General features: G+C 65.6%; 47 protein-coding genes (2 of these 47 running past the window's edge). 31 read left to right on the top strand and 16 right to left on the bottom strand.

Annotation, left to right across the window (positions count from 1 at the left end; all coding sequences use genetic code 11):
- Positions 1-27: the 5' end (the start) of a mechanosensitive ion channel family protein gene (locus ACX12D_RS30415; RefSeq protein WP_459374734.1), read on the bottom strand. 846 nt of this gene lie to the left of the window's left edge; the window shows 27 of its 873 coding nt (coding positions 1-27); it begins with the start codon at positions 25-27; its stop codon lies beyond the left edge, outside the window.
- 264 nt (positions 28-291) lie between these two features.
- Between ACX12D_RS30415 and ACX12D_RS30410 the strand changes: the two genes are divergently transcribed.
- Together ACX12D_RS30410 and ACX12D_RS30405 are read left to right on the top strand one after the other, a co-directional pair.
- Positions 292-1,827, top strand: a complete 1,536-nt coding sequence (locus ACX12D_RS30410; RefSeq protein WP_459374733.1) for an amino acid permease — start codon at positions 292-294, stop codon at positions 1,825-1,827.
- Between the two features lie 675 nt (positions 1,828-2,502).
- Complete coding sequence (locus tag ACX12D_RS30405; protein WP_459374732.1) at positions 2,503-8,010, top strand: trifunctional serine/threonine-protein kinase/ATP-binding protein/sensor histidine kinase; 5,508 nt, start codon at positions 2,503-2,505, stop codon at positions 8,008-8,010.
- A 42-nt stretch (positions 8,011-8,052) separates the two neighbouring features.
- On the opposite strand, the gene ACX12D_RS30400 is transcribed toward ACX12D_RS30405, so the two are convergent.
- A complete protein-coding gene (locus ACX12D_RS30400; protein ID WP_459376569.1) occupies positions 8,053-8,661 on the bottom strand; it encodes a response regulator transcription factor in 609 nt (202 codons plus the stop codon).
- A gap of 522 nt (positions 8,662-9,183) precedes the next feature.
- Here ACX12D_RS30400 and ACX12D_RS30395 point away from each other — a divergent pair.
- The 7 genes from ACX12D_RS30395 (at position 9,184) to ACX12D_RS30365 (ending at position 16,744) form a co-directional block, all read left to right on the top strand.
- Positions 9,184-9,870: a hydrolase gene (locus tag ACX12D_RS30395; RefSeq protein WP_459374731.1), complete on the top strand. Its 687-nt coding sequence runs from the start codon at positions 9,184-9,186 to the stop codon at positions 9,868-9,870.
- 116 nt (positions 9,871-9,986) lie between these two features.
- Positions 9,987-10,976, top strand: a complete 990-nt coding sequence (locus ACX12D_RS30390; RefSeq protein ID WP_459374730.1) for an alpha/beta fold hydrolase — start codon at positions 9,987-9,989, stop codon at positions 10,974-10,976.
- 81 nt (positions 10,977-11,057) lie between these two features.
- Entirely contained in the window at positions 11,058-12,923 is a 1,866-nt protein-coding gene (locus ACX12D_RS30385) for an amidohydrolase (RefSeq protein WP_459374729.1), read from the top strand.
- A gap of 127 nt (positions 12,924-13,050) precedes the next feature.
- A complete protein-coding gene (locus tag ACX12D_RS30380) occupies positions 13,051-13,344 on the top strand; it encodes a XapX domain-containing protein (RefSeq protein WP_441632417.1) in 294 nt (97 codons plus the stop codon).
- A 118-nt stretch (positions 13,345-13,462) separates the two neighbouring features.
- Complete coding sequence (locus tag ACX12D_RS30375; protein WP_459374728.1) at positions 13,463-14,497, top strand: porin; 1,035 nt, start codon at positions 13,463-13,465, stop codon at positions 14,495-14,497.
- A 33-nt stretch (positions 14,498-14,530) separates the two neighbouring features.
- Positions 14,531-15,259 carry a YoaK family protein gene (locus tag ACX12D_RS30370; protein WP_459374727.1) on the top strand — a complete coding sequence of 243 codons (729 nt, stop codon included), beginning with the start codon at positions 14,531-14,533 and terminating at the stop codon, positions 15,257-15,259.
- Between the two features lie 1,092 nt (positions 15,260-16,351).
- On the top strand, positions 16,352-16,744 hold the full coding sequence (locus ACX12D_RS30365; protein WP_459374726.1) for a response regulator transcription factor: 393 nt from the start codon (positions 16,352-16,354) through the stop codon (positions 16,742-16,744).
- Here the strand turns inward: ACX12D_RS30365 and ACX12D_RS30360 are convergent.
- Positions 16,686-16,922 carry a LuxR C-terminal-related transcriptional regulator gene (locus tag ACX12D_RS30360; protein WP_459374725.1) on the bottom strand — a complete coding sequence of 79 codons (237 nt, stop codon included), beginning with the start codon at positions 16,920-16,922 and terminating at the stop codon, positions 16,686-16,688. The genes ACX12D_RS30365 and ACX12D_RS30360 overlap by 59 nt on opposite strands.
- A gap of 287 nt (positions 16,923-17,209) precedes the next feature.
- Between ACX12D_RS30360 and ACX12D_RS30355 the strand changes: the two genes are divergently transcribed.
- The 8 genes from ACX12D_RS30355 (at position 17,210) to ACX12D_RS30320 (ending at position 28,120) form a co-directional block, all read left to right on the top strand.
- On the top strand, positions 17,210-17,449 hold the full coding sequence (locus ACX12D_RS30355; protein WP_459374724.1) for a hypothetical protein: 240 nt from the start codon (positions 17,210-17,212) through the stop codon (positions 17,447-17,449).
- A gap of 595 nt (positions 17,450-18,044) precedes the next feature.
- Positions 18,045-18,743, top strand: coding sequence for a hydrolase (locus tag ACX12D_RS30350; RefSeq protein WP_459374723.1), 699 nt, complete (start codon positions 18,045-18,047; stop codon positions 18,741-18,743).
- 341 nt (positions 18,744-19,084) lie between these two features.
- Positions 19,085-19,324 carry a DUF2789 domain-containing protein gene (locus ACX12D_RS30345; RefSeq protein WP_459374722.1) on the top strand — a complete coding sequence of 80 codons (240 nt, stop codon included), beginning with the start codon at positions 19,085-19,087 and terminating at the stop codon, positions 19,322-19,324.
- 170 nt (positions 19,325-19,494) lie between these two features.
- A complete protein-coding gene (locus ACX12D_RS30340) occupies positions 19,495-21,165 on the top strand; it encodes an amidohydrolase (RefSeq protein WP_459374721.1) in 1,671 nt (556 codons plus the stop codon).
- Positions 21,166-21,845: 680 nt separating this feature from the next.
- The gene (locus tag ACX12D_RS30335) at positions 21,846-23,183 is read left to right on the top strand and encodes an HlyD family secretion protein (protein ID WP_459374720.1); all 1,338 of its coding nucleotides are present in this window, start codon (positions 21,846-21,848) and stop codon (positions 23,181-23,183) included.
- 109 nt (positions 23,184-23,292) lie between these two features.
- Entirely contained in the window at positions 23,293-24,570 is a 1,278-nt protein-coding gene (locus tag ACX12D_RS30330) for a hypothetical protein (RefSeq protein WP_459376568.1), read from the top strand.
- A 2-nt stretch (positions 24,571-24,572) separates the two neighbouring features.
- Positions 24,573-26,558: a glycosyltransferase gene (locus ACX12D_RS30325; RefSeq protein ID WP_459374719.1), complete on the top strand. Its 1,986-nt coding sequence runs from the start codon at positions 24,573-24,575 to the stop codon at positions 26,556-26,558.
- Positions 26,559-26,563: 5 nt separating this feature from the next.
- Complete coding sequence (locus ACX12D_RS30320; protein WP_459374718.1) at positions 26,564-28,120, top strand: efflux transporter outer membrane subunit; 1,557 nt, start codon at positions 26,564-26,566, stop codon at positions 28,118-28,120.
- 18 nt (positions 28,121-28,138) lie between these two features.
- On the opposite strand, the gene ACX12D_RS30315 is transcribed toward ACX12D_RS30320, so the two are convergent.
- From ACX12D_RS30315 to ACX12D_RS30305, 3 genes are read right to left on the bottom strand one after another with little or no spacing between them, the layout of a single operon-like run.
- On the bottom strand, positions 28,139-28,933 hold the full coding sequence (locus ACX12D_RS30315) for an amino acid ABC transporter permease (protein ID WP_459374717.1): 795 nt from the start codon (positions 28,931-28,933) through the stop codon (positions 28,139-28,141).
- A complete protein-coding gene (locus tag ACX12D_RS30310; protein ID WP_459374716.1) occupies positions 28,926-29,672 on the bottom strand; it encodes an amino acid ABC transporter permease in 747 nt (248 codons plus the stop codon). Before ACX12D_RS30310 ends, ACX12D_RS30315 begins: the two co-directional genes overlap by 8 nt.
- Positions 29,673-29,706: 34 nt before the next feature.
- On the bottom strand, positions 29,707-30,537 hold the full coding sequence (locus ACX12D_RS30305) for an ABC transporter substrate-binding protein (RefSeq protein ID WP_459374715.1): 831 nt from the start codon (positions 30,535-30,537) through the stop codon (positions 29,707-29,709).
- 228 nt (positions 30,538-30,765) lie between these two features.
- Here ACX12D_RS30305 and trhA point away from each other — a divergent pair, with 228 nt between their 5' ends.
- A complete protein-coding gene (trhA, locus tag ACX12D_RS30300; RefSeq protein ID WP_441632450.1) occupies positions 30,766-31,383 on the top strand; it encodes a PAQR family membrane homeostasis protein TrhA in 618 nt (205 codons plus the stop codon).
- Here trhA and ACX12D_RS30295 read toward each other — a convergent pair.
- Both ACX12D_RS30295 and ACX12D_RS30290 read right to left on the bottom strand, forming a co-directional pair.
- Positions 31,380-31,859 (bottom strand): GNAT family N-acetyltransferase, encoded by a 480-nt coding sequence (locus ACX12D_RS30295; protein ID WP_459374714.1) that lies wholly within the window; start codon positions 31,857-31,859, stop codon positions 31,380-31,382. The genes trhA and ACX12D_RS30295 overlap by 4 nt on opposite strands.
- A 128-nt stretch (positions 31,860-31,987) precedes the next feature.
- Positions 31,988-34,447: a penicillin acylase family protein gene (locus tag ACX12D_RS30290; RefSeq protein WP_459374713.1), complete on the bottom strand. Its 2,460-nt coding sequence runs from the start codon at positions 34,445-34,447 to the stop codon at positions 31,988-31,990.
- 310 nt (positions 34,448-34,757) lie between these two features.
- On the opposite strand from ACX12D_RS30290, the gene ACX12D_RS30285 reads away from it, so the two are divergent.
- The 7 genes from ACX12D_RS30285 to ACX12D_RS30255 all read left to right on the top strand — a co-directional run bounded on the left by ACX12D_RS30285 (position 34,758) and on the right by ACX12D_RS30255 (position 42,855).
- Positions 34,758-35,621: an IclR family transcriptional regulator gene (locus ACX12D_RS30285; RefSeq protein WP_441632456.1), complete on the top strand. Its 864-nt coding sequence runs from the start codon at positions 34,758-34,760 to the stop codon at positions 35,619-35,621.
- 15 nt (positions 35,622-35,636) lie between these two features.
- Positions 35,637-36,692: a cyclase family protein gene (locus ACX12D_RS30280; protein WP_006159126.1), complete on the top strand. Its 1,056-nt coding sequence runs from the start codon at positions 35,637-35,639 to the stop codon at positions 36,690-36,692.
- A gap of 48 nt (positions 36,693-36,740) precedes the next feature.
- Positions 36,741-37,991, top strand: a complete 1,251-nt coding sequence (locus ACX12D_RS30275; RefSeq protein WP_441632459.1) for an ABC transporter substrate-binding protein — start codon at positions 36,741-36,743, stop codon at positions 37,989-37,991.
- A 25-nt stretch (positions 37,992-38,016) separates the two neighbouring features.
- Positions 38,017-39,159, top strand: a complete 1,143-nt coding sequence (locus ACX12D_RS30270; protein ID WP_459374712.1) for a thiolase family protein — start codon at positions 38,017-38,019, stop codon at positions 39,157-39,159.
- Positions 39,160-39,207: 48 nt separating this feature from the next.
- Entirely contained in the window at positions 39,208-39,567 is a 360-nt protein-coding gene (locus tag ACX12D_RS30265) for a Zn-ribbon domain-containing OB-fold protein (protein ID WP_459374711.1), read from the top strand.
- Between the two features lie 107 nt (positions 39,568-39,674).
- Complete coding sequence (locus ACX12D_RS30260) at positions 39,675-40,673, top strand: tripartite tricarboxylate transporter substrate binding protein (protein WP_459374710.1); 999 nt, start codon at positions 39,675-39,677, stop codon at positions 40,671-40,673.
- A 61-nt stretch (positions 40,674-40,734) separates the two neighbouring features.
- A complete protein-coding gene (locus tag ACX12D_RS30255; protein ID WP_459374709.1) occupies positions 40,735-42,855 on the top strand; it encodes an acetate--CoA ligase family protein in 2,121 nt (706 codons plus the stop codon).
- Between the two features lie 17 nt (positions 42,856-42,872).
- Here ACX12D_RS30255 and ACX12D_RS30250 read toward each other — a convergent pair whose 3' ends face one another.
- The 5 genes from ACX12D_RS30250 to ACX12D_RS30230 all read right to left on the bottom strand — a co-directional run bounded on the left by ACX12D_RS30250 (position 42,873) and on the right by ACX12D_RS30230 (position 47,846).
- Entirely contained in the window at positions 42,873-44,477 is a 1,605-nt protein-coding gene (locus ACX12D_RS30250; protein ID WP_459376567.1) for a sulfite reductase subunit alpha, read from the bottom strand.
- Between the two features lie 122 nt (positions 44,478-44,599).
- Positions 44,600-45,607: an FAD:protein FMN transferase gene (locus ACX12D_RS30245; RefSeq protein ID WP_459374708.1), complete on the bottom strand. Its 1,008-nt coding sequence runs from the start codon at positions 45,605-45,607 to the stop codon at positions 44,600-44,602.
- 123 nt (positions 45,608-45,730) lie between these two features.
- Entirely contained in the window at positions 45,731-46,555 is an 825-nt protein-coding gene (locus tag ACX12D_RS30240; RefSeq protein WP_441632841.1) for a DUF4198 domain-containing protein, read from the bottom strand.
- Positions 46,556-46,622: 67 nt separating this feature from the next.
- A complete protein-coding gene (locus ACX12D_RS30235; protein ID WP_459374707.1) occupies positions 46,623-47,147 on the bottom strand; it encodes a DUF2271 domain-containing protein in 525 nt (174 codons plus the stop codon).
- Positions 47,148-47,210: 63 nt separating this feature from the next.
- Positions 47,211-47,846 carry a PepSY-associated TM helix domain-containing protein gene (locus tag ACX12D_RS30230; protein WP_459374706.1) on the bottom strand — a complete coding sequence of 212 codons (636 nt, stop codon included), beginning with the start codon at positions 47,844-47,846 and terminating at the stop codon, positions 47,211-47,213.
- 392 nt (positions 47,847-48,238) lie between these two features.
- Between ACX12D_RS30230 and ACX12D_RS30225 the strand changes: the two genes are divergently transcribed.
- Positions 48,239-49,795 carry a methyl-accepting chemotaxis protein gene (locus tag ACX12D_RS30225; RefSeq protein ID WP_459374705.1) on the top strand — a complete coding sequence of 519 codons (1,557 nt, stop codon included), beginning with the start codon at positions 48,239-48,241 and terminating at the stop codon, positions 49,793-49,795.
- Positions 49,796-50,034: 239 nt separating this feature from the next.
- Here ACX12D_RS30225 and ACX12D_RS30220 read toward each other — a convergent pair whose 3' ends face one another.
- Positions 50,035-50,745, bottom strand: coding sequence for a Crp/Fnr family transcriptional regulator (locus ACX12D_RS30220; RefSeq protein WP_459374704.1), 711 nt, complete (start codon positions 50,743-50,745; stop codon positions 50,035-50,037).
- 127 nt (positions 50,746-50,872) lie between these two features.
- Here ACX12D_RS30220 and ACX12D_RS30215 point away from each other — a divergent pair, with 127 nt between their 5' ends.
- From ACX12D_RS30215 to ACX12D_RS30200, 4 genes are all read left to right on the top strand, one after another.
- Positions 50,873-52,333, top strand: coding sequence for a hypothetical protein (locus ACX12D_RS30215; RefSeq protein ID WP_459374703.1), 1,461 nt, complete (start codon positions 50,873-50,875; stop codon positions 52,331-52,333).
- 767 nt (positions 52,334-53,100) lie between these two features.
- The gene (gene fur / locus ACX12D_RS30210) at positions 53,101-53,547 is read left to right on the top strand and encodes a ferric iron uptake transcriptional regulator (RefSeq protein WP_441632477.1); all 447 of its coding nucleotides are present in this window, start codon (positions 53,101-53,103) and stop codon (positions 53,545-53,547) included.
- A gap of 98 nt (positions 53,548-53,645) precedes the next feature.
- The gene (locus tag ACX12D_RS30205; protein WP_459374702.1) at positions 53,646-53,924 is read left to right on the top strand and encodes a hypothetical protein; all 279 of its coding nucleotides are present in this window, start codon (positions 53,646-53,648) and stop codon (positions 53,922-53,924) included.
- 172 nt (positions 53,925-54,096) lie between these two features.
- The gene (locus ACX12D_RS30200) at positions 54,097-54,894 is read left to right on the top strand and encodes a MipA/OmpV family protein (RefSeq protein WP_459374701.1); all 798 of its coding nucleotides are present in this window, start codon (positions 54,097-54,099) and stop codon (positions 54,892-54,894) included.
- Positions 54,895-54,965: 71 nt separating this feature from the next.
- On the opposite strand, the gene ACX12D_RS30195 is transcribed toward ACX12D_RS30200, so the two are convergent.
- Positions 54,966-55,892 carry a DMT family transporter gene (locus ACX12D_RS30195; protein WP_459374700.1) on the bottom strand — a complete coding sequence of 309 codons (927 nt, stop codon included), beginning with the start codon at positions 55,890-55,892 and terminating at the stop codon, positions 54,966-54,968.
- A 349-nt stretch (positions 55,893-56,241) separates the two neighbouring features.
- Here ACX12D_RS30195 and ACX12D_RS30190 point away from each other — a divergent pair, with 349 nt between their 5' ends.
- Complete coding sequence (locus ACX12D_RS30190) at positions 56,242-56,559, top strand: PadR family transcriptional regulator (protein WP_459374699.1); 318 nt, start codon at positions 56,242-56,244, stop codon at positions 56,557-56,559.
- A 296-nt stretch (positions 56,560-56,855) separates the two neighbouring features.
- On the opposite strand, the gene ACX12D_RS30185 is transcribed toward ACX12D_RS30190, so the two are convergent.
- Positions 56,856-57,671: the 3' portion of a putative 2-aminoethylphosphonate ABC transporter substrate-binding protein gene (locus tag ACX12D_RS30185; protein WP_416051353.1), read on the bottom strand. 204 nt of this gene lie beyond the right edge of the window; 816 of the gene's 1,020 nt are visible here — the last part of the coding sequence; its start codon lies beyond the right edge, outside the window; its stop codon occupies positions 56,856-56,858.

The raw sequence follows: 57,671 nt of genomic DNA, 5'->3' as shown, positions 1-57,671 counted from the left end.
ATAGCTGTCGTTGAAGGGCAGGTTCATGAGGATCGGTCCGGATACCGCGAGGATGCAAACCCCAGATTCTAGCCATGCCGCACTGCAACCAGCGCAAAACCTGCCGCGGCCCCACCCCGCGCCTTTCCCCAGGCGGCTTTTTCTCTTATGATGCCGCCCAATGTACCAGCCGGTAAATTTACTGCCTTGCATCCCGCCTTGTACTGGCCGGGCCCGGTCGGATGCCGGCAGCGTCAGTCAATGCGGGCCACGCCGGCGCACCCGGCTTCCGCGCTCCAATTCCTCTTATCCATGACCAGCCAGCAACCCGTTTCCCACCCTCCGCCCTGCGCCCTGCGCCGCACCTTGCGCGCGCGCCATCTCACCATGATCGCCATCGGCGGCTCGATCGGCACCGGGCTGTTCGTGGCCTCGGGCGCCACCATCGCGCAGGCCGGCCCGGGCGGCGCGCTGGCGGCGTACATCCTGATCGGCGCCATGGTGTACTTCCTGATGACCAGCCTGGGCGAGCTGGCGGCGTACATGCCGGTGTCGGGATCGTTCGCCACCTATGGCGCGCTTTACGTGGAGGAAGGCTTCGGCTTCGCGCTGGGCTGGAACTACTGGTACAACTGGGCGGTGACCATCGCCGTGGAACTGGCGGCGGCGCAGCTGGTGATGCAATACTGGTTCCCGGACACGCCCGGGCTGCTCTGGAGCGCGCTGTTCCTCACGCTGATGTTCCTGCTCAACGCCATCTCCGTGCGCGGCTTTGGCGAGGCCGAATACTGGTTCGCGCTGGTCAAGGTGGTGACAGTGATCGCGTTTATCGTCATCGGCGTGCTGATGATCTTCGGCATCCTGCACGGCGATACGGGCGGCGTGCCGGCCGGGCTGGTAAACCTGACGGCAGGCGATGCGCCCTTCGTCGGTGGCCTGCCGGCGATGATCGGCGTGGCCATGATCGCAGGCTTCTCCTTCCAGGGCACCGAGCTGATCGGCGTGGCCGCCGGTGAATCGGCCGATCCCGCCAAGAACATCCCGCGCGCCGTGCGCCAGGTGTTCTGGCGCATCCTGCTGTTCTACGTGCTGGCGATCCTGATCATCGGCATCCTGATTCCCTACACCGATCCCAGCCTGCTCAAGAGCGATGTGGAAGCGGTAGGCGTGAGCCCGTTCACGCTGGTGTTCCGCCATGCGGGACTGGCATTTGCCGCCGGGGTGATGAACGCGGTGATCCTGACCGCCGTGCTGTCGGCCGGCAACTCCGGCATGTACGCCTCCACCCGCATGCTCTACAACCTGGCGACCGAAGGCCGCGCGCCGCGCATCTTCGCACGCCTCACGCGCAACGGCGTGCCGCTGGCGGCACTGCTGGCCACCACCGCGGTGGGCGCGCTGTGCTTCCTGACCTCCATGTTCGAGAGCAAGTCGGTCTACCTGTGGCTGCTGAACCTGTCGGGCATGACCGGCTTCATCGCCTGGCTCGGCATCGCCATCAGCCACTACCGCTTTCGCCGCGGCTTTGTCGCGCAAGGGCTGGACCTTTCCCGCCTGCCGTATCGCTCGCCCTTCTTCCCGTACGGCCCGATCTTTGCCTTTGCGTTATGCCTGATCGTCACGCTGGGCCAGAACTACCAGGCCTTCATGGATGGCAAGATCGACTGGGTGGCAGTGACCGCCACCTATATCGGCATCCCGATCTTCCTCGCCATCTGGCTGGGTTACCGCCTCGTGCGCAAGACCCGCTTCGTGCGCTACGCCGACATGCAGTTTCCGCCGCTGCCGCCGGCCCGCGGCACGCAAGCAACCGGTTCCGTCTTTCCCGCCACAGCTACAGGCGAATAAAGATCTGCCTCCACTCGCGCTGGGGGTATAGCAGCAGGACAAAGAAGGCCAAGGCGCTCATCAACCTCTTCGGCAGGGGTGACCCTGCTGAAAAGGCGCTGCCCCGGATCGACGTTCAAATTCACTTCGATAGCAAGAAGTCTACGCGCATGAAAGGTGGTGCCTTTGTCATCGATGACAAAGGCCGGCCATATCTGGCGCACCGTGCCATCGTGACGCGTGGCAATGCGCGCGTTCCCCAAGACGCTCTACTCTATTGAGCCCGAGCAAGTATTTCCTTGAAGCAGTGCAGCCGATTCGTGCGACGCCGATAGTCGCGAAAACAGCGATCGTAGTACGCTGCGTAATCCTCGAGACAGTCGCGATCGATATAGTCGGGTTCAACCACGATGGTGGCGGCGCCCAGTGCTGCGAAATACGCTTCAAGCACCGGTCTCGATGGCACGACCCCGATTTCGCTTTGATGACTGTGACTCCGGCTCCACGGCATGCCCGACGGATGCAAAGTGATGCGAGACAGCCACACGGACCCTTAAGGCGTAGCCCGTGGCAAAATTGCTTCGCTCGGCCGCCCCGGCCAGCTCACCAGTACGACAGCTGCAGAGGCATTATGTCTGACGCATCCGGTCCGGAAACACCAAAGACAGCTACCGACTTGAGAGTAGAGCACGGCAGATGAACTCATTGTTTTCCTTCGGCACTGAGACGGACGTCGGCTTCCAGGTCGCATGGGAGGACGGCGATCGCGTTGTGGGTCGAGGCTGGCGCCTCGGCCCGGATGGCGAACCGAAGGCCGTGCTGGCCGTGTGGCCCGCAGCCAAGCACCCGCTGCCCTCCAGCCTCGCTCGCCTCGCACACGAATACGGCTTGAAGGATGAGCTGGACGGCAGTTGGGCCGTACGGCCGCTAGAGCTTGCGCGGGAACATGGTCGGACTGTTTTGCTGCTTGAGGACCCCGGCGGTGAGCCGCTTGCTCGGCTACTGGGGGCCCCCATGGCGATGGACCGTTTCTTCTGCCTGGCCATCAGCATCACCAGCGGCCTGGACCAGTTCCACCAACGTGGTCTTATACACAAGGACATCAAGCCGGCCCATATCCTGGTCAACGATACCCTTGGCGAGGCGCGGCTCACGGGCTTTGGCATTGCCTCGCGCCTGTCGCGCGAGCGCCAGCTACTGGCGCCACCGGGAGAGATCGCCGGCACGCTGGCCTACATGGCCCCCGAGCAGACCGGACGCATGAACCGGTCAATCGACGCACGGAGCGACCTCTATTCGCTCGGCGTCACGTTCTATCAAATGCTCACGGGCGTGCTTCCCTTTGCCACCGACGACCCGATGGATCTGTTGCACAGCCATCTCGCCCGGCAGCCAGTGCCGCCGGCGGAGCGGGTACCGTCGATCCCGGCCTTGCTCTCCGCCATGGTGATGAAGCTGCTCGCCAAGACGGCGGAGGAGCGCTACCAGACGGCAGCCGGGCTGGAGGCCGATCTACGGCGCAGCCTGACCGCATGGGAAAGCCTGGGACGCGTTGATGCCTTCCCGCTTGGTGAGCATGACCTCCCTGATCGGCCGTTGATTCCGGAACGGCTCTACGGACGGGAGCGCGAGATTGAGACCTTGCTCGCTGTCCTCCATCGGGTGGTGACCCAGGGCACGCCAGAGATTGTGCTGGTCTCCGGCTACGCCGGTATTGGGAAGACCTCGGCCGTGCTTGCGTTGCGCAGCGCACTGGTTCTCAGGAATGGCCTCTTTGCCTCGGGCAAGTTCGACCAGTACAAGCGAGACATCCCATATGCGACTTTGGCACAGGCTTTCCAGAATCTGATCCGCCCACTACTGGGTAAGAGCGAGGCCGACCTGGCGCCATGGCGCGCCGCACTGGTGGAGGCGCTTGGCCCGAATGGCGGCCTCATGGTGTCGCTCATGCCCGAACTCGGGCTGATTCTAGGGCCGCAGGCGCCGGTTCCGGAGCTGCCGCCGCGCGACGAACAGCACCGGTTCCAGATGGTTTTCCAGCGCCTGCTTGCCATCTTTGCCCAACCCGGGCATCCGCTGGCACTCTTTCTGGACGACCTGCAGTGGGTGGATGCAGCAACACTTGATCTGCTCGAGTATCTGGCGACCCAGCCGGAGGTACGCCACGTGCTGCTGATCGGAGCCTATCGGAATAACGACATCAAGCCCGGACATCCGTTGCTATCGCGATTGTCTGCAATCCGCCAGGCCGGAGGGCGGGTAACTGACATCGCACTTTCCCCCCTTGGATTCGACGATGTAAGCCGACTCGTCGCCGATGCCTTGCATTGCGCACCAGGGGACGCCGCACCTCTGGCCCGCCTGGTGCAGGAGAAGACCGGCGGTAACCCATTTTTTGCCATCCAGTTCCTCACCGCCCTGACCGAAGAGGGGCTGCTCGTTTTCGATCATCATGGCGCGCGCTGGTCTTGGGACCCTGAGCAGATTCGGGCCAAGGGCTTCACCGACAATGTGGCCGATCTCATGCTCGCCAAGCTGAGGCGCCTTCCTGCGGCGACCCGCAACGCGCTGAAGCAGTTGGCGTGTCTCGGCAATGACGCGACGATCGCTATCCTGGCCATGGTCCAGGATGCCAGCGAGGCGGAGCTCGGCGCGTCTCTGCTGCCAGCGGTACGCGCCGGACATGTGTTGCGTTTGGGAAATACCTACAGATTCCTGCACGATCGTATCCAGGAGGCGGCCTACGCGCTGATTCCTGAAGGCGCGCGGCCGGCGGCGCACCTCGCTATTGGCAGACGGCTCGCCGCGGGCACGCCGCCTGAGGCAATCGCGGAGCGTGTCTTCGATATCGTCGGCCAGTTCAACCGCGGCGCCGACCTCATCACCGCGGCCGAGGAGCGGGAGCAGGTAGCTGAGCTGAATCTGCTTGCAGGCCAGCGCGCCAAGGCGTCCACGGCCTACGCCTCGGCGCTGACCTATCTCACCGCCGGTGCAGCGCTCGTGCAGCGGGACGCCTGGAAGCTCCGGCCCAAGTTTGCTTTCGCGTTCGAGTTCCATCTCGCCGAATGCGAATTTCTGACCGGCGCGTCGGCCGCGGCAGACGCGCGCCTGGCCGAGCTCGCGCGCCGTGCCGCCAGCCTGCCCGATCTAGCCTCCGTCACCCAACTACGGCTGGAGCTGTTTCTGGCCATCGGCCAGCGCGAGCGCGCCGTCGAGGTGGGCCTCGACTACCTGTGCCGCGCCGGCATCCAATGTTCGGCACACCCGACCGATGAGGAGGTTCGACAGGAATACGATCGGATGTGGCGGCAGCTTGGCGACCGCCCGATCGAGGCGCTGCTCGACCTACCGCGGCTGACCGATGCGGTCGCCAGCGAGACGATGGATGTCCTGACTGCGCTAATGCTGCCGGCCTGGTATACCGACGTGAACTTGGGCTCCCTCATCATCGGACGGATGGCGAACCTCAGCCTCGAGCATGGCAACAGCGACGCGTCGTGCCTCGCCTATACCTGGCTCGGCATGATCCTGGGGCCTCAATCCGGCGACTACAAGGCGGCGTTCCGCTTCGGCCAGCTCGGCCTGAACCTGGTCGAGCAGCGCGGGCTGGACCGCTTCAGGGCCCGCGTCTACCAGGCTTTCGGGGGCCACGTGATGCAATGGACACAGCCCATCCGGGCCGCGCGCAGCCTGGTGCGGCGCGCTTTCGACGTGGCCAGCAAGCTCGGTGACCTCACCTACGCGTCCTTCGCGCGCAACAACCTCATTACGCAGTTGCTCGCGTGCGGGGATCCGCTTGCCGAGGTGCAGAACGAAGCTGAGGCCACGATCGACTTCGCGCGCCGGGCGAGGTTCGGTCTCGCCGTCGACCGGGCTACCCCCCAGCTCCAGCTAGCGCGAACTCTGCGCGGCCTGACCCCGGTCTTCGGGGTCTTCGATGATGATGATTTCGACGAGCAGCAGTTTGAGCGGTATCTGGATGAGGCTCCGTGCCCCACGCTCGCCACCTGCTGGTACTGGATCCGAAAACTGCAGGCACGCTTCCTCGCCGACGACTACCCAGCCGCCATAGCGGCGGCGGACAGGGCAAAACGTCTCCTCTGGACATCGCCATCATTCTTCGAGCAGGCGGAGTACCACTTCTACGCCGCGTTGGCGCGGGCCGCATGCTGCGGCACGGCCGCCGCGCCACAACTTGCCCAGCACTTGGAGGCATTGGCCGCCCATCATCGCCAGCTCCTGATCTGGGCCGAGCAATGCCCAGAGAATTTCGAGAACAGAGCCGCATTGGTTGGCGCGGAAATCGCCCGCCTGGATGGGCGCGAAGTTGATGCAATGGGCCTCTACGAGCAGGCCATCCGCTCCGCACAGGACAATGATTTCATCCATAACCAGGCGCTTGCCAACGAGTTGGCCGCGCGGTTCTATGCCGGCCGTGGCTTCGAGAAGATTGCACGCGTGTATTCGCAGGACGCCCGCCACAGCTATCTGCGCTGGGGCGCCGATGGCAAGGTGCGGCAACTTGATGCGTTGTATCCGCACCTCTGGGGGGAAGAGCGGGCGCCCGCACCGACGATGACGATCGGCGCACCGGTCGAACACCTGGACCTCGCCACCGTGATTGCCGTGTCGCAGGCCGTGTCGGGCGAGATCGTCCTGGACAAGCTACTCGACACACTCATGCGCACCGCGATTGAACAGGCCGGCGCGGAACGGGGGCTGCTGATCTTGCCCCGAGGGGACGAGCAGCGCATTGCAGCAGAGGCTACGACCGGTGGCGATACTGTCACGGTGCAGCTCCGCGACGAGAGCGTGACTGCGACTGCGCTGCCGGTATCCATGCTCCACTATGTCCTGCGCACCCGCGAGAACATCATTCTCGACAATGCCGCGACACAGAAGCCATTTTCCGACGATCCGTACATTCTGCAGCATCATGCCCGATCCATTCTCTGCCTCCCGTTGCTTACGCAGGCCAAGCTCGTCGGTGTGCTCTACCTCGAGAACAACCTCGCGCCACGCGTCTTCGTGCCAACCCGCACCACGGTGCTGAAGATGCTTGCCTCGCAGGCGGCGACCGCGCTGGAGATTACTTGTCTGTACCGGGATCTCGCACAACGCGAAGCGAAGATTCAGCGCTTGGTCGAGTCCAACATCATCGGGATTTGCATCTGGCACATGGACGGCCGAATCCTCGAGGCCAATGACGCGTTCCTGCGCATGCTGGGCTACGACCGCGAGGACCTCGCCTCAGCCCCCTTGCGCTGGACGGACCTGACGCCCCCGGACTGGCGCGAGCGTGACGCAAGGTTGATCCAGGACCTTCGGAACAGCGGGACCCTGCCGCCGTTCGAAAAAGAGTTCTTCCGCAAGGATGGAAGCCGCGTGCTCGTCCTGCTAGGGTGCGCGACATTCGAAGAGGGTGGGGACCAAGGTGTCTCCTACATACTGGATCTCACCGAGCGCAAGTGCGCCGAGGAGGCGCTGCACCAGGCACAGGCCGAACTGGCGCACGTTACCCGCGTGACGACGTTGAACGCGCTGACAGCCTCGATCGCTCACGAGGTCAACCAGCCGTTGGCCGCCATCGTCACCAACGCCAATGCGGCCCTGCGCTGGCTCGCTCGCCAGCCGCCCGAGCTGGCCGAGGTGCGAGATACGTTGGGGCGCATCGTTCAGGATGGCCATCGGGCTGGCGCAGTGATTGGAGGAATGCGTGCGCTGCTTAAGAAGACGGCCACCGTCACGGCGCGCCTTGACATGAACACCCTTATCGAAGACACGATTGCCCTGATGCAGGGAGAGGTAGGCCGCCATCAAGTCCTGCTCCGGACGGAACTGGCGCCTGACCTGCCGCCGGTTGTGGGTAACCGCGTGCAGTTGCAGCAGGTGCTCCTGAACCTGATGATGAATAGCATCGAGGCAATGAGAGAGGTGGCAGAGCGGCCGCGGGAACTGCTGATCCGGTCGCGCTTCGACGCATCGGGGACTGTGCTGGTCGCCGTCCAGGATGCTGGCATCGGGCTGGAGCCGCAAGATCTGGAGCGAGTTTTCCAGACCTTCTTCACTACCAAGGCGGAGGGTCTGGGCATGGGCCTGGCGATCTGCCGGTTGATCATCGAGGCACACGGAGGGCGGCTGTGGGCGAGCCCCAATGTGCCTTGTGGGGCTGTGTTCCAGTTCACTCTGCCACCTCAGGACTAGACGGCTCCCGGCGACGGCCCAAGGTCCCAACGTCCCAAGGACTCAATGCGGCGACTCGCAAATGCCGAGTTGCTGCGCCATCAATACAAGTTCGGCAAAGGTGCGTGCCTTCATCTTGCGCATGGCCTGCCCGCGATGAATTTTCACGGTGACCTCGCTAAGACTTAGCTCGCCGGCGATCTGCTTGTTCAGCATACCGGTCACCACCATGCGCATGACCTCGGCCTCACGCGGCGTCAGGCTCTGGTAGTTGGCTCGTAGTTCATCCAGCTTACGCATGCCATGGCGGCGATCCCGATCCTTTTGCAAGGCGGCCGCCACGGCATCGAGCAGGTCCTGCTCGCGGAATGGCTTCGCCAGAAAATCCTCGGCACCGGCCTTCATGGCAGCAACGGTCATGGGGATGTCGCCGTAACCCGTCATGAAAATGATTGGGATCTGGACGTCCATTTGGGACAGCCGGGTCTGTAGGTCCAGGCCACTCTGCCCGCGGAGCCTGACATCGAGCAGAAGGCAAGTGGGCGCGTCCGGGAACGCGAATGCTAGCAGTTCGGCAGCGGATGCGAACAGTGCGACACGCATCCCGACTGATCGGAAGAGGTTCTCCAACGCGCCGCGAAGCATCGCGTCGTCATCAACGATTAGCACCATCGCTTCATCACTCGCGCTGGTGTCCGCGGTTACGAAGCTGTTGATTGTCACAGTCAATCTCCAGTGCACTCATCGGTGCGCGGGGTCTGGGCAGGCCCACTCACGCCAATTTGGCATGACCCCCGCAAAACCTTGGATTACAGCATATTGCCGGGATCCTGAGTACTTATACCATGGGGTTAGTTCGGCGTGGATCTTGGAGCCAGCCCCAGCCAGCCGGTATGCAGGGTGCGGCACATCAGAGTCGCACACAGCCCTATGTCTCCCCACGCCGCAAGGGCCGGCCAAGCTATTCCCGTTTGCTGTGGCACGGCCCGGCGGCATCGCGATGAAACCAAGGCCGCGCACCACTAATACGAATCGACAATGGTCATGGCCGACAGCGCCGACTATTCTTGCGTCAGGTTGCGATCCGGATAAAAACACCAGTCGCGGCCCTTATGCCTAGCCGCCCCGACGCGGCTCTGTCGCGGCGGCTGGTGCCGCGGCAGCCCACACTTTCGCCCCCAACAGGAGCACGCAATGTCCAATCCCAAGCTTGAAGTCCTCACCCCGCAGAACAGCCAGCTGATCTTCATCGACCATCAACCGCAGATGGCTTTCGGCGTCCAGTCGATGGACCGCCAGGCGATGAAGAACAACGTCGTTGGCCTGGCCAAGGCGGCAAAGATCTTCAATATCCCGACGACGATCACCACCGTCGAGAGCGAGTCGTTCTCGGGCTTCACCTATCCGGAACTGCTCGACGTGTTCCCGGACCAGAAGACGCTGGAGCGCACCTCGATGAACTCGTGGGACGACCAGAAGGTGCGCGACGCGCTGGCCGCCAACGGCCGCAAGAAGGTCGTCGTCGCCGGCCTGTGGACGGAAGTCTGCAACACCACCTTCGCACTGTGCGCGATGCTCGAAGGCGACTACGAGATCTACATGGTTGGTGATGCCTCCGGCGGCACCAGCAAGGAAGCGCATGACTACGCCATGCAACGCATGGTCCAGGCCGGCGTGGTGCCGGTGACCTGGCAGCAGGTGCTGCTCGAATGGCAACGCGACTGGGCCCACCGCGACACCTATGACGCCGTCATGAAGCTGGCGAAGGAACACTCGGGCGCCTATGGCATGGGTGTCGACTACGCGTACACGATGGTCCACAAGGCCGCCCAGCGCACGGCTACGGGGCACGAATCCATCGCCCCGGTTCCCGCACGCTAAACGCGGATCAAAAAGAAGATAGTCATCGGCCTACGCACGATTTCCGTGTGTAGGCCGACGCAACCAGCGATCTCATTCATCCCGGATTTCGAGCCAACTTTCGGCTAGCCCTAATCATGCAAATAGAACACCCCCAGGAACACGGTCACAACATCGATGCATCGCGCCGGCAACTGCTGGTAGGTAGCACTGTTGGCGCCGCGGCCGCATCGGTGGCGTCGCTTGCCGCACTGACGCCCACGGCCGCGCAAGCTGCGCCGGCCGGCAGCCGCGCCACGAAGCAGGGTCCCTACGTCACGACCAAAGACGGCACGCGCATCTTCTACAAGGACTGGGGCACGGGACGCCCGGTGGTGTTCTCGCACGGCTGGCCGCTCAATGCCGACGCCTGGGACGCCCAGATGCTGTACCTGGTGCAGAAGGGCTTTCGCGTGATCGCCCATGACCGTCGCGGCCATGGCCGTTCGGACCAGCCCGCGCAGGGCAACAACATGGACGCCTACGCCGACGACCTGGCCGCGCTGCTGGACGCCCTCGACATCAAAGGCGCCACACTGGTTGGCCACTCCACCGGCGGCGGCGAAGTGGCGCGCTACATCGGCCGTCATGGCACAAAGCGCGTGGCCAAGGCGGTATTGATCGGCGCGGTGCCGCCAATCATGCTCAAGACCGCGGCCAACCCGAACGGGCTGCCAATGGAAGTGTTCGACAGCATCCGCAAGAACGTGACGCAGAACCGCTCGCAGTTCTACAAGGACCTGACTACGCCCTTCTTCGGCTCCAACCGCCCCGGCGCGAAGGTTTCGCAGGGCACCATCGACGCGTTCTGGGCACAGGGCATGACCGGTGGCATTCTGGGCCAGTACGCATGCATCAAGGAGTTCTCGGAGGTGGACTACACCGAGGACCTGAAGAAAATCACTGTGCCGACGCTGATCCTGCATGGTGACGACGACCAGATCGTGCCCATCGACAACTCGGGCCGCCTGTCGGCCAAGATCGTCAAGAACGCCACGCTCAAGGTCTACCCGGGCGCATCGCATGGCATGTGCGTAGTCAACGCCGATCAGGTCAATGCCGACCTGCTTGCCTTTCTGAACAGCTAAGCCGCGATGTCAGTTACCCGCCGGCAATTCATCGCCTCTGCCACCGCCCCCGATGCGGCGGCCTCTTCGGATCTTCTCGCCATGACCCCGAACCCGACTCCCGACCTGATCCTCGTCAACGGCAAGTTCGCCACGCTCGACAAGTCCAACCCGCAAGCCGACGCGGTCGCCATCCGCGACGGCCGCTTCGTGGGGGTGGGCGTGCGCCAGGACATCATGAAGCTCTCCGGGCCGCAGACAAAGGTGATCGACCTGAACGGCCGGCGGGCCATTCCCGGGCTGATTGACAGCCACATGCACATTATCCGCGGCGGCCTGAACTACAACATGGAGTTGCGCTGGGACGGCGTGCGTTCGCTGGCCGATGCGATGCGCATGCTCAAGGAACAGGTGGCGCGCACGCCCGCGCCGCAATGGGTGCGCGTGGTCGGCGGGTTCACGGAACACCAGTTCGTGGAAAAACGCTTGCCAACCATCGAGGAACTGAACGCCGTGGCGCCCGATACCCCGGTATTCATCCTGCACCTCTATGACCGCGCCATCCTGAACGGCGCCGCGCTGCGCGCGGTGGGCTACAACAAGGACACGCCGAATCCGCCGGGTGGCGAGATCATGCGCGACGCGCGCGGCAATCCCACAGGCCTGCTGCTGGCCAAGCCGAACGCGACGATTCTCTATGCGACGCTCGCCAAGGGGCCGAAGCTGCCGCCCGAATACCAGAAGAACTCCACGCGCCACTTCATGCGCGAGGTGAACCGGCTGGGCGTGACCGGCGTGATCGATGCCGGCGGCGGCTATCAGAACTACCCCGAGGACTACAACATCATCGAGGAGTTGCACAAGGACGGGCAGCTCACGGTGCGGCTGGCGTACAACCTGTTCACGCAGAAGCCGAAGGAAGAACTGAGCGACTTCAAGACCTGGACGTCGACCGTTAAGCCAGGCCAGGGCGATGACCTCTACCGCCACAATGGCGCCGGCGAAATGCTGGTCTACACCGCGGCCGACTTCGAGGACTTCCGTGTCGAGCGCCCCGACATGGCGCCGTCGATGGAAGCCGATCTGGAGCCGGTTATCCGCCTGCTGGCGGAAAAGCGCTGGCCGTGGCGGCTGCATGCCACCTATGACCAGACCATCTCGCGTGCGCTGGACGTCTATGAGAAAGTCGCCAAGGACATCCCGTTTGACGGCTTGAACTGGTTCTTCGACCACGCCGAGACCATCAGCGACCGCAATATCGACCGCATCGCCGCGCTCGGCGGCGGCATTGCCGTGCAGCACCGCATGGCATACCAGGGCGAGTACTTCGTCGAGCGCTATGGCGCCCGCGCCGCCGAAGCCACGCCGCCGATCAAGAAGATGCTCGAGAAGGGCGTCAAGGTCGGTGCCGGCACGGATGCGACGCGCGTGGCGTCCTACAACCCGTGGGTGTCGCTGTACTGGCTGACCACCGGCAAGACCGTCGGCGGCATGTCGATGTACCCGCAGGCCAACCTGCTGGACCGCGACACGGCGCTGCGGCTGTGGACCGAAGCCAACACGTGGTTCTCGTCTGAGGTGGGCAAGAAGGGCCAGATCAAGGTGGGCCAGCTGGCCGACCTGGCGGTGCTGTCGCAGGACTACTTCAGCGTGCCGGGCGACGAGATCCAGGACATCACCTCGGTGATGACGATCCTCGGCGGCAAAGTGGTCTATGGCGACAGCGAGTTCGGCAAGCTGTCACCGGAGATTCCGCCGGCCATGCCGGACTGGTCGCCGGCCCGCCATGGCAGCCAATATCAGCCGCGCCCTCAAGCGAAGGCGCTGGCGCTGAACACCGCGTGCGGCTGCGCCAGTTCGTGCGGCGTGCATGGCCACGCGCATGCCAAGGCCTGGACCTCGGGCGTGCCGACGTCGGACGAAAGCACGTTCTGGGGCGCGCTGGGCTGCTCGTGCTGGGCATTCTGATCCACGTTGACCACGATACTACCGCGCTGATCCCGAACCGCATGCGGCTGCCGCGCGGCGAAGACGGACTGGGCCTGCCGCCGGCGCGGCGCCGCGCCGATTTCCCCCGTTTCCAACCTTGTCTCATATGAAGCTCTATCTCATCTCCCTTGGCGCCGGCATCCTGGTCGGCATCATCTATGCATTGATGCAGGTCCGCTCGCCTGCGCCGCCCGCGATTGCTTTGATCGGGCTGCTAGGCATGCTGATTGGCGAGCAGGTTGTACCGCCGGTCAAGCGCATGCTGGCGGGCGAGCCAGTCACCATTGCATGGTTCCGCGGCGAATGCGTCCCGAAGATTACGGGTACACCGCCCAATGCGGACACGACCGTTGAACCGTCGGCAGCCCTCCGCGCGCGTAGCAAAGAAGGGAACCAGTAACGCCATGAGTCGCTTCCGAAACCGACCCGAAGCACTTACCAGCCGTACTAACGCAATCGGGCCCCGGCGCATTTACGTCGCCTTGGCAGCGTCCTTGTCCGCGGCCGCGGCACCCGCCGTGGCGGACAGCAATGTGGCGGTCTATGGTCGGCTGAACACAGCAATCGAGTATGTGACCGTGACCACCGCAACCGACGGCAGCAGACTTGGCAATACGGCGCGCCTCACGAATAACCGCTCCGTGTTCGGCTTGCGGGGCGAGGAACAGTTGGCCAACGGGATCAAGGCGATCTGGCAAATCGAAAGCGCCCTGTCGATTGACAACGGCGCGGGGCAAATCGCCGCACGAGATACCCGACTCGGCCTGCAGAGCCCGTACGGCACCCTCTTCATGGGCAACTGGGACACACCATACACAAGTGCGACCAAGAGCTACGACCCGTATTACCCCACCACTGCGGGCTACATGGCGCTGATAGGCAATGGCGCTGCGTCTACCAGCGACAATGTCCAGAACACCAGCTCATTTGATCGACGACAGAAGAACTCATTGCACTACCAGTCGCCGACGTGGCACGGCTTGAGCGGCGCCATTGCCTGGGGATTGCCGGAAGAAAAGACAACGGTGCCGCGCAATCCCGCGCTGTATTCCTTTGCCACCGCCTATGACCACGGCAACCTGAACCTGACGCTTGCCTATGAGATCCACCAGCACTACCAGACCAGCGGACGCAATGACGACGCAATCAAGGCAGGGATTTCCTATCAGTTCCCGTCGACGCGCGTCAGTGCCCTGTATGAACGCCTGCACTACCGTACCGCCACTGGAGACCTTACGCGCGATGGCTACTATGTCTCGCTGATACAGCGGCTTGGCATCGGTAGCATACGCGCCGGCTTCGCCTTTGTCGGCAATGGCTCCGGCACGGCTATGGAAACGATTGGATCCGTCCGCAGTGGTTCGGAAACCGGCGCATATCAGGTAACTGTCGGCTACGACTGTCCACTTTCCAAGCGAACCGCGCTATACGCTTACTACAGCCGCATCAACAACCGCAGCAACGCTACCTATGACTTCGCCATCAATAACATCGGCATCAGGGCTGGCGCCGACCCGCAGACGTTCGCCATTGCGATGCGGCACAACTTCTGACCGTTCGCTGAACAACCTTCGTGGGAGACCGAATTGACACCCACACCGCTTCCCGACACGAGCGGCCGCGCTGATCTTTCGGGACCGGCGTTCGGCAGCATCCTGGCCTTTGTCGCAGGCTATGTAGACGTGGTCGGGTTCATTTTACTAGCCGGCCTGTTTACGGCACACGTGACAGGAAACTTCCTGATGATCGGCGTCGACATCGCCGGTGATTCAACGGGCCTGCTCGCCAAACTGCTTGCGCTGCCGACTTTTGCCTTGGCGGTCGCTGCCGCCAGGTTGACCGAGTCACGCATGGTACGGAACAAACAATCGGCACCCTCGCTGTTGCTGCTTGCCGAGGCCGCGGCGCTGGTTCTCTTCATAATTGCCGGGCTCCACGCCTCTCCCATTTCTGATCCGGGTACGCCGGCGGCCGTCGGCGCCGGCATGCTTGCCGTGGTGGCCATGGGTATTCAGAACTCACTGTCCAGGACGTCTTTGTCAGACCTTGGCCCCACGACGATCATGACGGGAAATACCACGCAAATCATCATTGACCTGGTGGACTTGCCATCCGCATCTGAGGCGGAACGCAAAGCCATACGCGGTCGGCTCAAAAAGATGGTACCGGCGCTCGCGGGTTTCGCATCGGGCGCCGCTCTCGGCGCCCTTGGCTATTCGATGCTCTCGATCTGGTGTGTCATGCTGCCAGCCGTATTGCTGACGGCGCTCAGTCTATTGACTTGGCGCAATGGCGCAAACAGCCTGCAGAAGTGAATTGGCTGACGAGTGAATTCGAGACGCCCTCGCCTTCCTGCGCTACATGGCTTGCAATCGGCGGAAGACCACCGCTGACCTAGCCTTGAGAACTTCCCCCGGCTCGACGATGCGTATGATCGAGCCGGGGGAAGCTTGTCTTCAAAAGCGATATTTTCCAGTGGTCAAAGATACGTGGATTCGTGATCTGCAGGACTCCATCCCTGACAGAGGACAGTCGGCTAATACGAACAGACAATAGCCACAGCCTGCATCGCCAATTAATCTCTCCTGGTTTCGCAGGATCACGACACAGCCGGAGCAGTGCACCGTGCTGAGGACAGTCCTGCACGGGGATGGGTGAATCATCGGCTGCCTCCTCCGGTCTTGCATCCGTGCACTGATTGCCGGCACGAAGGCCCCACCAATCTCCCTCACCAACAAGAAGACTCGCGATGAACAGAGACACTCTCACCACGGCTGCGGGCGCACCGGTTACCGACAATCAGAACGCGCAGAAGGAATCCGGCGCGCAGTGAACGACCTAAAGTGAGCTGACCGATTCACCGCTGCCCTGCTCCGGAGGGCGGTGGGAACTTGAATCGGTACGAGCAAGACTGGCATTGGCCCGCGTTCCGCGATCGAACTGCTGGCGGCGCCAAGCCAAGCAAAGTCTCGTGCCTTCAAGCATTTCAGCAAGATAACGCGTCACTGCGGGCAAGCAGGCCGACTGCAGACTAAGAGAGCGACGCTGCTCCCCTACTACTGCAGTGTCGACAATTCCGATAGCGCTATCTACCATCCATCATCCATCATCGAACGGTCCCGGGGTCGCCCGCACCCACAAGGACTTTTGAATATACGGTGGAATATACGGTGCCATTTCGAAGCAGCCATGCATGTAATACCTTGGTATGAATCGGACAGAATAGCTGGCTGGCTCACTATCGCGGGGGGACTGATTTTCCTGGCCGGCGTGACTTCATCGCAACGTAGCGTGAAACGTGCATCCGAGGGATCGGCAATACCGTCATATCATAGGGTATGCATGGATTTGGCGTTACTCTTCCTGCAGAGCATTGACGGCGCTCGATGCGTAGACAAGGAGGCAGTGTGATAGCTCGCGTCACGATCGCAATAGTTGACGACGATGCCGCCGTCCGGAATGCCGTGGGGGGGCTGCTGCGTTCGCTCGATCTTGGCGTGCAATTGTTCGGAGGTGGTCAAGAGCTACTGCGGTGGACTTCGCTGCCTTGCCTGTCCTGCGTGATCACAGACGCGAAAATGCCCGGCATGGACGGATTCGCTTTGATAGAGGCGCTGCGCGCACGCAATCTCGATATGCCTGTCATTTTCATGACCGCATTTGCGCATGAGGGATTTGATCAGCGTGCCAGGGCATTGGGTGCGACGTGCGTCCTCCACAAGCCCTTTCAGGACACGGACATCATCCAATGCATTGAAAAAGCACTACGTCCTCGCAAGACGGACTCTCCTTCATCGTAAGTTCTTCGTGCAGTGGATTCACGAGACCGAGAGTTTGCGCAAGTAGCACCGGATCAGCGAAACGCCGAGCCCTCATTTTTCGCATTGCCTGGCATCGATGAACTTTGACAGTCACCACGCTGATGCACATGGCGGCGGCGATCTCCTTGTTTGTCAAACCGGATGCGGCATGCGCCATGACCTCACTCTCCCCCGGCGTCAGGGAACGAAAGCAGTCGCGCACTGCTGCCAATCGGCACAAGCGCTCACGATCACCCCACGGCTCCACGTGGGGTGATAAGACGCGCCCGACAGCAATGTAGTGTTGCACCAGCCCCTTGGCTTGAACGCATGTGGGCCACTCATACCAGAAGACGATGGAAACTGTGGACTCATCCGAATAATGTGTGCAAACCCCAAGTCAACATTTGGCTGCGCGAGGCCGGCACTTGAGACAGACACGGGATGAACAATCACGGAGATTCCATGAATGGCAACATCTACTTGAAGCTGGCCCAGCTCCAAGCGGCGGTCCATGCCAATGAACAAGACGCGACATTGTGGCGCTGGTTCTCAGATCAGATGGAGGACCAGACAATGCGCTGCGAACGCAAAAAGGGGGACTGGGTCATTTGCGTGGCCGGTCGCGAGCTGGCGCGTGACCCGTCCTTCGACCTGGCGGTTCGCGCCGCTCACTTCCTTTGCCGCGCACTGAGAGCCTTGTAGACGAGCCGGTGACAATGTACGCGCTGCGCAGGATCGACAATTTGCGCGCATACCGCCGCGGCCTTTTCCTGCGGTACGGGGCCTTCCCACTGCTCTGCCGCCTGGACTTCGACGCTCTCGACGTGGCGCATCGCCGGTGTTCGATTGCAGTTCTTCGGTGACGACTCTGGCCATCCACCCGTCTTCACGCAGTGCCTTGCATACGCAAATGTGATTGGGCGGTCTACGTCGGTTGTCCATTCGTGGGGACCTGAAGGCGTGCTCCCGATTTGTCGCGCTATATCGGTCGCGCGGCAATTTTCAACAAGCGGCTGGTTACCCGGCGACCTGAGCAAAGTGCGCGCTGGCAAGAAGACGATGACGCGCGAGACCACGGAACGCCTGTGGCGCGTCGTCCAAGGGCGATGGACCCACTGGGACAGAGCCCTCTCGCGCCTCAATGAATGAAATTCAATTATTTTGAATAACTATTGCAGAGATAGGCCACTATCTGGAATGGGGCAGTCGGTATAGTTCTGCACATAGACAGACCAGCCCGAATCACCGCAGCCAGACAGGGCGCGAATCGTTAAATCAAATTTTTTGGATAGAAATCATGTCGAACGCCAAACTGCAAGTCCTGACCCCGCGCAACAGCCAATTGATCATCATCGACCACCAGCCCCAGATGGCCTTTGGCGTGCAGTCGATGGACCGCCAGACCATGAAGAACAACGTCGTGGGCCTGGCCAAGGCGGCCAAGATCTTCGACGTGCCGACCACCATCACCACGGTAGAGAGCGAGTCGTTCTCCGGCTATACCTACCCGGAGATCCTGGACGTGTTCCCCGGCAAGGAAACGCTGGAGCGCACCTCGATGAATTCCTGGGATGACCAGAAGGTGCGCGACGCGCTGGCCGCTAATGGCCGCAAGAAAATCGTCGTGGCGGGTCTGTGGACCGAAGTCTGCAACACGACCTTCGCGCTGTCCGCGATGCACGACAGCGACTACGAGATCTACATGGTCGCCGACGCCTCGGGCGGCACCAGCAAGGAAGCCCACGACTACGCCATGCAGCGCATGATCCAGGCCGGCGTGGTACCGGTGACCTGGCAGCAGGTGCTGCTCGAATGGCAGCGCGACTGGGCGCACCGCGACACCTATGACGCCGTGATGAAGCTCGTCAAGGAACACTCGGGCGCCTACGGCATGGGCGTGGACTATGCCTACACCATGGTCCACAAGGCCGCACAACGTACCGCAACCGCGCACGAGTCGATCGCGGCCGTGCATGCGCCGGTGATCGAGAACTAAACGCCCCTGGTCTGCGCCGAACGCTTCCTGCAGTTTTCGGCGCCAAACAACCTTCGACTGCAACGCCACCACGGCTCACTGAAAAATGACACACGACAAGAAGATTGCCACGAAGTGGGAAATGGCGGCGTTTGCATTCCTTACCGGCTTTAATGCACACGCCCACACGTCTTCGTCACTGGGCGTTGTCTCTGGCACGCTCGCTGTTTGCGCGCTGATTGCGCGGGCTATGCATAGCTGGGTAGAACAGCCCGCAAACGCGAGCGCCGCTCTTATTTAAAAATGCGCAGTCCTAAGGCGGCGCTTTCATCCGCCAAAACCCTGCTTCCCGGACGTTTCCCATGGACACCCCATTTCACCAGTTTTCCGACCTGTTCGCCCAACTCGGCTTGCCATCCAGCAACGCGGACGTTCTTGCGTTCCTTGCGAAGCATTCGCCGCTACCGCAAGACATCAATCTTTGGGAAGCACCATTCTGGACGCCGGCCCAGGCAACCTTGCTGCACGACGGATTTGACGAGGACGCAGACTGGGCACAATCCGTGGACCAGTTAAATCTTGCGTTGCGCGCACCGGCTTGAACTGGTCGAGGTTCTCGCCGGGAGCACAGGTTTAACTTCTTCTATTCGCAAAGCGCTTTGTCTGTCATCCTCCATTAAAATCGTACGTGGCTATAAAATAAGCAGTAGGCATCCTGAGAGCCCACAAAAAAAAGCCAAAGCGCTGTACGACAACAACAAGGAGATTTGACTTGAAACACGCGATCCACAAGAGCCTGCTGGCAGTAGCCGTCGGCTTGACGATGTCGGCCCACGCCGCGCCTACGCTGATCGAATCCGTGCAGGGGTACACCTTGAAGAACGACCAGGTCGCCAGCTTCACCGGCCTGGTGTTCGACCAGGGCAAGGTGCTGGCCACCGGCGACGCCACCGCGCTGCGCGCGCAGTACCCCGATGCCAGGCGCGTCGACGGCCAGGGCAAGACCCTGCTGCCGGGCCTGATCGACGCGCACGGCCACGTGTTCCGCCTGGGCTTCAAGACCACCGAGATCTCGCTGTCGGGCACCAAGGACCTGGCCGAAGCGCAGGGCATGATCCGCGCCTACGGCGACAAGAACCCGCAGCGCAAATGGCTGCTGGGCTACGGCTGGAACCAGGTCAACTGGAAGCTGGGCCGCTTCCCCACCGCGGCCGAGCTGGACGCCGCCGTATCGGACCGCCCGGTGCGCCTGGTGCGCGTGGACGGCCACGCCGCGTGGCTGAACACCAAGGCCATGCAAGCCGCCGGCATCACGCGCGACACCAAGGACCCGGCGGGCGGTCGCATCGAGCGCGACGCCAGCGGCAACCCCACCGGCGTGCTGGTCGACAAGGCCATGGCGCTGGTCAACAACGTGATTCCGCCGTACTCGGACGACGACCGCCGCGCCGCGCTGGCCGCCGCACTGGCGCATATGAACGCGCTCGGCCTGACCGCCGCGGGCGACGCCGGCGTGACCGCGCAGGAAGACCGCATCTACCGCGAGTTCGCCGACCAGGGCAAGCTGACCACGCGCATCTACGGCATGATCCGCGACACCGGCGACGACTTCAAGGCGCTCTCCGCCAAGGGCCCGCTCTCTGGCTACGGCAACGACCGCTACTACCTGCGTGCGGTCAAGCTGTACGGCGACGGCGCACTCGGCAGCCGTGGCGCGGCGCTGATGGCGCCGTACTCGGATGATCATGTGCACAGCGGCCTGCTGTTCATGAGCGACGCGGCCATGCAGGCGAACGTCAAGATGGCGATCAAGGCCGGCTACCAGGTCAACGTGCACGCCATCGGCGACGCCACCAACCACCAGGTGCTGGACGCGATTGAAGTCGCCTACAAGGAAGTCGGCGGCCGCGAGCTGCGCAATCGCATCGAGCACGCCCAGGTGGTGGCGCTGCCGGACATCCCGCGCTTCAAGCAGCTCGACCTGATCGCCTCGATGCAGCCCACCCATGCCACCAGCGACATGAACATGGCTGAGGACCGCATCGGCAAGGAACGCATCAAGGGCGCCTACGCCTGGCAGACCATGCTCAAGCAAGGCACCGTGATTGCCGGCGGCTCGGACTTCCCGGTGGAATCTGCCAACCCCTTCTACGGCCTGCATGCAGCGGTCACGCGTACCGACCACGAAGGCCGCCCGATCAAGGGCTGGCATCCGGAGGAAGCCATGACCCTGACCCAGGCCTTCCGCGCCTTCACGCTGGACGCCGCTTACGCGGAGCACCAGGAGAAGACGCTGGGATCGCTGGAGCCGGGCAAGTGGGCCGACTTCATCCTGGTCGACCAGGACCTGTTCAAGGTGGCGCCGGCCGAGATCTGGAAGACCCGCGTGACGCAGACGTGGGTGGCGGGTGAGCGCGTGTACGCGGACGCAAGCGCACGTTGATGTTGATACGCTGAATTGCGGAGTGCCCTGGCGTGTATGCTTCGCCATGGCATGATCGAGAGGCCGGCCCTGCGCCGGCCTTTTTTTTCATGCGCGCTGCCTCGTCACAGCGTGTGTTGCAAACAGAAAACATCCGTTGCCCGCCCCCCGGGCAGCATGCGATCAAGTGGCGAGCATGGCGCACATGCCATTGCGCCATGGGAAGAAACAATGTCAGCAGAGGCCGCGGGGAATGTCTCATCCTCCGAAAATGTGCCCATGCGCATTTGCCCGCATGGGAAATGGAGGCATCCGATGCCGTTGATTTCAACGGTGTGACATCCTGCTCTTACACATTCTTACAGCAGTGGCACCGCTTCTTGGCTAGCCTTCATTCACTCGCCCCCGTGCAGCGAACCCGAGTCGCGCACATCCGCGAGTATCGTCGATGGCCCTCGGGCCATACGCATTCGCCCCGCTCCTGCCGTCAGCTGGAGCGCGGGCAGATCAACGGACCCGGCACGTCCTGGTCCACACACAGATGCGCAAGCGGTCCGGCTGGGCCGTGAAACAACGCATCGCGAAAGAAATATTGGGGGACTTGCTTTACAGGGAACGTGCGTCTTGCCGACACGCCCGGTGCCGACGGCTTGCCGCTCGTTCTGCGACCCCGATCGCGCGAATTTGCCAGTGAGGATGCCATGAGCGACAAAATCGAACAAAGCCGTCCCCCGGCCACGCACCTGCCGGAATTGCGCACAGACCATCTGGCGCCCGCGAGAGGCAGCCGCGAGCTGAGCCAGCGCCGCCTCTGGCATGTGGTGCCACGCCTGACCAGTTACGGCGTGGCCGCCTTTATCGTCTGGGTGATCTTGGCCGTGATGTTCCCCCCCGTGTTCACGCGCTCGTCCGAACGCGCCGTGGTCGATGGGCCGGTCAACCTGGTCACCACGCCGGTCGAAGGCGTGGTGGCGGGCCAGCGGATTTCGGTGGGCGCCTCATTTGCGCCGGGAGACACGCTGATGAGCGTGCAGAACCAGAATGTCGACCGCGCCTTGCTGGTGGAACTGACGGGCAAGAAGCTGGACAACCAGCAGCGCTACGATGCGGCCAAAGCCAAGCTCGAAGGCGATCAGGCCCGCCTTGACGCTACCGACCAGCAGACCAAGAAATACCAGACAGCCGCGCAAGCCGAGCACGCCGCCAAGATTCGCGGCATCCAGGCCCGCATGGCAATGGCCAAGGAACAGGTGGACCAGCAGGAAGACGTGGTGAACCGCAACCAGGCCATGCAATGGGCGGGCGCGGTCAGCGAGGCCTACACCAATGCCTCCCGCTACCAGCTGTCGATCCTGTCGAACTCCAAGGAAGCGATCCGCGCCGAGCTCGACAACGCGCTCAGCAACAGCCAGGCGGCCAAGGGCAAGGTGTACCTCTCCAGCACCGATGGCGCGGTCTCCACGCTGGCGCAGCGGCACGACGAACTGAGCGCGGAGATCACCCAGCTCAAAGCGGAGCTGACCCAGCTTGAGCAGTACGGCAAGTCAGTTGACGCCCTGATCGCGGAGGAAGGGCAGCGCGTCCAGCGCATGTCCAGCCTGGATATCAAGGCCTACGATTCCGGCATGGTCCAGGACGTGCTGGCACCGCCCGGCACGCGCGTCGCGGCCGGCGCGACCTTGCTGCGCAGTACCAATTGCGCGCAACCCCGGGTGGTGGCGGTATTCCCCCGCAGCCTCAGCAACGATCTGTTGCCCGGCAACAAGGTGACAGTGCGCGTGGACGGCGTGGCCGCGCCGTTGGCCGGCAAGGTTGCCGAAATCCTGCCGCGCGCGCCCGATGGCGAGCAGGCGCGCTACTTCGTGCCGTTCCCGCCCATCGAAAAAAACGAGATCTACCTGATCGCCAAACTGGACAAGCCCTTGCCGGCGCTGCCCCTGCAGAGCGCCGGCGCGGCAGCGGATCGCTGTGCGCTGGGCCGCTGGGCCAAGGTCAGCCTCGACCAGCCTTGGTGGGGCCACATGCGCGCGCTGATCTGACGGCAGCGAATCCGACGCACGCCAGGAGATCGCCATGAACCGGGCCTCACTCACCTCGCTCACCTCACTTACCTTACGCCGCCGAATGCTGCCGCCGCTGCTGGCCGCCATGACCAGCCTGGCCACGATCCTGGCGCCGCCCGCCGCCGCCCAGGCACCCCCGGCGCAAGCGCGCGAGCAGTTGCTGGCAGGCGGCTGCCAGGCCATTGCCGCGCGGGTCGCGGCGGTGCCCGGCCAGGGCCCGGTGATGCTCGGCAGCTACGAGCCTGCACCGGGGCAGGGTCCGCTCGCACCCGCCTTGCAGCAGGCGGCGTTCGTCTACGACAACGCGCTCGCCGGCATCGCGCTGGTGGCCTGCCACCGCGTTGGCGATGCGCGCCGCATAGCGGACGCCATGGTTGCTGCCAGCGTGCGCGATCGCCACTACCACGATAACCGGCTGCGCAATGCCTACCGCGCCGGCGCGCTGCCGGCGGGCCCCGCGCCGCTGCCCGGCTGGTGGGACGCGCCGAGCCAGCGCTGGTTCGAGGACGCGTACCAGGTCGGCACCGCCACGGGCAATGTGGCATGGGCCGCGCTGATGCTGCTGGCCGTCTACGACAGCACCCACGAACGCCGCTATCTCGACAGTGCTGCGGCGTTGATGGGCTGGGTCGACGCCACGCTCTTCGATGCCGGTCCCCCGGGCGGCTTCATCGGCGGCTACTTCGGCGAGGAACCCAGCCCCACCCGCCAGTCCTGGAAATCCACCGAGCACAACGTCGATGCCTATGCCGCGTTCAGCTGGCTGGCCCGCCTCAGCAACGATCCGCGCTGGCCGCTGGCGGCGCGGCGCGCGCGCGGCTTCGTCGAGGCGATGTGGCAGCCGCGCGAAGGCCGCTTCGTGATCGGCACGCGCGACGATGGCCGCTCGCTCAATAGCGGCCCCTCCGCTCTCGATGCGGTGTTATGGCCGCTGATCGCCGTGCCAGACGCGTCCGCGGACTGGCGCAGGGGCCTGGACTGGACCCGCGAGCGCCACGGCGTCAAGGGCGGCTACGGCTTTAACGGCAACCCCGACGGCGTCTGGACCGAAGGCACGGGCCAGGCCGCGCTGGTGCTGCGCGCCAGCAGCCGCGCGCAGGATGCCTCACTGCTCTGGCCGCTGCTGCTGTCGCAGCGCGCGCCCTCCGGCCTGCTTTACGCCACGCCGGAACAACGCATCCGCACCGGCCTCTCGATCGGGCCGACCTCCACCACGGAGGACTTCTACTACTACCACCTGCCCCATCTCGGCGCGACCGCATGGGCGGTGCTGGCCGCCGCGGGCTGGAACCCCTTCCGTCCTTCCGGATGTGTCGATGCCGCTTGCACCAGCGCCATTTCCGCTCCCCCGTCCAAGGAGTAACGATGTTTGCATTCTTCCTCGATGCCAGGGCGCTGCTAGTCGTCAACGCCGCCACCTTGCTGCTCGCCTGGCTTTGCATGCGGGGAGATCGCGCCCGGGACTCCGACCGTCGCGTGTTCGGTGCCATCACCGCGACACTGCTGCTCGTCTACCTCGCCTGGCGCTGGACCCAGACGCTGCCCGAATGGCAGATGACCTTTCCGAGCCTGTGGGCGCATGCCTTCTTCGGGTTCGAGATCATGACGATCGCCTACACCGTGATCTCCATCGTCACGCTGACGCGCGGCAGCAACCATGCGCCAGCGGCCGATGCGGGCGAGGCAGCGCTGCGGCGCAGCCGCTCGGTGCCGCGCGTCGATGTCTTCATCGCAACCTACAACGAAGGGCTGGAAATACTGGAGAAGACCATTGTTGCCGCGCTGGCGATCGACTATCCGGATTTTCGCGTGTGGGTGCTCGACGACACCCGGCGCGACTGGCTGAAAGCGTTCTGCGCGCAGGTCGGCGCCAACTACGTCACGCGTCCCGACAACACGCATGCCAAGGCGGGCAACCTCAACAATGGCCTGCAGCATAGTGCCCGTGCGGAACATGGCGGCGGCGCGCCCTACATCATGGTGCTCGATGCCGACTTCGCCCCGAACAAGAGCATCCTCATGCGCACCATCGGCCTGTTCGCCGACCCCAAGGTCGGCGTAGTGCAGACGCCGCAGTTCTACTACAACGCGGACCCGATCCAGTACAACCTGCGCTCGACCGAATGCTGGGTCGACGAGCAGCGCGCCTTCTTCGATGTGATGCAGCCCGCCAAGGACGCCTGGGGCACCGCCTTTTGCATCGGTACGTCCTTCGTGGTCCGGCGCGAGGCGCTCGGCTTGATCGGCGGCTTCCCAACCGGCACGGTCACGGAGGATATCCACCTGACGTATCGCCTGATGCCCCACGGCTATGTCACGCGCTGGCTCAACGAACGCTTGAGCGTGGGCCTGTCCGCCGAAGGCCTGCCCGAGTACATCAGCCAGCGCAGCCGGTGGGGACTGGGCACGATCCAGGTAGCGCTCACGGCCGACGGGCCGCTGCGCGGACGCGGCTACACACTGGGCCAGCGCGTGCACTACGTGCACGGCCTGCTGCACTGGCTGAGCCGCCCTTTCACGCTCATGCTGCTGGCCGGGCCACTGTTGTATTGGTACTTCGACGTACCGACGCTGTACGGCGAACCGATGCAGTTCCTTGCCTATGGGGTGCCCGCGCTGCTGCTCTACTGGGCCTACAGCATCTGGGTAACCGGCTCGCGCGCGCTGCCCATCTTTACCGAGGTCACGCAGATCGTGTCCGCGCTGGCGGTCAGCGCGACGCTGGTCAGCGCGTTCTTCAAACCGTTCGGGCGTCCGTTCAAGGTCACCAACAAGGGGCTGGATCGCAGCAAGCTGGTGATCCACGGGAAGTTCGCCGCGCTCTATGGCTGCCTGATCTTGCTCTCCGGCATGGGCCTGGCGCGCGCGGTGGCCGCCGACGCGGCAGCCTCGGGACTCGTCTTCAACATCGCGTGGACCGCCGTGTCGATGGTGCTCTACCTTACCTCGCTGCTGGTCTGCGTGGAACTGCCACGGCCGCGCAAGGAAGAACGCTTCCCCTACCGGGAGCGAGCCCTGCTGCGGATCAATGGCAAGGCAGCCTGCGGCGGGCACGAGTACACGGCCACTACCGTGAACCTGTCCTGCAATGGCGTCGCCATTACCAGCGCGATGGCGGCGGCGATTCCGGTCGGCGCCGAGGGCGCGGTCTGGATGGAGGCGACCGGCTGGGTGCCGTGCCGGATCGCGCGCCGCCAGGGCAAGCTGCTCGGGCTCGCCCTGCATCTGGACATGGCGACGCGCCACCGCTTGATACGGCTGCTCTTCAGCGAGCCCGCCCACAACGTCGCCAGCCAGGGCAATCCCCGGCTGGCCATTTCGCGGCTCGTGTGGCGCGCCTTTTCCGGATGAATCCCATGCAAAAGACTCTCGCCCCTATGCTGCGCACGCTCTGCATGGCCCTGCCGCTTGCGCTGGCCGCATGCACCCTCGAGCCCACGTACCAGCGTCCCGCACAGCCAGTGCCAGAGGCCTGGCCCACCGGCCCGGCATACGCTGCCGGCGCGCCGGCGGCGGCCGACACCAGCACGGCGGCGGCCGACCTGGGCTGGCAGGACTTTTTCGTCGATGCGCGACTGCGGCGCCTGATCGAACTGGCGCTGGCCGACAACCGCGATCTGCGCGTCGCCACGCTCGCCATTGAACAGGCACGCGCCCAGTACCGTATCCAGCGCGCCGCGCAATTCCCCGCGATCGGTGCCAGCGCGGGCATGCTCAGCCAGCGCGTGCCCAGCGAACTGCGCGCGCCGGGGCAGTCGGCGGTCATCACGCAATACAGCGCGGGCGTGGGCTTCAACGCGTTCGAACTGGACTTCTTCGGGCGCGTGCGCAGCCTCAAGCACGAGGCACTCGAGCAATATCTCGCCACGGAGGAAGCGCGCCGCAGCGCCCATATCAGCCTGGTCGCCGAAGTCGCCAGCGCCTACCTGACGTGGCGCGCCGACCAGGTGCTGCTGCAAATCTCGGAGGACACGCTGAAGAGCCAGCAAGCCGCCGCCGAAATGATCGGGCGCAGCAAGCGCGCGGGCGCCATGGCAGAGCTGGACCTGCACCGCGCCGAAACCCAGGTGCAGACCGCGCGCGTGGGCGTGGAGCAATACACGCGGCAGGTCGCGCAGGACGAGAATGCCATCAGCCTGCTGATCGGCGGCCCGCTGCCGCAAGACCTGCCACCGCCCGAACCCTTCGAGTCGACCAGCCTCGTTGCCGAACTGCCAGCCGGCCTGCCCTCGGCATTGCTGCAGCAAAGGCCCGACATCATGGCCGCCGAGCACCGCCTGAAAGCCTCCAACGCCGACATCGGCGCCGCGCGGGCGGCCTTCTTCCCGACCATCTCGCTGACCGGCGCGGTTGGCTCGGCCAGCACCAATCTGGCAGGGCTGTTCGCCGCAGGCATGGGCGCGTGGACCTTCGCCCCGCAGATCACCCTGCCGATCTTCAATGCCGGCAGCAACCAGGCCAGGCTCGATGCCTCCAAGGTGCAGAAGGACATCAATATCGCCGCCTACGAAAAGACGATCCAGACCGCGTTTCGCGAAGTAGCAGACGGCCTGGCCGCGCGCGGCACCTATGACCGGGAGGCCACCGCGCAGGAAACCCTGGTCAAGGAAGCCAGCGAAACCCAGCGCCTGTCGGAGATGCGGTTCAAGAACGGCGTGGACGACTATTTCGCGGTCTTCGATGCCCAGCGCCAGCTCTATACCGCGCAGCAAACCCTGGCCACCATCCGGCTGGCCCGCCTGACGAGCCGTGTCGCGCTGTACAAGGCGCTTGGCGGAGGCTGGTCGGAGCACACGGCCGCCGTGGCGCCAGCAGCGCCGGCGAGCGCGCAAACGAGGGCGCCGGTCGCTCCGGCAACGCCGCGGCCCGCACCCGCCGTGGCGCAAGGCGCGGGCGTGGCACCGGCACGATGAAACGCACCGCCACCGCAGCTAGCGGGGCCCGATCGCTACATGCCGGCCCCGGGCCTTGGACCGGGCAGGTGGAAGCGCATGCGCTTCGGGCCGGCCCCGCCGCGCGGTGATGGCGGCGGGGCGCTGCGTCACACGGCAGGCCAGCGCCGCCACGCTCTCGATCGCCAGGCAAATCAGGAAGTAGAGCAATGCGACGGCGAGGAACACCTGCGCCGCGTAACCCACGCTGCGCCCGTTGACCTGCGTTGCCACGGTCGACAACTCCACCACGCCCACGATATAGGCCAGCGACGTATCCTTGGCCAGCGACACCCACACATTGCCCAGCGACGGCAGCATGGCGCGCAGCGTCTGCGGCAGCACCACCTGCCAGAGTGCCTGCAACGGCGTCATGCCAAGCGCCAGCGCCGCATTGCGCTGGCCGCGCCCGATCGCGTCGAAGCCCGCCGCCATGACCTGCGCGATGTAGGCCGCACCGATCAGCGCGAGCGCCAGCACCACGGTCTGCACCTCGCCCACGTGAATGCCCGCCAGCATCGGCAGCAGGAAGTAAGCCCAGAAGATCAGCATCAGCACGGGAATCGCGCGCAGGCAGGCCAGCAGCGCGCGCACGGCACGCGCCAGCGGTGCCGGCGCCAGGTCAAGCAACACGGCAACGCCAATGCCCAGCACGGTGGCACCCGCGCAGGCCAGCAGCGCCATCCACAAGGTCAGCGCGGCGCCCGCCAGGGGACCGTTGGGGAATGTGCCAGCCAGCAGGTAGGGCAACTGCCTGAGCACGACGGCCCAGCCGGAGAGATCGGCATCAGGCACGCGCGGCCTCCGTCCATCCCAGGCGGCGCAGCAGCACCGGCGCCGCCGCCTGCAACAACAGGATCAGCGCAACATAAAGCAGCGTCGCCAGGCCGAAGGCCTGGAAGGTCATCAGGCTGTCGGTCTCCACCTGCCGGGCGGTGTAGGACATCTCCGCAAAGCCGATCGCCATCGCCAGCGATGTGTTCTTGATGGTCTGGCAGAACTGCCCCACCATCGGCCGCGCGGCAACCCGCAGCGCCTGCGGCAGCACCACGCGCCAGAATGCGGCAGCGGGCGTAAAGCCAAGCGCCAGCGCCGCCGCGCCCTGGCTCGCGGGCACATTGGCAAGGCCCGCCTCGAACTCGCGCGCATAGAAGGCACTGGCGTAAAGACCGATGCCGGCCAGGCTCGCAAGCGCCTCCAGCGAAGGCGCGGGCACGTGCAAGCCGCCGATGCGCCATCCCTGCCAGTCATATAGCGCGCCGATGGCGCCCTCGCCCAGCAGCTGCGCCGCGCCGAAATACCAGAAGAACAACTGCACCAGCAACGGCGTGCGGCGCAGGAACCCGACGGCGCCGCGCGCCGCCAGGCGCAGCGGCATGATCGGGCTGCGCACAAGTGCCAGCCAGCCGGCGGCAATCGCGCAGCCAAGCACGAACACCGCCACCGACAGCGCCACGGTCAGGCCAAAGCCGGCCGCGATCCAGCCGACGTACTTTGCCGGCAGCGACTGCAGCAGGATCGCCTGCCCCTGCATGGCTAGCCCTGGCCGGAAACGAAGGAAGCCGCCCTCACTTCAGCGCGCTGCCAATCGTGAAATCCCGCGCCAGCGGCGCCGTGCTCTTCGGCCCGAACCACTTGTCGTAGATGCGCGCCGCCGTGCCGTTCTTCTCCAGCTCCGCCAGGATGCGATCGATCTCCGCGGTCAGCCGGTCCTCGCCCTTGGGAACGCCCACGCCCATGTACTCACGCGTCAGCGTGAACGACGAAATCTCGAACTGATCCTTGTTGGGCAACGTCGCCAGCAAGGCGCCCAGCTTGGCGCCATCCTGCGCAAACGCCTGGATCGCGCCGCTGCGCAGCGCGGTCAGCGCCAGCGGGGAATCGTCATACGCAATCACGCGGGCGTCCGGGTACTTCTGCCGCAGCGTGGTCTCCTGCGTGGTGCCCTTGTCCACGCCCAGGCGCCACGCCTTCAGGTCGTCCGGCTGCTTGAGCGTGCCCTTCCTGGCGATGAACTGCAAGCCGCTGGCGAAGTACGGCGTGGAGAAGCCGATCTGCTGGCGGCGCTCATCGGTGATGGTGAAATTGGCGGCAACGATGTCTACCTTCTGCGATGCCAGCAGCGCAATGCGGTTAGCCGGGTTGGTCGCGCGGAACTCAGGCTTCACGCCCAGCCGCCGGGCGATCTCGGCGGCGTAGTCCACGTCCAGGCCAGCAGGGGTGGTACTGCCGGCCTCGACAAAGCCGAACGGCGGGTTCGCGTCGAACACGCCCACGCGCAGCACGCCAGCCTTCTTGATGTCATCCAGGCGGTCCGCCATGGCGTGGCTCGAAGCCAGCACGGTGAGGCCGGTGAGCAGCGTCAGGGCAGCCTTGAACAGCGGCGAAGGGATACGCATGGGGAGTCTCGCTAAGGGTTGGATGGCGAGACGATAGCGGTGGGCACGCAGGCCGGGAACGAATGGTTTCGCAGATGGTTATGCCATCCCGGGAGCCCCATCGGCAGGCCCCGACGGCTCGCTTTCCACGCCCCCTCGAAATCCATGCAAAAATACCCCCGATAACGCACTGCAACAAAGCCCCCTGCAATCGCCCCTACCAGCGACCACTACAGGAGAATGAACAATATGTACCGTGGAGAACGTTTCAACGGCTACAGCCATTTGGCGGGCGCCGTCCTGGCCGCCGCCGGCACGGCAGTCCTTATCACCAGCTCTGCTCTCTACCACGACGCCTGGAAAGTCGTCAGCTCCGTCGTCTACGGCGCCACGCTGGTCTTCCTCTACACCATCTCCACGCTCTATCACAGCCTGCGCGGCCGCCCCAAGGACATCCTGCGGCGGCTCGATTACTGCGCCATCTACCTGCTGATCGCCGGCAGCTATACGCCCTTCGCGCTGGTCACGCTGCGCGGGCCCTGGGGCTGGACGCTGTTCGGGGTGAACTGGGGACTGGCGGTGATCGGCATCGCGCAGGAGCTGTTGATTGGCCACCGCACGCGCGTGTTCTCGCTGCTGATCTATGTACTGATGGGCTGGCTGGTGCTGTTTGCCTTTGGCCCGCTGGTGGCGGCGCTGCCGGCCGCCGGCCTGTACTGGCTGGTGGCGGGCGGCGCGCTCTATACGGCCGGCATCGGGTTCTTCCTGTTCGACGAAAAGGTGCGGCACTTCCACGGCATCTGGCACCTGTTCGTGCTGGCCGGCAGCGCCTGCCAGTTTGTCAGCATTCTCTGGTACGTGGGCTAGCGCCTGGCGTCCTCGAGCACCAGGCGCATCGGCACATAGGCAATGCCTTTCGTCTGCGCGCGGGGGCCGATAGCCTGGAAGCCGAAGCGCTCGTACACCACGGTTGCGAACGGGCTCGAATTGACGGTGAATTCACGCACTGCGCCGGTGGCGATCGCGGCCTGGCAGGCGGCTTGCCAGAGGGCTCCGGCAACGCCGCTCCGATGCATCTGTGGAGCGACGAACAGGTGAAAGAGGTGGCTGACATCACGCATCGCAAGGATGCCGGCCAGCTGCTCGCCGCGACAGGCAACCAGATAGTGGAAGCGCGGGCTGGCGACATATCCGGCGATCGCATCCGGCGAGAGGCTGGCAAGAAAGTCCTCCGCCCCGACCCCGGATGCCTCGATCGTGAAATAGTGGGCGACGCTCATGGCAAGTGCGCTGATGGCGGCAGCGTCTTCGGTGCCGGCTCGGCGAATGACCAACGTTTCCATGGTGGCTCGGGCTGATGATAGCCAGCCAGTTTGTCATAGCGCGGGCCGGCGCGCCACATGCCTGATGCGGCGCGCGTGCTGGAGATGGCGCCGCAGCCAGGCGCGAGCCATATGCGTCTGCCGCAGGTTTACTGCGGCACCAGCTCCACCTTCTCCCGCGTCTCCTTCTCCACCGCCTTGCGCGTGTAGAGCAGCGGGAAGTAGTCGCCCCTCGCCCACATCTGCGCCAGGTCGCGATAGTGCGGGCTGGTGGGATTGCCGGATTGCCCGGGTGCATTGACCACGCGCGAGGCATCCCAGTTGCCCACGTCCAGCACCATGCGGAACGACGCGCCCGCGGTGAGCTGGTAGTCGCTATTGCGGTAGCTCGTGTTCATCGGCGTGAAGGAGGACCCGCCGATCGGCCCGGCGTTGACGTCGTAGCGCTGGCGCGCCGCGTTGTCCAGCAGCGGGTCGAGCGGATGATTGAACACCGCGGTATGCAGCTTGCCCCATTGCCAGGCTTTAGGGTCCGGGCCGAGCTTGCGTTCCACTTCCGCCATGGCGCTCTTGAGCGAGGCCACGATGACTTCGTTGCGGCGCTCCACCGGCATCCACGGCTCGGGCTTTTCCAGCACGGCCAGCACGCGGCTGGCGTCGCCGTAGCCCGCAAGCTTGGCGCCTTCCGGCGACAACGCCGCGCGCACCACCGCCGGGCGAAGGTACTTGCTGAACCAGACTTCGAACAACGCCGCCGGCGCGCTGTCGGCGCGCTCGTTGCCGTCCCAGCCGCGCAGCAGGTCGAGTCCCCGCCGCGCCTGGGCGTCCTCGGTGCGTACATTGGCCAGCAACGCCACCGCGCGCAGCGCCGGCAGCGAGGTGGTGTCGTTCTGCCACGCCATGCTGTCCGCCACCGAGGAATGCGGGTTCGCCGCCGCCAGGCTCTTGAGCCGCCGCGCGCGCGCCGTGTCGCTCCATTCGTAGCCCACGCCCATCTTGGCTGCGGGGTGGTGGGGCGGAATGTTGTTCTCGTTGGCGGTCACCACATAGCCGGCGGCCGGATTGTAGGCCCACGGCAGCTCATCCATGTTGCGGTAGCCCGCCCATTCGTAGCGGCCGTCGCCAGGCACCGGCGTCAGGCCGTCCCAGTTGGGGCGGATGACGGTCAGGCCACCAGGGATCCAGCCGATGTTGCCTTCGCGGTCGGCGTAGACCTGGTTCTCGCCGGGGGCGCCCCAGCGGTTCATCGCCGCGCGGAACTGGTCCCAGTTCTGGGAGCGCATGTAGTCCATGGAGCCGAAGTACGGCGCCATGCCCAGGTCCAGCCAGGCCGCGCGCAGCGCATAGGCGTGGTTGCCCTTGGCATCGGTGACCAGCACCGGGCCGTGGCGGGTGAAGTCCAGGCTGACCTTGCGCGGCGTGGCCTCGCCCTTGACGGCGATCTCTTCGGTCACGGTTTCCATCGGTTCCCAACGGCCGCGGTACTTGTACTCGTGCGGCTGCGCCGGGTTGGTCTCGTAGACGTAGAGATCTTCCTGATCCATGTAGAAGCGGGTCAGGCCGAAACCGATGTTGTCGTTGTGCCCGATCGAGATCCCCGGCAGGAACGGCTCCCCGGCTCCGATCACCGACATCCCCGGCGCGTTCAGGTGGCTGATGTAGCGCAGGCTGGGCGCGCCGTGCGCGCGGTGCGGGTCATTGGCCAGGATGGGGCGGCCGGTGCTGGTGCGCGAGCCCGAGATCACCCAGTTGTTGGAGCCGAGGCTGCGCGCGGTGTCGCTGTTGGTGTCAAGCACCGCATACAACGCTTCGTGCGGGATGCCCTGCGCCTTGGCCGAAGCCCACCACTCTTTCGGGAAGCGCGGCGCGGCAGTGGCGAGCTCATAGGCGCGGCGCAGCTCCACGGTCGGCAGCGCGCAGGGGTCGAGGCCGTCCGGCAGCTTGGGCTGGATCGGCGGATCCAGCTCGCGCTGCACCCAGTCGGTGCGGGCGGCATCGGGCTTGACCTGGCAGTAGACCTGCGCGCGATTGACCTCGCCCATGACATTGAGCGTGAGCCCGTGATGGCGGATGCGCACGATGTCTTCCGCACGCCAGCGCGCGGGCTTGTAGTTCAGCACGCGAAACTCCGGCGGCAGCAAGTCCGGCCTGCTCTCCGTCTGCGCCACGTAGGCGTTCACGCCGGCCACGAACGCCTCCGCCACGCGCTTGGCATCCGAGCCATAGGCCAGCCACTCGCGGTACATGTCGCCGCGGAACAGCACGGCGCGCGCCATGCGGTCCCCTTCCACATAGGCCGGCCCAAAGTCCTTGGCCATCTCGCCCAGGCCACGCTTGCGCCACAAGTCGATCTGCCACAGGCGGTCGCGCGCGGCCATGAAGCCTTGCGCATAGAAGGCGTCGTACAGCGTGTTGGCGTAGATATGCGGCACGCCCCAGCGATCGATCAGGATGCTGGCGGGTTTCTCAAGGCCCACCACCTGGAAGCGTTCGTTGGCGGGGGCCGCGGCGGTTGCAGCGGTTGCGGCGGCCGGTGGCACGGCCTGGGCGGCGGCTGCGGCAGTGCTCAGGATGAGCAGCGCGGCAAGGCGGCGGGCTCGGCAAACCATGGTGTTTCCTTGGGGACGTGGGGATCGCATTGGGCAAAAATCGGGGGTCGCGAGCCATGCTGGCGCGGCGAATCGCCGCCAAGGATAGCGGAAGTCGCCAGGGTGAGCCTAATCGGGCAACCCGTTTTTGCGGGATGGCAGCCCGGCTCACGCCCCGGGAACCACCGCGAACGCCCGACTGGCGCGGCTTTGCGCGAATTTCATCGGGCAAAACTTTGATGCAGTGCAGAATGACGAGGCACACGTGGAAGCCTATAACCCAAAAACCGGTTTCATTCTCCGAAATCGGCCGACTCCGGAGTGCGCTCGCGTGACGGTACCGACTACCTCCCTCCAGAAGGCCTGCAGGCTGCTGCGCGTGCTGTCGGACGCGCGCAATACGCGCCTGACCGACCTGGCCGTGGCGGCTGGCGTCGACAAGGCCTCGGCCCTGCGCCTGCTGGACACGCTGGCGGCCGAAGGCTTTATCGAGCGTGACCCCGACACCAAGGCGTTCACGCTGGGCCCCGAATGGCTGGCGCTGCGCGCGGCCAGCGTGCGCCGCATCGACCCGCGCGCCAGCGTGCGGCCGGCGTTGATCCGGCTTGCCCAAGCCTTCGAGGACACCACCATCCTGTCCGTGCCAAGCGGCTGGGAATCCGTCTGCCTGGAACTGCGCCCCGGCACCTTCCCGATCCGCGCGAACTACCTCGACGTGGGCAGCCGGCGCCCGCTTGGCGTCGGCGCGGGCAGCCTGGCGCTGCTGGCAGCGCTGCCCGATGCCGAGGTGGAAGCCACCTTGCACGCCATCGCGCCCGCGCTCAAGCGCTATCCGCGCATCAGCGCGGCGATGCTGCTGCGCGAGGTGGAGGCCACCCGCGCGCGCGGCTACGCGGTACTGCTGGATGTGGTGGTGGAGCGCATGGGCGGCATTGCCGTTGCGCTGCCGGACCCGGATGGCTACCCGCTTGGCGCCATCAGCATCGCCGCGCTCAATGAGCGCATCACCGAACGCGAGCCCGCGCTCGCGCGCGCGCTGCGCCGCGAAGCCGAAACCGTCTGCGCCGCCTGGACGCCGCCGGCGCCCAACTCGGCGGCGGCACGCCGGCGCAACGCCACCCTGGCCAGCGCCACACCAACGGCCAAGATCCCGACTGCGCGCAAGACGCAGCGAACCACCACGACCGACCTGTAACCGGAGACATTGAGCATGCGCTGGAAGCAACGACCACAAGGTTCCAACTGGGGCGATTTCGGCCCCGACGACCAGCTTGGCCGCGTCAACCTGATCGGCGCCGAGCAGGTGCGCAAGGGCGCGCGCGAGATACAAGCCGGGCTGTCGTTCTGCCTGTCGCTGCCGCTGGATTATCCCGGCGGCAACAAGCTCAACCCGCGCCGCCATCCGCCGGTGCTGCGCCCCACCTTCCGCGACGACATTCCCTATGTGAACTTCCCGCTGGCCAAGGTCAACCCAACCGCCACCGATGTGATCAGCGACGACCAGGTGCTGCTGTCGCTGCAGTATTCCACGCAGTGGGACTCGCTCGCCCATGTGGGCGCGCTGTTCGATGCGGATGGCGATGGCCGCCCGGAGCGCGTCTACTACAACGGCTATCGCGCCAACGAGCACATCGTGGGCCCGGTGGACTACGCGGAGGACGATCACTTTGCCGCGCACGCCTGCGGCCACGACCACAGCGAGGCGCGCGCGCTCGGCATCGAGAACTTCGCCGTCAAGGGCATGCAGGGGCGCGGCGTGCTGGTGGACCTGGCCAATGCCTTTGGCCAGGATTTCCGCAACGTGGGCTACGACGACCTGATGCACGTGCTGGAGGCCGACCGGGTGGAGGTGGAGCCCGGCGACATGCTGTTGCTGCGCACGGGCTTTGCCGAAGTGGTGCTGTCGATGCAGCGTGAGCCGGACGAAGCCGTGCTGCATCACAGCTGTTGCGCGCTCGACGGCCGCGACGACCGCCTGCTGAACTGGATCACCGATGCGGGCATCGCCGCGCTGATCGCCGACAACTATGCGGTGGAGCGCTATCCCGCGCGGCCCGCGCCGGCCGACCAGCCGAATCATCCGCTGCTGCCGCTGCACCATCACTGCCTGTTCAAGCTCGGCCTGCCGCTGGGCGAGCTCTGGTACCTGAAGGAGCTCGCGCAGTGGCTGCGTGCCAACCAGCGCTCGCGCTTCATGCTGACCGCGCCGCCGCTGCGGCTGCCGGGCGCGGTGGGCTCGCCCACCACACCGATCGCTACCGTGTAGGCACCAACAAGAAAGCACGCCAACAAGACAAAGCTGGAGGAGACCACCATGAACCGAAACCACTCGCTGCTGCGCCGCCCGCTGGGCGCGCTCGCCATCGCCGCCGCGCTGCTGTGCGGCGCAGGACAGGCCAATGCGCAGCCGGCCAAGGCCGGCATTTCCGATGACGAGGTCAAGATCGGCCTGATCCTCGACATGAGCGGCCTGTACGCCGACGTGACCGGGCGCGGCAGCGCCACCGCCGCGCAGATGGCCATCGACGATTTTGGCGGCAAGGTGCTGGGCAAGAAGATCGAGCTGGTGGTGGCCGACCACCAGAACAAGGCCGACATCGCCGCCAGCAAGGCGCGCGAATGGTTCGATACGGGCCACGTCGACGCCATCCTGGACGTGGCCGCCTCGGCACCGGCGCTGGCGGTGCTGGAGGTCGCCAAGCAGAAGAACAAGATCGTGGTGTTCTCCGGCCCCGGCACCGAGCGCATCACCAACGACCTGTGCACGCCGGTCTCGGTGCATTACGCCTATGACACCTACGCGCTGGCCAATTCCACCGCGCGCGCGGTGGTGCAGCGCGGCGGCAAGACGTGGTTCTTCCTGACCGCGGACTACGCCTTCGGCCACACGCTGCAGGAATCCGCCACCACCGTGATCAACGAGACCGGCGGCAAGGTGCTTGGCGCGGCGCGCCATCCCATCGGCGCCAGCGATTTTGCCTCCTACCTGCTGCAGGCCCAGGCCAGCAAGGCACAGGTGGTGGGCCTGGCCAACGCCGGCGGCGACGCCGTCAACGCCATCAAGGCGGCCAGCGAGTTCGGCCTGACCAAGGGCGGCGCCCAGCGCATGGCGGGGCTGCTGCTGTACATCAACGACATCCACGCCATCGGCCTGAAGACCGCATCCGGGCTGCTGCTGACCGAAGGCTTCTACTGGGACATGAACGACGCCACGCGCGCGTGGTCGCGCCGCTACTTCGAGAAGCTCAAGAAGATGCCGAACATGAGCCAGGCCGGCACCTATTCGTCGGTGATGCATTACCTCAAGGCGATCCAGGCCGCGGGCACCGACGAAACCGCTGCCGTCATGAAGCAGATGAAGGCGATGCCGATCAACGACTTCTTCGCCAAGAACGGCCGCATCCGCGAGGACGGCCGCATGATCCACGACATGTACCTGTTCGAGGTCAAGACGCCGGCGGAATCGAAGTACCCGTGGGACTACTACAAGCTGCTGGCCACGGTGCCCGGCGACCAGGCCTTCATGCCGGTGGCCAAGTCGCAGTGCCCGCTGCTGAAACGGTGAAGCGGTGACGGTGAAGCGAGACGACATGCCGCACGCAGCTTACCTGCGCGGCGCGGGCAATACGCGCTTTGGCCGCGTCGAGGGCAGCACGCCGCTGCCGCTGATGGCGCAGGCCGCCGACGCCGCGCTGGCCGACGCGGGCCTGGCCCGCGCCGACATCGACGGCGTGCTGTGCGGCTACGCCACCACGCTGCCGCACCTGATGCTGGCCACGCGCTTTTGCGAGTACGCTTCGCTCGATCCCGCCTACGCGCACGGCGTGGCCTCCGGCGGCGCCACCGGCGGCGTGATGGTCATGCTGGCGCGCGAGCTGGTGGGCGCCGGGCGCTGCCGCAACGTGCTGGTGGTGGCCGGCGAGAACCGCCTCTCCGGCCAGAGCCGCGACCAGTCCATCCAGACGCTGGCCCAGGTTGGCGAGCCGGACATGGAAGTGCCCAACGGCGCCTCCGTGCCGGCTTACTACGCGCTGCTGGCCTCGCGCTATCTGGCCGAGACCGGCATGCACGCCGACGCGCTCAGCGGCTTCGCGGTGCTGATGCGCGAGCACGCGGCGGGACACCCCGATGCGCACCTGCGCGAACCGCTCACGCTGGATGCGGCACGCGCCGCCAAGCCCATCGCCACGCCACTGCGGTTGTCGGACTGCTGCCCGATCTCCGATGGCGCGGTGGCGCTGGTGGTGTCCGCCGAGCCGGGCGGCGGCACACCCGTGCGCATCACCGGTGCGGGACAGGCGCATCGCCACCAGCATCTGTGCGCGCTCGACAGCGTGCTGGCTACCGGCGCCGCCGACGCCGCGCGGCGTGCGCTCGCGCAAGCGGGCAATACGATCGGGCAGATCGACTACCTGGCGATCTACGACTCGTTCACGATCACGCTGGCCATGCTGCTGGAAGAGCTTGGCATCGCCGCGCGCGGCGGCTCGCCGCAGCGGCTTGCGGCAGGCGACTTTGCGCGCGGCGGCGCGTTGCCGCTCAACACGCACGGCGGCCTGCTTGCCTTCGGGCACTCGGGCGTGGCCGGCGGGCTGATGCATCTGGCGGAAGCCACGCGGCAGCTTGCGGGCAAGGCTGGTGCGCGCCAGTTGCCGCCGCGCAAGCGTGCGCTGTTTCACGCGGATGGCGGGGTGTTGTCCTCGCACGTGAGCCTGGTGCTGGAGGCAGCATGAGAACGCTTGCAATACCCGCCGCTTCGCGCCTTCGCCAAGGACATCGCCATGAGCACTGACCATCCCTATCAGGCAGGCCTCGACGCAGGCGTGGTGCGCTATCAGGCGTGCGAGGACTGCGCTGCGTGGCAACCGCTGCAGCGCCATGCGTGCCGCGCTTGCGGCAGCACGCGGCTGGCGTGGCGCGACGCCACGGGCAGCGCTACCGTGCACAGCGTCACCGAAGTCGCACGCGCGCCCACCGAGGATTTCCGCGCGCTGGCGCCTTACACGCTGGTGCTGGCCACGCTTGACGAAGGCCCGCGCGTCATGGCGCATGCCGAGCCCGGCGTGACGATCGGCGAGCGCGTGCGCGCGGGATTCATGCGCCATAGCGAGCGCACGCTGCTGCGTTTCCAGCGCGAGTAGCCGCATGGCCCGGCATGACACGGCATGACACGGCATGACACGGCGTAACACGACGCAGCACGACATAGCTCGACGCAGCAACACACATCGACACCCAGGAGACCAACATGGTCCGAACCTTGCCGCTTCGGCGGCCCGCGCGCGCCCTGCTGATGGGCGCGATGGCAATGGCCGCCGTACTGCTGGCGGCGCCCGGCGCACGCGCGCAGGACTGGCCGACGCGTCCGGTGCGGCTGGTTGTGCCCTACCCGCCCGGCGGCCCCACCGACATCGTGGCGCGCGTGGTCGGGCAGAAATTGTCGGCGCAGCTCAAGCAGCCCGTGGTGATCGAGAACCGGCCCGGCGCGGGCGGCAATATCGGTGCCGAGGCCACCGCGAAGGCCGCGCCGGATGGCTACACGCTGCTGGTGGCGACCACGGCGCACGCTATCAACATGACGCTGTTCACCAAGCCCGGCTACAACACGCAGAAGGACTTCGCCCCGGTCTCGCTGCTGACGCGCGGCCCGCTGGTGCTGGTCACGGCGCCCGCCACGCCGGCGGCCAATGTCGCGGAGCTGATCGCGCTGGCCAAGGCCAGGCCGGGACAAGTCAGCTTTGCCAGCTCCGGCAACGGCCAGTCCACGCACCTCGCCGCCGAACTGTTCAACAGCATGGCGGGCACGCACATGACCCACGTGCCGTACAAGGGCAGCGCGCCCGCGCTCACCGATGTGATGGGCGGGCAGGCCACGGTGATGTTCGACACCATGCTCTCCGCCATGCCCTTCGTGCGCGAGGGCCGGCTGCGCGCGCTGGCGATCACCGGCGCGACCCGCTCGCCCGCCGCGCCCGATGTGCCCACCATGGCGCAGGCTGGCCTGCCCGGCTACGAAGCCACCGCGTGGAATGCCCTGCTCGCGCCGGCGGCGACACCACAGGCCGTGATCGCCACCTTGAGCAGCGCGCTGAAGGCCGTGCTTGAACAGGACGATGTACGCGCCAAGTTCGCTACGCAGGGCTTCGCCGCGGAATGGACGGCGCCTGGCGCCACGGCGCAGTTCCTGACCCGGGAGATCGACAAATGGGGCAAGGTGGTCAAGGCCTCCGGCGCCACCATCGATTGAGCCATTCACGCAGTTCCCAGAAGCCGGACATGCCGGCCTTTGATTCCGGATCGCATTCATCATGAACCAGACCTTGCAAGCCTTGCTGGCGCCGCGCTCGATCGCGGTGATCGGCGCCTCCGACCATATCCACAAGATCGGTGGCCGGCCCATCTACTACATGCGCGAGCATGGCTACGCCGGCAAGCTTTTCCCGGTGAACCCGCAGCGCGACACCATCCAGGGGCTGCCCGCCTTTGCCTCGCTCGATGCACTGCCCGAGGTGCCGGAGCTGGCCATCATCGTGGTGGGCGGCGACGCAGCCGTGTCCGCGGTGCGCGATTGCGCGCGGCTGGGCGTGGCGGCCGCAATCGTGATCGCCTCGGGCTTCGGCGAAGCCGGCGAGCAAGGCCGCCGCCAGCAGGACGAGATGGTGCGGGTTGCCGCCGGCGCGGGGCTGCGCCTGGTTGGCCCGAACAGCCAGGGCCTGGCCAACTTCGGCACCGGCACCATTGCCAGCTTCTCCACCATGTTTATCGAAGTGCCGCCGCAGGATGGCCCGGTGGCCGTCGTGAGCCAGAGCGGCGGCGTCAGCGCCATGGTCTACGGCCTGCTGCGCGGCCAGGGCATCGGCGTGCGCCATATGCACGCCACCGGCAACGAGGCCGACATCACGGTGAGCGAGCTGGCGCTGGCCGTGGCGCACGATCCCGATGTGCAACTGATCCTGCTGTACCTGGAGAGCCTGACCGATCCGGCCGTGCTGGCGCAAGCCGCGGCGGTAGCGCGCCGCCGTGGCGTGCCCATCGTTGCCGTCAAGGCGGGCCGCTCCAGCGCGGGCCAGCGCGCGGCGGCGTCGCACACCGGCGCCATCGCCAATGAAGACCGCGCGGTGGGAGCCTTCCTGGCGCGGCACGGCATCTGCCGCGTGGATGATGCGCACGCGCTGGCGCGCTGTGCGCCGCTTTACCTGCGCGGCTGGCAGGCAAGCGGGCGGCAGCTGGTGGTGGTGAGCAATTCCGGCGCGAGCTGCGTGATGGCGGCCGACGCAGCGGAGCCGCTCGGGCTTGCGCTGGCGCCGCTGTCGCAGGCCACGCAGGCAGCGCTGGCGGAGCGCCTGCCCGGCTTCGCCTCAACGGCAAACCCGGTCGATGTCACCGCCGCGCTGCTGACCAACAGCGGGCTGTTTGGCGACGTGCTGCCGGTGGTGGCCGCCGACCCGGCCGCCGACCTGCTGCTGCTCGATATCCCGGTGGCGGGCATGGGCTACGACCTGCCGCGCTTTGCGCGCGATGCCGCCAGCTTTGCCGACAGCGCCGGCAAGCCGATTGCCGTGGCGGCCTGGCAGGCACCGGTGGCAGCTGCGTTCCGCGCGGCCAACGTGCCCACCTATGCCAGCGGCGCCGAGGCGCTGGCGGCTTTCGCGCAACTGGTCACGCATCAGCGGCTGCTGCGCGATGTGGCCGCGGAAGACACGGCCGTCGCCACGCATCGGCCCGCGCCAAGCGATGCAGCGGGCGCTGCGTCGAGCGCCACCGGGCACACGCTGAGCGAGGCGGCGAGCCTCACACGCCTGGCGCTGGCCGGCATCCCGGTGGTAGCGCACAAGCTGTGCCAGAGCGTGGATGAAGCGGTCGCGGCCTGGCGCGAGTTGAAAGGACCCGTTGCAGTCAAGGCCAGCTCGCCGCAAGTGCCGCACAAAAGCGAGCACGGCCTTGTCGCCTTGAACTGCAACGATGAACATGCCGTGGCGCAGGCCTTCCTCACGCAGACCGACATCCTGGACAAGCTCGGCGCGGCCTGCGAAGGCGTGGTGGTGGCGCGCATGGAACGCGGCCAGCGCGAATGCATGGTGGGCGCGCACTGGGATCCGGTGTTCGGGCCGGTGGTGCTGGTGGGAGACGGCGGCAAGTATGTGGAGATGCTGCGCGACACGGCCGTGCTGCTGGCGCCGTGCAGCGAGGCCGCGGTGGCGCGCGCCGTGGCGGGCCTGCGCATTGCGCCGCTGCTGGCGGGCGTGCGCGGCGAGCCAGCTGTCGATGTGGCGGCGCTGTGCCGGATCGCCGTGCGCGTGGGCCAGCTGATGCATGAGGCCAACGGCGCGATCCGCTCGATCGACCTCAACCCGGTGATGGTGAGCGCGGGCGGGGCGGTGGTGGTGGATGCGCTGATGGAGGTGGCAACGGACGCTGCGCCCGCCTGACAATTTTCCGGGCAGTCTCAGTAGACGTCGCGCCGATACCGGCCCTGCTCGCCCAGGCGCAGCAGGGCCTCTTCGCCCAGCACGTCCGACAGCGCCGCGTTGACGCCACCGGCCATGCCCTTCAGGCTGCCGCAAACGTAGATGGCCGCGCCGGCTTCGATCCATTCGCGCAATGCGCCGGCCGATGCGCGCACGGCGTCCTGCACGTAATGCAGCGCCCCGCCATCGCGCGAGTAGACCAGGTCCAGCCGCTGCAGCACGCCATTGGCCTGCCATGCGGCGAGCTCAACGTGGTGAAACGCGTCGTGCTCCGCGGTGCGCTCGCCAAACAGCAGCCAGTTGCGATGATGCCCGGCCGCGGCGCGCGCCTTCAGGTGCGCGCGCAGGCCAGCCAGCCCGGTGCCGTTGCCGATCAGGATCAGCGGGCGATCGTCGGCGGGCGGATGAAAGCCGCGATTGGTGCGGATGCGCAGGGCGATGCCCGCGCCCGGCTCCGCATGCGCGGTGAGCCAGCCGGATGCCAGGCCGAGCCGGCCATCGTCGTGGCGCGTCTGGCGCACCAGCAAATCCAGTTGCCCGTCGCCCGGCAGCGAGGCAATCGAATACTCGCGGTGCGGCAGCAGCGGCAGCGTATCCACCAGCCGTTGCGGCGTGACGCCGGCCAGCGCGGCAAGATGCGGGTCGGGCAGGACGATGCGCGTGGCGAGCGCCCGCGCCAGCGTGGTGGGTGCGCCATCGCAGCGCACGGCGGTGTCACCGTCCAGCGAGAGTTTTGCCAGCACGCGCGCCACCTCGGACGGCGCAAGACAGGGGCCGATCTCGGCAATGTCGCCGGCCTGCCACGACAGCGCGCCGTCGGCAACGGCAGGCACCAGCGCAAGGTGGAAGGCCGGCGCGCCCGGGCTGCCGGGATTGAGCAGCCTGCGCTCATGCAGGCGCCAGTCGGCGTAGCGCGGCTTTTCCCAGTCGGCGATTTCGGCGCCGCCGGCGAGCGCGCTGAGATGGTTCTGCCAGTGGCGCAGGGCCCCGGCATCGCCGTTGTCCACTTCCACCATGTCGAAGAGCGCCTGCGCATGCTGGCGCTGCATCCATGCCGACAGCGCGTGGCCGAAGGCGCAGTAGTTCGCGTAGCTGCGGTCGCCCAGCGCGAGGATGCCGTAGCGCAGCGCGCGCAGGCCGCCCGCTCCTGCGGCGGCCGTCAGGCGGCGCGCAAAGCCCGAGGCGCTGTCTGGCGCATCGCCCTCGCCCGTGGTGCTGACCACGAACAACGCCTGGCGGCAATGGGCGAGACGTCCAGCCTCCAGCTGGTCGAACGATAGCAACTGCGCGCTCACGCCGGCATCCTGCAGCGCCTGCGCGGTCTGCAGCGCAAGCTGCTCGGCAAAGCCGCTCTGGCTCGCGTAGGCCACGACCGTGGCGCCGTCCTTGGCCGCGGACAACCGGCCGGCGCGCGCATGCCGCTGGCGATGCCGGCCGATCACGGCGGCACAGAATCCGGCATAGGCCGTCACCACGCCCACGGCCATGCCGGCGCGGTTGGGCGCGAGAAAGCCCAGAGCGGTGCCAGCCACGCCAGCCAGCGCGCCCAGCAGGGTCACGGCATCGAGGACACGGATGCGCATGCGGGAATCGCCGGAATCGCCGGATTTTCCGGATTCGCCGGCGTGGCCTTCGTGGCCCTGCCGGCCCGGGCTAGCCGTGGCCGGCGAGTCCATCGGCAGGGAGGAGGCGGTATCGGGCGTGGTCATGACAGCATGGCCTCGAAGGCCGGCGACAGGCGTTCGTCGAAGCCGTCGCTGCGGCGGATCAAGAAGCGCGCGGCCAGCGCATGGCGGCAGGCGAACACCATGCCGGCCTCGGGGCCCAGCACGGTCAACGCGGTGGACAGCGCGTCGGCCATCATGCATTGCGGATGCAGCACCGTGACCGAGGCCAGCGCGTGGCTGGCCGGATAGCCCGTGCGCGGGTCCAGCGTGTGGGCATAGCGCTGGCCGCCGCTATCGAAGTAACGTCGGTAGTCGCCCGAGGTGGCAACCGACAAGCCATGCAGCGCGACCAGCGTCTCGTGCCCCGCCGCGCCACCGCCCGGCGGTGTTTCCAGCGCGACCCACCACGGCATGCCGTCGGGCTTGACGCCATGGCCGCGCAGCTCGCCGCCGATTTCCACCAGGTGGCTGTCGATGCCCAGCCCGCTCAGGTAGCGCGACACCGCATCCACACCAAAGCCCTTGGCGATGGCACAGAAATCCAGCCGGATGCCGCCGGGCTGCTGCACACGGCTGCCGGCCTCGTCGATGGCAATGTGCTGCCATGCGCATTGCGCGCGCGCCTGCTCCAGCGCCGCCAGCGCGGGCGCTTGGGCACGCTGCGGCGCCGGGCCGAAGCCCCACAGGTCGACCAGCGGCCCAGCGCTGGGATCAAAGGCGCCGCCGCTGTCGCGCGCCACTTGCAGCGCGGCCTTCAGCACGGTGAAGCAATCAGCTGGCAGCACCTGCCAGCTGCCGGGTGCGGCACGGTTGAAGCGGCTCACGTCCGAGGCTTCGTCCCAGTTGCTCATCTGCGCGACGACCTCGGCCAGCACGGCGCGGATGCCGGCATCGAGCGTGTCCTGATCGGCTGCCGAGGGCGATGCGGCCCAGGCCACCGACCACGTGGTGCCCATGGTCTCGCCTTGCCGCCGGCACAGGCGTGACGTCGCGGCGGGCACGGGCGGCACGGCACCAAGCGAAAGGGGAACCAGGACACGCTGCATAGGAGACGGACAGGGGACGGACAGGGGACGAAAACAGCGAAAACACAAAAAGCCCGCTGGGGGCCTAGGGCTTGCGCAGGCGGCGGGGCTCACGCGCCGCCGCCTGCTGGTGTGGCATTGCGCTTACTGCGGCAGCACTTCCACCGTGGCCGCATAACTGGCGCGGCGCGTCTTGGCTTCCTTGACGGCAACCTTGTCGTCGCGCACCTCGGCTTCCATCCAGTACATGCCCGGGGCCGGCCACTTGACGCTGAACTTGCCGTCGGTGTCGGTGGTAAACGCCATTTCCTGCAACTGGTCGCGGTAGCGGATGCCACCCGGCACCACGGCTACCTTGACGTTGGCGGCGGGCTTGCCGTCCAGCAGCAGGCGGAAGCTGGCAGCGTCGCCTGCGACCAGGTCGTTCGGGTGGGTAACGGGCGCCAGCTCCAGGCCCCGGCCAGTGGTCTGCAACACCTTGGCGGTGGGCTTGCCCGCCGTCACGAAGGCTTCCAGGCGGCTGTCAGCCTGCGTCACCTGCAGGTCCTGCGCGCCGGCCGGCACCTCCTTGGCGAAGGCTTCGGGCGAACCGCGCCAGCGCTTGGCCTGGCCGTCCACCTTGTAGCTGGCAAACAGGCCGTGGTTGACCATGGCCACCTTGTAGGTGCCGGGCTGGGTCAGGTGCACGTCGAAGGTGCTGCGATAGCGGCCGGTGCTGGCGTTCTCGACCTTGGCCGCGGCGCCGTCCGGCGCGGTCACGGCGAGGTTGTCGAGGCGCAGCGGCACGTGCTCGAAGTAGAACAGGTCGTTCGACACGGCGGCGTCGACGGTCACCCAAGGGTCGCTGCCCGACAGCACGGTCGCCGACGGCAGCAGCCACTGGCGGTGTGCGTGGGCGGCCAGCGGCATCAGCGCGGCCAGGGCCAGCGCGGCGGCCTGGACGGACAGTTTGGTGGCGAAGGTCTTCATCGTCATGCTCCTATTCCTCTTGCTGTTGAATGCAGGGCTGGTTGATCGGATCGGATCGGTTCGAGGCTCAGGGCTTCAGGTCGACCGAGACGCCGCCAAGCTCATGCTCGCCCTTGGCCTTGGCCGAGGCGGCCGACTTCGGCGGCCAGGCAAAGGGCACGCGCAGCAGCTCGCGGCCACCGACCTCGCGGGCGGCTTCCACGACGAGCTGGTACTCGCCGGCGGGCAGCTTGCCCAGCGGTGCCTTGGCATCCGTGAAAGTGAGCGTATGCTCGCCGGCTGCGCGCGTGGCGCCGGAAACGCCATCGGCGGGCATCTGCATGTCGCGCCCGGCCTTGCGCCACCACTGGCGCATGTCCTTGAGCCACTTGGTGCCTTCGCCGTCCTTGTGCTTGACGTCATACCAGACGGCCAGCGTGGCGGCCGGGCTCTGGTCGGCGCGCTCGATCCACATCGAGACATAGGGCCGGTGGTATTCCGCGACGTTCAGGCGCGGGATCTCCACCTTGACGTTCATTTCTGCCGCGACGGCCGGGCTGGCAAACGGAGCCGCGGCCAGGCCGGTAAGGGTGACGGTGAGCAATCGGCGCATAACGGGACCTCGTCGTTGAACGGTAAATGGGATCAGGTGATCGTTAGTGATCGCTGGTGATCGCTAGTGGATGAACAGCAGCGCCAGCAGCAGCGGCACCACCAGGCCCAGCCCGACCAGCGGCCAGGTCGCCATGCGGCCACCGGCGTGCAGCTTGAGCAGGAACAACCCGGTCACGCTGAAGATCAGGCAGGCCGCGGCGAACACATCCAGGAAGAGGCTCCAGGCGCGGCCGGTGTTGCGGCCCTTGTGCAGGTCGTTCAGGTAGGAGATCCAGCCCCGCGTGGTCTTCTCGTACTGGGCCTCGCCGCTGTCCAGTGCCACGCTGACCCAGGCGTCGCCACCCGGGCGCGGCAATGCGACATAGATCTCATCGGCCTGCCACTCGGCTTCACGGCCATGGGCGTCGATATCGAGTTCCTGCGACAGCCAGTCGGCCAGCGCCGCCGGCACCGGGCCCTTGTCGCCATGCGTGGCCTTGCGCAAGGCCGCCGTGAGGCTGGCCGGCGCGCTCGCCGTGCGCGTGACCACTTGCGGGCGGGCCTCGATCTGGCCAGCGTGGTTGAGCGTGAAGCCGGTGACGGCAAACAGCAGCATGCCGATCAGGCACATTGCCGAACTGATCCAGTGCCACTGATGCAGGTGTTTGAGCCAGAAGGCCCGGCGCTGCTGGCCTGCCCCTAGCGATGTTTCAGTCATGTTTGTTGATCTTCCGGCGCCCGGCAACCTGCTTCTCCGGTGCCTCACTGGTCAGCTTGCCGCGTCCGCGCGAAGGTGCCGCGCCCCATGCCAGGTGACGGTCCAGGCAAATAAGGCGAAAGGATAATGGTTCTCATTTGAAATCGCAATGCTTGCGCTGGCGAGCAGGCGTTACGTTCCATTACACGCTCGGCGCGCGCCGCTAAGTGCAGCGTCATCCGCAGCCCAAAGCGCATTTGTGCGGTTGCACGCACGCCACTGCCAAATTCCCCTGGAAGCCTTGCTGCACCTGAGGAAATCCCCTAGCGAGCGGTCGTCAAGTTTGTCCTCCGGGCCGCCGTTATCGCGTCAGCAGTGACGTAAATCCATAGCTAGAAAAAAGGGGAGAGAGAATGCTGGAGCGCCTGAGCCTGAGGAAAAAATTGCTGTTGCCATTGCTGCTGAGCTGGGTCTGCCTGCTCGGGCTGACGCTATGGGACGCCTGGCAGATGCGCGAGCTGCGCCTGGCGGAGCGAAAGCTCGACCTGGCGCACGTCACCGAAACCGCGCTGTCCATGGTCCAGTCGTACGAGGCACTGGGGCGCAGCGGCAAGATGCCGATGGAAGACGCCAAGCAGCAGGCCCTGGAGCGCGTGCGCGCCATCCGCTTCGGCGAGGACGGCTACTTCACCCTGATGCACTCCAACGCGGTCGTGGTGATGCACCCGTTCAAATCGGAGATGAACGGCAAGAACATGGAAGACACCAAGGATCCGAAGGGCACTTATCTGTTCCGCGATATCGCCGCGATCGGCAAGGGCGCGGGACAGGGCTACGTGCAATACCTGTGGGCCAAGCCTGGCGCCGAGGCGCCGCAGCCCAAGCTGAGCTACGTGGCGAACTTCAAGCCGTGGGACTGGAACTTCATCGCCGGGGTCTACCTGGACGATATCGACGCGGCGTTCCACCGGGCGCTGCTCAAGTCGCTGGCCTTGCTGCTGGGCATCGGCACGGTGATGACTGTCGTGGTGCTGCGCATCGCCAACAGCCTGCATAAACAGCTGGGCGGAGAGCCGGCGCTGACTTCGCGCATCGCCACGCGCATCGCCGAAGGCGACCTGGCCAGCGAAGTGCACACCGCGCCCGGCGACAACCACAGCGTGCTGTTCGCCATGCAGCAGATGCAAACCCGCCTGACCAGCGCTATCGGCAGCATCCGCGGCTCGGCGGATTCGATTGCCGGAGCGGCCAGGGAGATCGCCACCGGCAACGCCGACCTGTCGCGCCGCAGCGAGGAGCAAGCGGCGTCGCTGGAGCAAACCGCGGCCAGCATGGAGCAGCTCACCGGCACCGTGCGCCAGAGCGCCGACAACGCGCGCCAGGCCAGCCGCCTGGCCGAGGGCGCATCGGAGATCGCGGTGCGCGGCGGCGTCATCGTGGGCAAGGTGGTCAACACCATGGGCGAGATCAAGGCCGCCTCCGGCAAGGTGGTCGACATCATCGGCGTGATCGAGGGCATCGCCTTCCAGACCAATATCCTGGCGCTCAACGCGGCCGTGGAAGCCGCCCGCGCGGGCGACCAGGGCCGCGGCTTCGCGGTGGTGGCCGGCGAGGTACGCAGCCTGGCGCAGCGCAGCGCTACCGCCGCCAAGGAGATCAAGGCCTTGATCGGCAACTCCGCGCAGCGGGTGGATGATGGCTCGGCGCTGGTGGAAACCGCGGGGCAAGCGATGGACGAGATCGTGGAAGCGGTCAAGCGCGTGACCGACCTGATGGGCGAGATGCGCGCCGCCACCGAAGAGCAGACCGGCGGCATCGAGCAGGTCAACCAGGCCGTGACGCAGATGGACCAGATGGCGCAGCAGAACGCCGCGCTGGTGGAGCAGGCAGCCGCCGCGGCTGCCTCCCTCGAAGACCAGGCCGATGCGCTGCACCGCGCCGTTGGCACGTTCCGGCTGGCGGGCGCCTGAGATCCGCATAGGGCAGTAACCAGCAGTAGCCAGCGGCGCCCCGGGCTCGGCATGCCGGGCGCCGCCATCGCGCGCTTGACCGCGCGCTTCGCGTGCGCCGGGGACTTTCCCCGCTTGCCCGGCGCACGTTTTCTTTTTCCGCGTTCCCCCCTGTACTGTCCCGTCTCAAAGTTAGTGGGAAGCCAAACACAGACGACCCAGCCAAGAGCGGCCGGGGCGGACGAAGCCATCCGCCCATGTCAGTTGCCGGGTTCGTCCCGTATGCGCTCCGGATTCATCACGCGGATGCTTCGGAAGGCGACCTCGATCAGCCCGCGCCTTTCCATTAGCTTCAGCAGTTCATTCAGCGTCTGGCGGGACACTCCGACCATCGCAGCAAGATCCACCTGCGAAATCTTCACGGTGACAGGACCGCTCTGAGGCACCAGTGGACGCTGCAACAGTAGAAGTTCCGCTAGCCTCGCACGTACGCGAGCCTCTGGGGTCATCAGTTTTGTATCCGAGGCATAGCGAAGGACGCCCGCATACCGCTGCGCAATCAGCAGCGCGAAGTACCGGTAGGCCATCGGATCTTCGCCCACGATCCGCTCGAAGTGCGTCCTCGAAAGCACAAGCAGCCGCCCGTCCGTGTCGGCAATGACAGATACCGTCGTCTTTTCATTGGTTATCACCGCCAGCGGCCCGAACCAGAAGCCCGGGTTGCCTAAGTGGTAGAGGCTCTCCTCGCCGTCGGCAAGCATGCGGGTAACCCGCACTCGCCCCTCCAGCACAGCGCACATTGCCTTGGGCGAGCTTTCCTGGGCTGAAATTAACGCACGCTTGCTGAAGCTGCGCACGGTGCCGTACTCAATGATTTTGCACTGCAACCCCTCCGGCAGACTACCGAACCAAGCATCGGCCGCGAGTATGCGACGGATGTCGCGAGAAGAAAGTGTATCTGGCGCGGTCATGGACAGGAATTTGCGGGAGTTGTCGGCGCGGCGACAATTGGGATGACCAAGCAAACGTAGTATGCCTCGGAACCTCACGATGCAGGCCGGTTTCACACCCACACGCCCCAAAGCAAGGAGACGAGCAGTGATTCAAGAAATTAGCGCTATCGCACCCACGCAGGCCAGCGGCCATAGGAAGTCTCGACGGTTCGCAACGACCCTGGCATTTGCGGCCGGGTGCCTGGTGTTCGCCACCGCAAATGCGCAAACGCCGACGACGCAGTTCACCGAATCAACGCGCGCCATCGCCGCTGGCAAAGACCCGATTCCCGGCCCGCGCAACTGCTTCTGGTCGCGCGGCCCCGCCAGCGCCGATCCCTATATCAATATTGCGTACCCAGATGCAGGCACCTTCTATTGGGCGGCGACGTTCTCTGTGCCTGACGGGGCCAAGCTGTCCGTTGAGGGAGACTTCCCGCATTCCCGCTACATGTCCCTGATCAGCTATGACGGCGCCGGCGTCCCGGTCGAATCGGTGGCCGACTACCTGATCAAGCCGGTGCCGGGCGCCAGCAACCCCTTCCTGCCCGGTGCCGAACGCAACACTAAAGCACGGGGGTACTCGCTGGCGGTCGTCGATAGCGCGCCGCCGGCCAATCAGCCGGTCGGTATGAATCAGGTTGGCCGGCAACGTGAGACATTGCACGCACCCAAATACGGTGCTGGCCAGCAGGTGATCCTGTATCGAATCTATGCGCGCGACAAGGGGGTAGACGAGTCTGGCGGAGTCGGGCTGCCGGTCCCAGTGCTGACGTTGGCAGACGGCAAGGTGCTGAAGGGCGATGCGGCGTGCCCGGCCTTGCGGACAAAACAGCCGCTCCAGTTAGACGCTGCCGCCGTCGCGGTCCCGATGGAGAAGTACCATGAACTCATTGTCGCCGCACGCGAAGTGGGGAAGGCGAAGAATGAGCCGGCCTATCCGGCTACCAGCCCGCCAACCTGGTATATCCAGTACGATCGCGACTATCTGTACAGCCTCTACACAGGCAAGCCATTAGCCAATCCGAAGAAGAGCACAGGCGGCTTCTATCCGAATCTGGACAACCAGTACATTCGTACCATTGTCAGTCGCAAACTTGGCAAGGTGTTCGTCATCCGCGGCAAGGCCCCTAAAACGCCCAGAACGTACAACGGCGACACATCCATGGGTAGCGGTGATCTTCGCTACTGGTCGATGTGCTCCAACCAGGGTTTCGCCAACACCCGGGTCAACGCTTGCGCCTATGACGAGCACATTCCCGTAGGCCCGGATGGCTTCTATACCATCGTCGTCAGTCGGAAAGAGGATCGTCCGCGCAATGCTATCAATGAATGCGGCATTACCTGGCTGCCGATGGCGGATGACGGCGACGGCGCGGCGGACGCCGACGTCACGGTAGTGCAACTGCGGCACATGCTCGGGACCTCCAACTTCCCCCATGCCGTGCAAGCGATTGAAAAGCCCGGCGATGAACGACAGGTCATGGGGGACTACTATCCACAGGGCCGCTACATGTCGACCTCCGCATTTGAAATAGCGCTGCCTTGTATGCCTGGCAAGGGCTGATCCAAGGCGTTGGCAACGTGGCCATCCTTAACAATGATGGCTGCGGTTTCCCTGGGCGGGTCCACCGCCTCGCACACCCGCGGATTCGCTCGACGTCGGTGGATGCACGCGCGACGACGTCCGCGAACATCCTGTCGCTGGCGCTATAGGTGATGCGTTCCTCCATTTACCCAATATGTTTGAGAATCCACCCCCCTAACTGTGAGACAAGACCCTCTAACTATGAGACGTGACACTTGCGCGCAACGGGTGGCCGCGCCGCCTGCAAAGCCCTTCCAAAAACAAGTTGAAAATTTTCCTTGTAATGAGATTAATTCCCATTTACTATGGCTTCACTGACTGACGCAGGCAAGCAAGGCAAGCAAGACATGCCTGGCCCGGCGCCAGGCACCGGAACACAGCAAGGCCAGCGGCAAGTCCGCGGCAACCAGAATTTTCAGATGTCGCAACGCGGCATCCATCACCGTCTTTTGTGGGGACCGCTCCGTACCGCGGAGCGTTTGGCAGTAGCCAGTCACCGGAGGATCGGGAAAGCAACCAGACCCCGCTTTCCCGATCGCCTCTTCGGCTGACAAGCCAAGCCATTTTTTTATTCCGCGAGCCGTGCACCACGGCTCGCAGCAGCGGGCAGCCTTCCTTGCAGGACGCCGCCCGCTGCACGCCTACGGTTGGAATCGCGAACGTCCGCCCAATGCGCGTGACGGCGCAGCCGGCCCAGACACCTTCATTTCCGATTGATGCGCCCCATGCGGGCGCTAAGCCGCAGCATGCTGATGCCTCCCAACAGTACCGAACCCATTGACCTCAAGCGTGCCGGACTCAAGGCAACGTCACCGCGCGTTCGCGTGCTGGAAGTCTTCCGTGCCAGCCCACGGCGCCATCTCAGCGCCGAGGACGTCTACCGCATCCTGCTGGCTCAGGAAGTGGATGCCGGCTTGTCGACGATCTACCGCGTGCTCAACCAGCTGGTGCAGGCCAACATCCTGCTGCGCCACAGCTTCGAAGCCGATCACGCGGTGTTTGAGCTCAACGAAGGCGGCCACCACGACCACCTGATCTGCGTGGCCTGCGGCCGCGTGGAAGAATTCCGCGACGAAGCCATCGAAATCCGCCAGCGCGAAGTAGCAAGCGCCAATGCCTTCGTGCTGCGCGAGCACATGCTGGTGCTATACGGCCTTTGCCCTGAATGCCGAGCCGACAAATCCATCAACTGATACTGATACGGCCCTCGTTCCACCGCCCCCCATTGTCGGAACCACGGCCTCGCCGGTCCCCGCCCGTCGCGGGCGCCGGTGCGCAACCGGAGTCCATCATGGATCGCCAGACCAAGCCCCTGACCGAACTCAAGCGCCTGCTGAACGATTGCCTGCATGCGCAACCCGGCTGCCACGGCTGCCAGCTGCACGCCGTGTGCGTGCACCGGCCGGACCACACGGGGTGCAACTGGAGCGCGGAGGTCGATTTCCCCGGGACGAGCGATGAAGAGGCGATACAGAGCTTGCCGCTGGCACGCCGGGTGGTCGTGATGGTCAGGGAGCGCTTCAATGTGGAGCGGATGAGCACGGGCGAACCGGGCTTGGGCCTGGCATAAGCCTGGCTCAAGCCCCCGGCACGGTTCACGCACGCAGGTAGCACTTGCGTACAGGCACATGGGTGAGCGCTTTCCATCCTGCCAAATCCCCCCACCCCCACCCCCTCCAGTTAAAATCCCCCGCTAGCCCCCGCGCTCAGCGTGGCCCCACCCAAATCCGCTCCGCATCCAAATGCCCATCCCCTTCGCGCCCCGCCGCGCACTTCTGGCTCTAGCCCTCACCCTGGGCGCCACAGCCGCCTGGGCAGCGCCTGACGTGCCGGCCACCACCGCGCCCGCCAGTAACTGGAAGATCTCGGCCGGCCCGGGCGTGTACGCCGCGCCGGATTTCCCCGGCTCCCGCCGCACGCTCGTCTATCCGATCATCTACCAGGACATCGACTACGGTGGCCGCTTCTTCTCGCGCGGCTTCGACCTGCTCGGGGTCTACGCGCTCAACAACGACATCTGGCAGATCGGCGCCGACTTCCAGTTCGACCCGACCTGGCGCAAGAGAAAGAATGACAGCCGGCTAAGGGGCCTGGGCGACGTCAACATGACCATGCGGGCGCGCGCATTCGCGCAGGCGCAGGTGTCGTTCGTGACGTTCTCGGCGGACGTGGCGCAGGATATCGCTGGCCAAGGCCAGGGCCTGATCGCGAATGGGGATGTGCTGTTCAGCCTGCCAGCCGGTAAGTGGCTGTTCACATTGGGGCCAGGGGTGACCTGGACCAACGGCAAGTACATGCAGACATTCTTTGGCGTCACGGCGGAGCAGAGCGCGCGTTCCGGCCTGCAGACGCACGCCGTGGGTGCTGGTCTGCGCGAATGGCATGCGAACGGCATCGTCACCTACGAGATCTCGCGCAACTGGTCCGCGCTAGCCTCCGTGACCTTTGCCCGGCTGCAGGGCGACGCGGCCAGCAGCCCGATCACCGATCGGCGCCAGCAATGGACCACCATGGGCGCCGTGACCTACCGTTTCCGCTAAGCACGGGTAGCACAAGGAGCGCAGGTAGGGCGAGATGGGCTGGATGAGTGACGGGGCCGAGCCTTCCCTCGTCAGGGCCGGCCCTGCCCTGGCGCCACCACATTCGCGCTCGTAGCCGGGGCGGCGGGCCGCAGCACCAGCCAGACGGCCATCCCGATCAGCGCTCCGCCGGCGGCGTGCGCCCACGACAATTGCTCGCCAAGGAAGATGGCACCCCAGACGATGCCGAACGGCGGGATCAGGAAGGTCACGGTCAGCGAGCGAACCGGGCCCAGGTCGGCAATCAGCCGGTAGTACAGGATGTACGCAATCGCCGTGCAGAGCATCCCCACCCCCAGCATCGCCATCCACACGCCAGGGCCGGCGGCCGGCAGCGTGTTTTCGCGCATCAGTGCAACCGCGCTGAAGGGCAGCAGGAACAGGGTGGCGCCAACCATGCTGCCCGTAGCCACCAGGCGCGCGTCCAGACCGCCCTGCGCGGTGATCCAGCGCCGCGCGAGGAAGCCCGCCAGACCGTAGCATGCTGTCGCCACCAGGCAGGCAGCGGCGCCGAGCATCACCTGGGGCGAGAACGCTACCGGTCCGGTACGGGTCAGCACCGCGACACCGGCAACACCGAGGACGACGCCGCCGGCCTTGGCCAGCGTCAGGCGCTCGCTAAAGCACAGCGCGCCGATCAACACCCCCATCAGCGGCGTCATGGCATTGAACACGGCGGAGTAGCCGGCCGGCAGCCACAGCGCGGCAAAGGAGTACATGGCGAAAGGGATGCCGGAATTGATCACGCCCAGCACCATGACCTGCCGCCACTTGCCGCGCATGTTCCAGCGCACGCGCATCATCGCCAGGCAGGCCGCGAGCGTCAGCGCCCCGATCAGTACCCGCAGAAAGGCGGCGGTCAGGGGACCAAGCACCGGCGCGCTGATCCGCAGGAACAGGAAACTGGCGCCCCAGATGGCGGCAAGGCTGAGCAGGCGGATCAAGTCGGAGGGTTTCATGGGGGGGAGACAACGAGGATGGTGTGCCCGGATTAAACCCCGGCGCCAGTGTGGCCGCAAGCTGGTTTCGGACATCTCCCTGCCCCGGATTGCCGCTAAAAAGCGTAGTTTTATGCTCTTTTTGGCGGAATCACGACGTCGACACCCTACTGACGAGGGGACAGCTACACGAGTTGCGTGACAAGTCGTGTTTAGTTATTTTAAAATCTGATCTGCGCCAGAGTTAATTGACCCCTCCGACGCATTCCCGACAAGCCGCCACTCACGTGGCGGCTTCTTTTTTGCGGCGCACGGTTCACAACTATAAATCAACGTCAACCGCAATGGGAGATGACACGTTTGCAGCGTCATGAAACGACAGTTCCTTGGCTTGCTAGCCCGCATATACGTCCTCCAATTCGCCGTCGAAGTGCCGGCCACCGTGGCCATGCTCGCCGAGATGCTGATGGAGTACGGCTTCCAGGTGGATATTGGCACCGTCCGTCCCTTGCTGCGCGCCTTGCAGATGGAAGGCTACATGGAAAGCGTCCTGCGTGACGGCATCGGGCGTGTCTACCTGATCACGGAACGTGGCAAGGAAGAGCTGCGCAGCAGCCGCAGCCATGTGGACGACTTGTATCGCCGGCTGCACTCGCGCAACGATCCCTCGGAAGCGTCCCACAGCTGATTGCCAGCACGGCGGCCAGGCTTGGCCGCTTTTGCGCAGCGCCCCGGCGGCGCTCGCACCGGGGCAGCGTGAGTCCACACTCACGCCCTCGCCTCTCTTCACATTACCCCCGCACGCTACCCACCAGAAACGCCCAGACGGGGTCGTTTTGCCGCAACTCGTCATGCGACGAATAACGTACCCGTTTCTGCGTGGACCACCATGCTTTGCATCAATGAAAGCGCCCGGGCAAGCCGTACGCGCTAGATTGCGCGCCACTTGCCCGGGCTTTGCCGGCTAACGCTGATCGCCAGGTTTTACTTCTTCTCGGCCTTGCCTTCGTAACGCTTGCTCCACTCGGCGAGAATGCGGTCCCGGTTGGCGCTGGCCCACGTGAAGTCGTTCTTGATCAGGCGCTTCTCGTAGTCGGCCGGCAGCAGCGGATCCGGCTTGGCGATGCCAGGGATGGCCAGCACCGCGAAGTTCTTCTCGTACAGCGCCATGGCGTCGGACGAGGCGGAGAAGTCGGCCAGCTTGCGCGCCGCATCCAGGTTCTTGGTGCCCTTGATGATCGCGGTGGCCTCGATGTCCCAGCCCAACCCTTCGGACGGCAGCACGATGTCGATCGGCGCGCCTTCCTTCTTGGACTTCATTGCACGGTATTCAAACGCGATGCCGATCGGGAACTCGCCTTGCGCCGCCATCTTGCAGGGCTTGGAGCCGGAGTGCGTATACAGGCCGATATTCTTGTGCAGGGCGTCCATGTAGGACCAGCCCTTTTGCTCGCCCATCATCTGCAGCCAGGCGCTCACGTCCAGGTAGCCGGTGCCCGACGACGCCGGATGCGGCATGACGATCTTGCCGGCGTATACCGGCTTGGTCAGGTCGGCCCACGACGTGGGCTTGGGCAAGCCCTGCTTTTGCGCCTCGATGGTGTTGAAGCAGATTGCCGCGCCCCATACGTCCATGCCAACCCATGCCGGCGGATTGGCGGCGCTGCGGTATTGCGCGTCCACCGCCGCCAGGTTCTTCGGCGCGTACGGCTGCAGCATGCCTTCCTTGTCGAGGATGGCGAGGCTGGAACCGGCGAGGCCCCACACCGCGTCGGCGCGCGGCGCGGCCTTCTCGGCCAG

This window comes from Cupriavidus sp. PET2-C1 (assembly GCF_054515855.1).
The sequence above is the reverse complement of the archived record's forward strand: the minus strand, read 5'-3'. Positions and strand labels throughout refer to the sequence as shown.

Excerpts from the sequence above, each read along its gene's own strand:
- ACX12D_RS30335 (WP_459374720.1), top strand. The coding sequence starts at position 21,846 with ATGAGCGACAAAATCGAACAAAGCCGTCCCCCGGCCACGCACCTGCCG.
- ACX12D_RS30200 (WP_459374701.1), top strand. The coding sequence starts at position 54,097 with ATGCCCATCCCCTTCGCGCCCCGCCGCGCACTTCTGGCTCTAGCCCTC.
- ACX12D_RS30290 (WP_459374713.1), bottom strand. The coding sequence starts at position 34,447 with ATGGTTTGCCGAGCCCGCCGCCTTGCCGCGCTGCTCATCCTGAGCACT.
- ACX12D_RS30390 (WP_459374730.1), top strand. The coding sequence starts at position 9,987 with ATGCAAATAGAACACCCCCAGGAACACGGTCACAACATCGATGCATCG.
- ACX12D_RS30345 (WP_459374722.1), top strand. The coding sequence starts at position 19,085 with ATGGACACCCCATTTCACCAGTTTTCCGACCTGTTCGCCCAACTCGGC.
- ACX12D_RS30220 (WP_459374704.1), bottom strand. The coding sequence starts at position 50,745 with ATGACCGCGCCAGATACACTTTCTTCTCGCGACATCCGTCGCATACTC.
- ACX12D_RS30305 (WP_459374715.1), bottom strand. The coding sequence starts at position 30,537 with ATGCGTATCCCTTCGCCGCTGTTCAAGGCTGCCCTGACGCTGCTCACC.
- ACX12D_RS30325 (WP_459374719.1), top strand. The coding sequence starts at position 24,573 with ATGTTTGCATTCTTCCTCGATGCCAGGGCGCTGCTAGTCGTCAACGCC.
- ACX12D_RS30235 (WP_459374707.1), bottom strand. The coding sequence starts at position 47,147 with ATGCGCCGATTGCTCACCGTCACCCTTACCGGCCTGGCCGCGGCTCCG.
- ACX12D_RS30385 (WP_459374729.1), top strand. The coding sequence starts at position 11,058 with ATGACCCCGAACCCGACTCCCGACCTGATCCTCGTCAACGGCAAGTTC.
- ACX12D_RS30395 (WP_459374731.1), top strand. The coding sequence starts at position 9,184 with ATGTCCAATCCCAAGCTTGAAGTCCTCACCCCGCAGAACAGCCAGCTG.
- ACX12D_RS30360 (WP_459374725.1), bottom strand. The coding sequence starts at position 16,922 with ATGGCGCATGCCGCATCCGGTTTGACAAACAAGGAGATCGCCGCCGCC.
- ACX12D_RS30195 (WP_459374700.1), bottom strand. The coding sequence starts at position 55,892 with ATGAAACCCTCCGACTTGATCCGCCTGCTCAGCCTTGCCGCCATCTGG.
- ACX12D_RS30250 (WP_459376567.1), bottom strand. The coding sequence starts at position 44,477 with ATGCGCATCCGTGTCCTCGATGCCGTGACCCTGCTGGGCGCGCTGGCT.
- ACX12D_RS30410 (WP_459374733.1), top strand. The coding sequence starts at position 292 with ATGACCAGCCAGCAACCCGTTTCCCACCCTCCGCCCTGCGCCCTGCGC.
- ACX12D_RS30275 (WP_441632459.1), top strand. The coding sequence starts at position 36,741 with ATGAACCGAAACCACTCGCTGCTGCGCCGCCCGCTGGGCGCGCTCGCC.
- ACX12D_RS30355 (WP_459374724.1), top strand. The coding sequence starts at position 17,210 with ATGAATGGCAACATCTACTTGAAGCTGGCCCAGCTCCAAGCGGCGGTC.
- ACX12D_RS30320 (WP_459374718.1), top strand. The coding sequence starts at position 26,564 with ATGCAAAAGACTCTCGCCCCTATGCTGCGCACGCTCTGCATGGCCCTG.
- ACX12D_RS30405 (WP_459374732.1), top strand. The coding sequence starts at position 2,503 with ATGAACTCATTGTTTTCCTTCGGCACTGAGACGGACGTCGGCTTCCAG.
- ACX12D_RS30280 (WP_006159126.1), top strand. The coding sequence starts at position 35,637 with ATGCGCTGGAAGCAACGACCACAAGGTTCCAACTGGGGCGATTTCGGC.
- ACX12D_RS30240 (WP_441632841.1), bottom strand. The coding sequence starts at position 46,555 with ATGAAGACCTTCGCCACCAAACTGTCCGTCCAGGCCGCCGCGCTGGCC.
- trhA (WP_441632450.1), top strand. The coding sequence starts at position 30,766 with ATGTACCGTGGAGAACGTTTCAACGGCTACAGCCATTTGGCGGGCGCC.
- ACX12D_RS30230 (WP_459374706.1), bottom strand. The coding sequence starts at position 47,846 with ATGACTGAAACATCGCTAGGGGCAGGCCAGCAGCGCCGGGCCTTCTGG.
- ACX12D_RS30245 (WP_459374708.1), bottom strand. The coding sequence starts at position 45,607 with ATGCAGCGTGTCCTGGTTCCCCTTTCGCTTGGTGCCGTGCCGCCCGTG.
- ACX12D_RS30190 (WP_459374699.1), top strand. The coding sequence starts at position 56,242 with ATGAAACGACAGTTCCTTGGCTTGCTAGCCCGCATATACGTCCTCCAA.
- ACX12D_RS30270 (WP_459374712.1), top strand. The coding sequence starts at position 38,017 with ATGCCGCACGCAGCTTACCTGCGCGGCGCGGGCAATACGCGCTTTGGC.
- ACX12D_RS30310 (WP_459374716.1), bottom strand. The coding sequence starts at position 29,672 with ATGCAGGGGCAGGCGATCCTGCTGCAGTCGCTGCCGGCAAAGTACGTC.
- ACX12D_RS30260 (WP_459374710.1), top strand. The coding sequence starts at position 39,675 with ATGGTCCGAACCTTGCCGCTTCGGCGGCCCGCGCGCGCCCTGCTGATG.
- ACX12D_RS30350 (WP_459374723.1), top strand. The coding sequence starts at position 18,045 with ATGTCGAACGCCAAACTGCAAGTCCTGACCCCGCGCAACAGCCAATTG.
- ACX12D_RS30400 (WP_459376569.1), bottom strand. The coding sequence starts at position 8,661 with ATGGTGCTAATCGTTGATGACGACGCGATGCTTCGCGGCGCGTTGGAG.
- ACX12D_RS30205 (WP_459374702.1), top strand. The coding sequence starts at position 53,646 with ATGGATCGCCAGACCAAGCCCCTGACCGAACTCAAGCGCCTGCTGAAC.
- ACX12D_RS30265 (WP_459374711.1), top strand. The coding sequence starts at position 39,208 with ATGAGCACTGACCATCCCTATCAGGCAGGCCTCGACGCAGGCGTGGTG.
- ACX12D_RS30225 (WP_459374705.1), top strand. The coding sequence starts at position 48,239 with ATGCTGGAGCGCCTGAGCCTGAGGAAAAAATTGCTGTTGCCATTGCTG.
- ACX12D_RS30380 (WP_441632417.1), top strand. The coding sequence starts at position 13,051 with ATGAAGCTCTATCTCATCTCCCTTGGCGCCGGCATCCTGGTCGGCATC.
- ACX12D_RS30295 (WP_459374714.1), bottom strand. The coding sequence starts at position 31,859 with ATGGAAACGTTGGTCATTCGCCGAGCCGGCACCGAAGACGCTGCCGCC.
- ACX12D_RS30255 (WP_459374709.1), top strand. The coding sequence starts at position 40,735 with ATGAACCAGACCTTGCAAGCCTTGCTGGCGCCGCGCTCGATCGCGGTG.
- fur (WP_441632477.1), top strand. The coding sequence starts at position 53,101 with ATGCTGATGCCTCCCAACAGTACCGAACCCATTGACCTCAAGCGTGCC.
- ACX12D_RS30330 (WP_459376568.1), top strand. The coding sequence starts at position 23,293 with ATGACCAGCCTGGCCACGATCCTGGCGCCGCCCGCCGCCGCCCAGGCA.